Source organism: Nocardioides sp. (genome assembly GCF_036503465.1).
Lineage (GTDB): Bacteria > Actinomycetota > Actinomycetes > Propionibacteriales > Nocardioidaceae > Nocardioides.
Window position 1 is genome coordinate 1 of record NZ_DASXWU010000019.1, and the last position, 57671, is coordinate 57671.

Below are 57671 nucleotides of genomic sequence, written 5' to 3' on the forward strand. Positions count from 1 at the left end.
CACCACCTGCCACGAATCTGGACAGCCGGCGCCGGAGGAAACCCGCGAGCCGGTGGTCCTCCGCTGCCACGAAAGCCTCTCGGAGGACGCCGTCATGGCCACGCCCACGCGTCAGACCCCCGCCCGCCCCGCGCGCGCCAAGCAGAAGCGTGGTGAGGGGCAGTGGGCGCTCGGTTACCGGGAGCCGCTGAACCCCAACGAGCGGTCCAAGAAGGACGACCACCCGCTCAACGTGCGGGCGCGCATCGAGAACATCTACGCCCACCGCGGCTTCGACGCGATCGACCCGGGTGACCTGCGCGGCCGGTTCCGCTGGTTCGGCCTCTACACCCAGCGCAAGCCGGGCATCGACGGCGGCCGCACCGCGACGCTGGAGCCCGAAGAGCTCGACGACCGCTACCTGATGATGCGCGTGCGCACCGACGGCGGCGGCCTCACCACCGGGCAACTGCGTGTGCTCGGCGAGCTGTCGCAGGACTACGCGCGCGACACCGCCGACATCACCGACCGGCAGAACATCCAGTACCACTGGATCCGCATCGAGGACGTCCCGACGATCTGGTCGCGGCTCGAAGAGGTCGGCCTGACCACGATGGAGGCGTGCGGCGACAGCCCACGCGGGATGCTCGGCTCGGCAGTCGCCGGGATCGCCGCGGCCGAGGTGCTCGACGCCTCTTCGGCGCTGGCCGAGATCCGCCGCCGCTACATCGGCGACCCGAAGTACGCGAACCTGCCGCGCAAGTTCAAGACCGCGATCTCCGGGCTGACCGACATCGTCCACGAGCTCAACGACATCTCGTTCGTCGGTGTGGAACACCCCGAGCACGGCCCCGGGCTGGACCTGTGGGTCGGCGGCGGGCTGTCCACCAACCCGATGCTCGCGCAGCGGCTGGGCGCCTGGATCCCGCTGGACGAGGTGCCGGACGTCTGGGAGGGCGTCGTCTCGATCTTCCGCGACTACGGCTACCGGCGGCTGCGGTCGCGGGCCCGGCTGAAGTTCCTGGTCGCCGACTGGGGCGTCGAGAAGTTCCGCGAGGTGCTCGAGAACGAGTACCTGGGCCGGCCGCTCGTCTCGCTCGACTCGCCGGTTTCGCCGGTCGGGCACCGCGACCACGTCGGCGTCCACCCGCAGCACGACGGGAAGGTGTACGTCGGGATCGCGCCGACCGTCGGCCGGGTCTCCGGGTCGTTGCTGCTGCGCCTTGCCGAGGTGATGGAGCGGTACGCCGTCGCCGGCGCCCGCCTCACGCCGTACCAGAAGCTGGTGCTGGTCGGGGTCGAGCCCGCCGTCCTCGACGACCTGCTCGACGACCTCGACGCGATCGGGCTCTCCGCCCGCCCGTCGGCCTGGCGGCAGAACACCATGGCCTGCACGGGCATCGAGTTCTGCAAGCTGGCCATCGTCGACACCAAGAACCGCGCCCGCGACCTGGTCGCCGAGCTCGAGCGGCGCTTCCCCGACCTCGACGTGCCGATCACGGTCAACGTCAACGGCTGCCCCAACGCGTGCGCCCGCACCCAGGTCGCCGACATCGGGCTCAAGGGTCAGCTGGTGATGGACGGCGACCACCAGGTCGAGGGCTTCCAGGTGCACCTCGGCGGAGCCACCGGCCTGCAGGCGGGCTTCGGGCGCAAGCTGCGCGCGCACAAGGTGACCAGCGCCGGGCTCGACGACTACGTGACGACGGTCGTCTCCAACTTCCTGGCCGACCGCGGGGACGGCGAGTCGTTCGCGACCTGGGTCGCGCGTGCCGACGAGGAGCTGCTGCGCGGTGACAAGGTGCTCGTCGCCCCCGGCCTGGAGGTGGCGTCATGACCGAACGCGCCGTTCCCTTCCACTGTCCCTACTGCGGTGACCAGGACCTTCGCCCCTGGGAGCACGGGCACGGTGCCTGGGAGTGCCGCTCCTGTCTGCGGGCGTTCTCGCTGAAGCTGCTCGGACTCGTCCGACCCCAGGAGTCGACGCGATGACGGCCCTGAGCACGACCCGCGCGCGGAACTTCCGCGGCACCCACACCGCCGGCCGCAGCCCCGAGGAGCTGCGCGAGCTGGTGTCGCACGTCGGCGCGGAGCTCGAGCTGGCCCCCGCCGAGGACATCATCGAGTGGGCGGTCGCGACCTTCGGCGACCGCTTCTGCATCACGTCGTCGATGGCGGACGCCGTCCTCGCCGACCTCGCCTCGCGGGTCGCTCCGGGCATCGACGTGGTCTTCCTCGACACCGGCTACCACTTCGCCGAGACCATCGGCACCGCGGACGCCGTCGGTGCCACGATGGACGTGAACCTGATCCCGATCAGCCCGGTCCAGTCCATCGCCGAGCAGGACGCGACGTACGGACCGGAGCTCTTCAAGCGCGACCCCGACCTCTGCTGCGCGCTCCGCAAGGTCAAGCCGCTGAGCGAGGCGCTGCAGGGGTACGACGCGTGGGCCACCGGCCTGCGGCGCGCCGAGACCCGCAACCGGGTCATCGCGCCCGTCGTCGGCTGGGACGCGCGCAAGGGCAAGGTCAAGGTGTCGCCCCTGGCGCGCTGGAGCGACGACGACATCGAGCGGTACGTCGCCGAGAACGGCGTGCTGGTCAACCCCCTCGTGTACGACGGCTACCCGTCGATCGGCTGTGCACCCTGCACGCGTCGAGTCGCCCCGGGTGACGACCCGCGCAGCGGACGCTGGGCCGGCACGAACAAGACCGAGTGCGGGATCCACTCATGACCCGACCGATCCCACAGACCCCGATCGACAGCGTCGTCGGTTGCCCCGCACCGGTCATCGACACGGTGATGAACAACGAGAGGAGGCCGCGCTGATGGCTGCTCCTGCACTGGTGGCCCTGGCTCACGGGAGCCGTGACCCGCGGTCCGCCGCGACCATCAAGGCGCTCGTGGACGAGGTCCGCGAACTGCGACCCGACCTGAGGATCGAGACCGCGTTCCTCGACCTGTCCAAGCCGTCGCTGAACACGGTCGTCGACAAGCTCGCGCGGGCGAGGTTCGAGGAGATCGTCGTCGTACCGCTGCTCCTGACCGACGCCTTCCACGCGCGGGTCGACGTCCCCGCCGCCGTGGCCGAGGCCGACGCCCGCCACGAGCACGTCCAGGTGCGCGCCACATCGATCCTCGGTCTCGAGGCGTGCTTCCTCGAGGTGCTCGACATGCGGATGCGCGAGGCGCTGAAGGCAGCCCGCGTCCGCGAGCTGGATGCGCTGGTGCTTGCGGCGGCCGGCTCCAGCGATCCGCTCGCCAACCAGTCGGTCGCCCGACTCGCCCGGCTCTGGGGCACGCACCACCGGCTGCCGGTGACGGCGGCGTTCGCCTCCGCCGCTCCCCCGGCCACCGGCGAGGCGGTCCGCGCCTTCCGCAAGGAGGGTCGACGCCACATCGCGGTCGCATCCCTGTTCCTCGCCCCCGGCTTCCTGCCCGACCGGGCCAAGGAGCTCGCGCTCGAGGCGGGTGCTGTCGCCGTGGCCGAGCCGCTCGGGGTGCACGAGGCGGTGGCGCGCACGGTCCTCGCCCGGTACGCCGTCGGCGCGGTCGAGCTCGTGCCCGTCTGAGGTTTCCGGGTCGTCCGCCTGAGGGGCACCTCTAGGCTCCTGACGGGCGGACGACCCACTAACCCACGAAGCGCTCCAGCAGGTGCTCCAGCTGGCGCCCGGGGTCGGTGGTCATGCCGCCGTGCACGGGGCCGGGCTGGAGCACCGTGCTGCGAGGAGCCTTGAGGAAGCCGAAGCGCTGCCCTGCGGGCTTGGTGGCGACGGCGCCCACGGACTCGTCACCGGAGCAGACATCACGGACGAAGTCGAGTCCCTCGCAGACCGCGTCGAGATCCAGGTCGGGGGCGAGCGCGGCGAGACGCTCGCGGTCGACGCTCCAGTCGGTCTGGAGGTATGCCGCCTCCTCGCAGTAGAGGACGACGCCGACGTTGACGAACTCCTCCCGGTCGACCCGCGGCACGCAGCGGAGCACGACGTACTGGTAGGGCATCGCCGTCGTCGGGGTGGTCATGCCGCCGACGCTCCCGGAAGCCAGGCGCGGGTGGCCAGGCGGGCGGACAGGAAGGCGACGTACGCCGAGCGCAGCTGATCGGGTGTCTCTGCGCCTGGCACCGGCTCGAGCCAGACGTCGGGCACCTCGGCCACGCACGCCTCGAGGTCGTCGAGGGTCAGGTCGATCGCCGCATCCGTGGCGGGCAGACGGTCGATGTGCGCACCGAACACGTGGTCGCCGGCGTCCCAGGCCTGGGCGGCGAACCTCGCCGGGTCGGTCACGCCTCCGGACCAGGCGTGGTGGAAGTAGAGCGCGGCGCCGTGGTCGATCACCCACGGCTCACCGTGCCAGAGCAGGAGGTTGGGGTTGCGCCAGGTGCGGTCGACGTTCGCCGTGAACGCGTCGAGCCACAAGATCCGGACCGCGACGTCGGGTGGCGTGCTCGCCTCCCCCTCGTAGCCGAAGGCCCCCGGCAGGAAGTCGATGCCGAGGTTGAGCCCGGGGCTCGCGTTGAGGAGGTCCTGCACCTCCTCGTCCGCCTCGTAACGCGCGATCTCGGGATCGAGGTCGAGGGCGACCAGCCGGGGAGTCCTGAGCCCGAGCCTGGTCGCCAGGGCGCTGACGATGACCTCGGCGACGAGGACCCGGACGCCTTGGCCGGCGCCCCGGAACTTGCACACGTAGGTGCCGAGATCGTCCCCCTCGACGATCCCGGGGAGGCTGCCGCCCTCACGCAGAGGCGTCACGTAGCGGGTGACCCGGACGGTGTCGATCACGAGACCGGCGCCTCCTCGACCAGTCGGCCTCGCTGCACGTCGACGTCGAAGTCGGCGGGTGGCCACTCGAGCTCCATGTCGCGCAGGTGCTCGAGCAGCAGCCGGCCGACGACCAGGTTGCGGTACCACTTCTTGTCGGACGGCACGACGTACCACGGCGCGGCCTCGGTGTTGGTGCGCTCCAGGGCGACCTCGTACGCCGTGCGGTAGTCACCCCAGCGTGCGCGCTCGTCGATGTCTCCGGGGTTGAACTTCCAGTACTTGTCCGGGTTGTCCAGCCGAGCCAGCAGCCGCTCCTTCTGCTCGGCGGCCGAGATGTGGAGCATGCACTTGACGATCACGACCCCGTCGTCGGCCAGCTCGGCCTCGAAGTCGTTGATCTCGTCGTACCGGCGCTCGATCGTCTCGGGCTCAGCCAGCCCGTGCACCCGGACGATCAGCACGTCCTCGTAGTGCGACCGGTCGAAGACCCCGACGTACCCGGGCTGCGGGAGGGCTTTGCGGATGCGCCACAGGAAGTAGTGCTGCTTCTCCTCGTCGGTCGGCGCCTTGAAGCTGGTGATCCGCACGCCCTGCGGATCGACCAGCCCGACCGTGTGCCGGAGCACGCCACCCTTGCCGGAGGTGTCCATCCCCTGCAGGACGAGCAGCAGGCGGCGCCGCGAGCCCGTGCTGCGCTCGGCCCACAGCCGCTCCTGGAGGTCCGCCAGCTCGTCCGCCAATGCGGCGAGCGCGGCCGCTCCCTGCTTCTTCCCGCCCTCGAATCCGGGCGTCGCGTCGGTCGCGATGGAGGTCAGGTCGACCGGTCCCGGTGGGAGTCGGTGGAGGTGGGCCGTCACGGACCCATCATGTCGGACGGATCGTCCTCCTCCGACGCACCGAGCTCGTCGCGGACCACGGCGAACGCAAGACCGGCTGGATAGCCCTTGCGCGCCAGCAGTCCGGCCAGCCGGCGCGTCGCGGTGGCGTTGTCGACGCCACGCATGGACCGCAGCTTCTTGCGCACCAGGTCGCGGGCCGCCGCCTCCTCCTGCGCCGGGTCGAGGTCGTCGAGCGCGGTGCGTGCGGTGTCGTCGTCGACACCCTTGCGACGGAGCTCCTGGGCGAGGGCGCGGCGGGCCAACCCGCGACTGCGCTGCCGGCTCTCCACCCATGACCTCGCGAACGCCTCGTCGTCCACGAGACCGACTTCGGTGAACCGGTCGAGCAGCCGCTCGGCCAGCTCGTCGGGCACGTCTCTCTTCGCCAGCTTGTCGCGCAGCTCCTTGCGACTGCGTGCCTGACCTGTCAGTGCGTCGAGCAGGATCGTGCGGGCGACGGACTCCGGGTCGGCATCCGGCCCCTCGGCCTCGACGTCGGGAGGGGGCTCGCCCGTCCAGGCACGGACCCCCTTCCCGACGTCGCCTGACCAGGCCTCAGAAATCGTCGACGCCGATCGGCTCGTCGGACAGGTCGTCCTCGGCCGGGGTGTCGACCGTCGGGCCGACGCCGAGCTTCTCGAGGATCCTCTTCTCCAGCTCGTTGGCGAGGTCGGGGTTGTCGGCGAGGAACTGACGGGCGTTCTCCTTGCCCTGGCCGAGCTGGTCGCCCTCGTAGGTGTACCAAGCCCCGGCCTTGCGGACCAGACCCGACTCGACACCCACGTCGATCAGGCCGCCCTCGCGGCTGATCCCCTTGCCGTACATGATGTCGAACTCCGCCTGCTTGAACGGGGGGGCGACCTTGTTCTTCACGACCTTGACCCGGGTGCGGTTGCCGACCATGTCGGTGCCGTCCTTGAGGGTCTCGATGCGGCGGACGTCCAGGCGCACCGAAGAATAGAATTTCAATGCACGCCCACCCGTGGTCGTCTCCGGCGAGTTGTGCACCATCACACCGTCCACGAAGTAGTTGTGGTTGCCCTCCACCTCGATGTCGAACTTGTGCATTGATCGTGTGGGCGGCTTGACGTGGACGTCAAGAATGCGGGCGGGGACCGGGCGGACAACTGGGTCGACGAACTCGCGAGTCACGTCGAAACGGCCACGCTGTCCCTCGAGCAGCTTGTAGTCCATCGAGGGGTGGATGTACGGCGCTACGAGGTCCAGGAAGCGCTTGGATGAGGCTGTCGAGAAAGTGAGCATGGCCTTGCGGGCAGTACCCGACTCACGCCACGAGACGTCGAGTCCGTAGGTGTCACGGAGGTAGTCGACCAGACGGTCCCGCGTGCCTTTGGTCATCGACTCCAGGCCCATCTGAATCCGACCGCTGCCACCAGCCGTCCGCTCCCGCAGGCCCTTGGATCGAAGGGTGAAGCAGCCGTCGTCCATGTACCAGATCGCCAGCGCCAGCGGCGTGAGTGCCTTGAGGTACTCGTCGGTCAGTACCTTCTTGCCGGGAACCATGTAGACGGCACGCTGGAGTTCACCGAGCTCAGGCAAGGGCGTGAAGTCCGCGAAGACCGCCCCACGGGCATCCGAACGTCGTGAGACCGGAATGTTGCCGAGCAGCGACACCTTCCAGTCCAGGTACGCGCTCTGCTTCGCGCCGTGACCGAGCCGGAACCTCACCCCGTTGCGGTCACGTCGGTCGCGTGAGAGGTTGCCGTCGCCCATCAGGGAGCCGAGCACCACCTGCCACTGCTGGTCACTGAGGCGGTGGGTCTCGGACGCCATCACGCGGTCACCGGCGATCAGCTCACCCGCCTCCCGCCAGCCGCCGGGCGTGCGGATCAGGTGGTTCTCCGTTGCGGCGAACTGCGCGCGGCCGTTCCCTCCCGACTTCTCGACCGTGAACTGGAGGAAGCGCTCCGCGACTCCGTTGTCGAACCAGTTGACCACGCGCCGCGGAACGACTTCGTCCGAGTCGGGGTCGTAGGACATCACCTCGACGTCCAACTTCTGGTTGACGATCTTGCCGATCTTCTCGGTCGTACCATCCGCGAGCACCACGCGACTGCTATATGAGAAGCAACCGAACATGACCCCGATTTTTTCGCGCAACTGGTTGATGAAGATTGCGGTGGTATTCGAGTTGTTGAGCGCGCCCGTCATTTTCCGGAGCGCCTGGCTCATCAGCCGGGCCTGGAGCCCGACGTGGCTGTCACCCATCTCACCCTCGATCTCGGCCCGCGGCACGAGTGCGGCCACCGAGTCGATCACGACCAGATCCAGGGCACCGGAGCGCACCAGCATGTCGGCGATCTCGAGCGCCTGCTCACCGGAGTCGGGCTGGCTGACCAGCAGCGCGTCCGTGTCGACACCGAGGGCCTTGGCGTACTCCGGGTCGAGGGCGTGCTCGGCATCGATGAACGCCACGATGCCGCCGGCACGCTGGGCGTTGGCGACGGCGTGGAGAGCCACCGTGGTTTTTCCGCTGCTCTCCGGACCGTAGATCTCGACCACCCGGCCGCGCGGCAGACCGCCCAGGCCGAGCGCCACGTCGAGGGCGATCGAGCCGGTCGGGATCACCTCCAGCGGGGCGCGGGTCTCGTCACCCAGGCGCATCACAGAGCCCTTGCCGAACTGCTTCTCGATCTGCGCGAGCGCCACGTTGAGCGCCTGGTCGCGGTCTCCAGCCATGTCTTGTCCCATCCTCTTCCGGGGCCCTACCCCGACTCGGGTGCTGCTCTTCGCTGTCGGTCTTCGTCGTCGCGCCAGACGCTAGACCGGGGCACCGACAGAGCGTGCGCGCCAGGGCGCAGCCTGTGGAAGACCCTGCTGATCGAGCTCTGCGTCGACAACATCTAAGCCGAACACGTGTTCGACCGCGCGTCGACACGCCGACACCCGCGAGACGCAGGAAGGGATGGACAGACGGAGGCGCTCAAGCCGGAGTGGCGAAGGCCCCGCCGTCCCAGACGAAGTCGACCATCGGGGCGAAGGCACTCGCCGCGATCTGCCGCTTCGAATAGACCAGCGCCAGCTCGTCGCCGAGCCTGGTCACCCCCGGCAGCAGGCCGGCCACGTCGGCCAGCCGCGCCCACGCCAGGTCGTTGCGGCCGGAGGGCACGCCGGAGGGGCGGACCGCCATCAGGCCGGACCCGCTCAGAGCGGTCTCGATCGGCAGCAGGGTCGCGCCGGAGACCGTCTGCTCGGCGTACGACGCGCTCACGGCGTCCCACATCAGGCAGGTCCAGTCCTCCGTGCTCGCGCCCGTGGTACCCGAACGCACCCGCACCGCCAGCCGGTACGACGTGCCGGTGTCGGAGGCGGCTCGGCCGAGGACGACCGCATCCGTCTGCGGGTCGACCAGGGTGACGACCGGTGCGGCGAGCACGGCCCGCCCCAGATGGAGCAGCGGGTCGAACGCCGCCGAGCCAACGGGAGGCAGCGCCGCCGGCGCCGACAGCGGCAGCAGCCCGCCGGCCGTGTGCACGGTCTGCAGCGCGGTCGCGAGCCCGGACACCAGGTCCGACCGCATCGTCACCGTCGCGGCTACGCCGGTCGAGCCTGGCGGCACGTCGTTCGACACCACGGCCAACGACAGGGGCGGCGGCTGCTGGTCGAGGCCCGGCAAGGGCAGCGACCCCGCGAGGCCGAGCGTGGCCCCGAGCATCTGCGTGCGCATGTCGTCCTGACCGAGCGCGGTCAGCAGGTTGAGGTAGCCGCCGATCTGGGTGATGTTGGCCGGCGCGGGGATCCGCGAGGGGATCACGTCGCCCTCCAGCGCCAGTCGTTGCAGCAGCAGCACCTGCGCCTGCCGGATCTCGGGACTGCTCGCCGAGCCGATCAGCCCGGTGAGGACCCCCATCAGGTCGTCGATGGACTCCGGTGAGGCCACCGTGGCGGTCTCGGCCGCGTCCGGCGCGGTGTCGACGCCGCCGACGTTGAGGTCCACGGAGACTGGTTGCGTGGTCATGTCGGTTCTCCCTCGATCTCGTCAGTTCCCGCCGGATCCGCCGCCAGAGCCGCCGGAGCCATCGCCGCCACCCCCGGCGCCGGCGTCCGCGGTCCCGGTCGCGTCCTTGCCGCCCTTGCCGCCGTCCTTGCCCTGCTTCGGCTCGGTGATGGTGGCGTCGGCCTTGCGCTGGGTCCCGGCCTCGCCCTTGCTGAGCTTGCCGCCCTTGGCCGCGGTGACCCCGGTCAGCCCGGCCTGCTCGAGTGCCGTCTTCAGGGCGGTGGCCCGGCCGTTCTGCAGGTCGTCGGCCTTGCTCGCGGTGTCGTCGGTCGAGGAGTAGCCCTTGACGCTGATCGCGGTTGCCTTCGCTGCCTTCGCCTTCGCGGCCCAGTCCTTGATCGCCTGGGTCTGGCCCTTGGCGCTCGTGCCGGCAGGTGCGTCCTCGATCTTGTCCTTGTCCTTGGCGAAGAGCACGGTCAGCGGGTCGACGCTGTCGCCGACCTTGTCCTCGCCCTTCTTCGTGGTGGCGACCTTGACCGCGGCGTCCATCGCCTTGGTGGCCAGGGTCGTCGCCTGCTGCAGGGCGTCCTTGCGAGCCGCTTCGGCGGTCTCCAGCGTCTTGCCCTGCACGGTCGCCAGGTTGTCGGCGTTGGTCAGCGCCTTGATGTCGAAGCCCTGCTCCTTGGCCGCCGCGTCCGCGAGCGCGCGGGCCAGAGAGGTGTCCGGCGTGACGCCCGTCGTCGAGAAGTTGTTGATCATCGGCGCCATCCCCACCAGGTCGCTCGGTGCGCTGAGACCCGCGGTGAGCGAGCCCTGCGGCACCTGGACAGGCTGGATGTCGGTGGCCTGGTCGGCCGGGCTGTCCTGCCAGTTCCAGAAGCGGGTGAGGTCGATCTTCTCCGCCGACGGGCAGTGACCGAGCACGGCCTCGCCGAGCACGCCCTTGGTGGGCAGGGCGATCGTCGTGTGCGGAGGTGAGAAACCGTCGGTGTGGAACCGGGTGAGCGCGTCCGTGACGTCGGCGGTCGTCAGCCCGGGCACCTTCGTGCCGTCCGCATTGGTGGTCGTCGTCAGCGCGGTCGCCTCCGCGGGGATCTGGAACGGCATCACCATCGAGTTCCCGAAGTAGCCGAGCACCTGGTTGGTGATGCACGAGACCAGCGGCACCGACTGCAGGTTGCCGTCGTCGTCGGGCGGCAGGGTGACCTCGTACCGCTCCAGCATCACGACCCGCTCCTCGTTGGTCAGCGAGCCGAAGACGGCCACCGAGGCGCTCATCGTGTTGCGGACGCACCACTGCAGCGTCTTCTCGATCTCCAGCACCGACGTGTACCCCAGGAGCGGGGGCACGACGCGGCTCGAGACCGGGTACGGCGTGCGCGGCAGGTCGAGCGCGACCGGGAACGTCGCCTGGGCGAAGGTCACGCCGGTGGCCGTCGCCGAGAACGACGTCACCGGCGGCCCGCCGAGCAACGACTCGAGCTGGTCGGGCGTGTAGGTGACCTGTCCCGAGCCCTGCGCCGCGGCCTCGGCGACGGCGTCGGTCAGGTCGCCGGTGATGCCGAGCAGGTCGACGGCGGCCTTGAGGTTGCGCACCGCGCGGCCGATGAAGCTGTAGCTCAGCGAGCGGAAGCGCCGGCTGATCTCGAAGCCGGCCACGTCCTGGCGCGGCATCGAGGACGGCAGCACGACTGAGCCGTGCAGGGTCGTCGTGGTGCCGGTGGGCGCGCGTCGGTCGCGCAGGTCCTTGAGCATGTCGCTCTCGGAGGCGTAGCTGTCCTGGCCGGTCGGCAGCGGCTCGACCGTCCCGGTGCCGGTGAGCGGTGTGGGCGCCGTACGGAATCCGCGCTTCGACACGACCGACACGTAGAGGTCCTCGAACGGCAGGAACCGGCCGGCGAGGGACAGGTCGAGCACGTCCTCGGCGTCGCCTCCCGAGCCCTGGACGGCGGCCTGCGGGTCGCCGGCGAACTCGGTGACCAGGGCCAGGCCCTGCCGGTAGCGCGCGGGTACGACGTTCGTCAGGACGTCGGCGTGGGAGATCAGCTCCTGGTACCGGTGGAGCACCGACGGCCGGTCGGCGGGTGCCGCGACGAGAGTCCCCGGCTCCCCGGGCGGCAGGAAGCGGATCACGTCCAGCGGCACCAGGCAGACCAGCGACGTGCCCTCGACGTTGGTGCTCACGTCGAACATCCGCACGACCTCCCAGTACTGCACGGTGAGCGCACGCGTCTTGTTGTGGTTGGTGATCACCTTGGTGACGACCTTGTCGGTCTCCGACGCGGTCGCCAGCCTCATCGAGGCGCGCGCGGCCTGGCGGCGCGCGGAGGCCTGCCGCTGGGTCGCGGCGTGCGTGGTCTCGACCGCCGACGACGTGCTGCTCTTGTTGCCCGACATCCAGGTGTTGGTGTCGCCGGTGCTCTCGGAGTGACCCGAGCCGCCGCCACCACCACCGCCGAGCACCAGCGGGCCGATCGCGAGGCCGATGCCGCCCGCGGCCGCCCAGCTCGAGGAGTCGGCGGTCGTCTCCATGTGCGTGCCGCCCGAGGCCGACTCGTTGAACGCCGAGGCGAAGGTCGCGTCGGCCGAGGTGTCGGCGAGCTCGCTGAACGCCAGCGCCTCGGTCGTCTCGAGGGTCTCGGAGTCGATCACCTGGGAGGTCGCGGTGCGCTCGACCACCGCGACCCGCTGCTGCTCCCCCGGGGCGAGCGGCAACGAGTACACGAGGTCCCCGAGCGCGAGCCCGAGCGGCGTCCAGCGCTGCGCGAGATGGACGACGTACCCGATCGCCAGCGAGCCGGCCAGCGGCGTCCCTGCGAACATGCTGCCGAACGGCTGCGCCAACCCGTCGCGGAAGCCGTCGATCGAGAGCGGTCGCGAGATCGGCACCCGCTCGACGAGGTCGAGCTCGATCTCGTCCAGAGCGCCGGCCAGGACCAGTGCGGGGTTGATCGGGCCGAACACCGGGATGCGGGCCTGCTTCAGGTGCGCAATCCCCTCGAGCAGCTTGGGAGTGAGCGTGAAGGTCAGCGTGGGCGCGACCACGGACGGGTCGGAGAGCCGGAACATCACGCTGTAGGGGAACTTGTCGTGCGAGGTGTCCTTGCGGAACATCAGCGAGCACTCGTCGTCCCCGAGCGAGATGGTCGGGGTCTCGTGCCCGTCGTCGGCTGCTTCCGCGGGGTCGCCGTCGAGCTCGGCGAGCAGGCCGAGGAAGTCGAGCGGAAGCGGCGTCACCGGCTCGTCCAGCTCGATGGGCGGGAGTACGCCGGTCACCGCGACGTCGTGGAGCACCGTCGCCAAGGTCGCCGTCCGGTTGGCGCCCTGGACGACCAGGCCCGGGAGCTCGACCGAGACGTCGGTCAGACGCACGGGCAGCTGGATCGCGAAGCTGCCGTCCTGCGTCGTGTTCGCGGCCGACCGGGCCGCCTCCTCGGCGGTCAACCCCGCGGGGTCCAGTCCCACGCGGACGCCGGTGGCCGGCGAGCCGCCCGGGTTGGTGATCCGGCCGATGATCTGGGGCGCCCGCTGGGTGACGTCGGAGGCCACCCGTAGGTCGGGGCTCGCGAGGAGCTGCAGCATCGCGTCGCCGACGGCCGTCTGCGCCTTCAGCTGCTGGGCGATCAGCTCCTGGGCGAGCCTGCGGATCCGCGGGTCGTCGCTGGGCCCTCGCCACATCGGCGAGTCGGGTCCGAGCGTGAGTGGTGTCTCGAGGTTCACCGACTTCGACAGCACGTCGCCCGTCGTGATGGCCTCGCGTTCTCCCGGTCCGGTCGTGCCGACCTCGGTCACGATGGGGGCGGCCTCGTCGGCCGCCCGGCCCAGAATGTGATCGGTCCACGTGTCCGCCATGGGGTCTCCCGTTGCACCATCCCCGCTCACCTCCGAGCGGGTCTTGTGACGAGGAGACCGGCCACGGCCGGGTGATACGGCCGATCCGGAAACCGCTTGAAATACCCTCCTTCGACCGCGACCGTGAGATCCGTGTCCGAGCTGGTGATACGTCGCCTCGACCCCGCGAGCGACGCCGACATGGACGGCTTCCAGGACGTGTACGCCGCGGCGGAGCTGGCCGAGGACCCCGAGGTCGGGCTCTACTCCCGGGAGGACGCGGTCGCGATGCTGACCTCCGACACGGCGGAGCTGTTCGAAGGGTTCGGCGCGTTCGTCGACGGACGGATGGTGGCCGAGTCGATCCTGATGGGGAGCACGCGCGACAACCTCGAGGTGGTGACGATGCTGCTCTGGGTCCATCCGGACCACCAGCGGCGGGGTCACGGCACGCGTCTCCTCGCCGCCACCGAGGAGCAGGCGCACTCGCTGGGGCGGACGGTCCTGCGGACCCAGGCACGGGTCGGGGAGGGACTGCAGGGGAACCGGCTGTTCGCCCAGCGCAACGGTTACACCATGGCGATGACCGAGATCGAGCGGCGCCTGACGTTCCCGATCGACCTCGAGCTGCTGGACCGCCTCGCGGCTCACGCGGCGCCGTACCACGCGGGCTACGAGATCAGGGCCTTCGTCGGCCCGGTCCCGGCCGAGCTGCGCGCGTCGTACGTCGACCTTCGCAACCTCATCGTCGTCGAGATGCCCCACGGCGACCTCGACCTGGAAGCCGGGCGCGACACCCTCGAGGACTTCGACGCTCTCGAGCGCGAGCGCGCGGAGGCGGGCCGGACCGCGGTCTCCGCCTTCGCGGTGCGCGACGGCGCCGTGGTCGCGTATGCCGACGCCTCCGTGCCCGGTGGCGACTCCAAGCACGTCGACCAGTACGGCACCCTGGTCCACCCCGACCACCGCGGCCGTCGCCTCGGCATGGGCGTGAAGTGTGCGCAGCTGCGGCTGCTGGGCGAGCGGTTCCCCGATCGGCACTACATCCAGACGAGCAACGCCGAGGTGAACGCGCAGATGGTCGCCATCAACGAGGCCCTCGGCTTCGAGGTGGTCCAGGTGTACGGCGAGTTCCAGAAGCGGCTGGCCTAGTCCCGCTCGCCGGTGCGGCTGCGTCCTCGGCGCCGCCGCAGGCCGCGCACCGCCCGCACGCTGTGGGGCCCGACCAGACGCGGGCCGGCCAGCTTGCTCTCCAGGCGGTGCGCCTCGCGCCGGATCGGCTGGGCGACGTACTCGCCCAGGATCGCACCGGAGCTCAACGCGATCGCGATCGCTGCGGCGGTCACCATCGCGAGCAGTGCCTTGCTCGAGTCGGTGGCGAGCAGGGTCAGTCCGCGGTAGATCGACAGACCGGGCAGGAACGGCGTGATGCCGGCCGCGACCACGACCAGCGTCGGAATCCGCGTCCGAGCCGCGACGGGATAGCTGACCAGGCCGAGCAGCAGCGCCGCCACGGCCGACGACCACGCGATCCCCACGCCGTGCTGCAGCGCCACGGCGTACAGGGCCAGAGCCACCGCGGCCACCAGCCCGATCGGGAGGAGCGCGCGTGTGGGTGCGTACGCCGCGAACGCGTACGCCGCTGCGGCGACGGCACCGCCCAGCACCATCACCGGGATGTCTGCGATCGAGTAGGCACCGGGATTCACTCGCCCGAGGTCGATGCCGAGCCCGTCGGCGACCTGCAGCCCGCCGCTGACGCCGGCGACGACGCCCGCCGTGGCCAGGAACGCCTCCAGGATCCGCGCGCCGGCCGTCACCGGGAACCCGGTCAGGGCGTCCTGGATGGCACCCAGGAAGTTCACTCCGGCGAGCAGCATGATGATGCTGGTCGAGATCACCAGGCTGGGTGAGACATCTGCCGGGGTAGCCGCCACGCCGACCGCGATCAGCGTCGCCAGAAGTCCGCCTGCGACCTGCTGGTAGAACGCCGGGAGACGGCGTCGTCCCATCTGTCTCTGCATCTGGTCGACCAGCATCGCGGCGGCGGCCGCCACGGCCACCACCAGCCCGTCGCCGCCCAGCACCAGTCCGACGCCGCCTCCCATCACGCCCAGCGCGGCCGTGACCGACCAGCGCGGCCGCGAGTGACCCGAGGAGATGATCCGGTTGAGCCGGGTCGTCGCCTCGGCCCGGTCGATGTCGCCGGCCACGAGGGCGCGCATCAGGTGGTCGACCTCGGTCAGGTCGCCGTAGTCGACCTCGCGGTACCGCACGTGCCTGATCTGGATCAGCGCGGGCTGCTCGGGAGAGGACTGCTGGCTCATCGTGAGCTCGTTGAACATCACGTCGGCCGTGTACCCGCGCAGACCGCACGCCCAGGCGACGTTGCGCATGGCGGCGCTCACGTCGGCGGCGCCGGCCCCGGAGGACAGCAACAGCTCGCCGATCCGGAGCGCGAGGTTCATCGTCGCCGTGGTCTCACCGACCTCGCGGGCGGGGTCGGCTTCGGCGCTGGCAGGCATGGCGCGGATCAGTCTGCCGGGCGTGCCGTCACACTCAACGACCACGCTCGCGTGTCGGGCAGGCTCGCTCCGTCACCGCTCGGAGGGCGGCAGGTCCAGGGTGCGCCAGACGGCGGCCCACACGACCTTCGGCGGCTCACCGGCGTCCAACGCCTGCTGCGCGGTCCGCTCTCCCAGGTCGCCGATCACGAACTGGTCGGCCCAGGCGCGTGCGTACGCCGGACCGAGCGCGGACTCCATGCGGGCCCAGAACTCCGTGTGCCTCACGGCACCATCATGCCGCCCGGTCAGGCACGCAGCGCCAAGACCTGCAGCCAGCCCTCCCCGTCCTCGCTCACCTCGTGCTCCACCTGCTCCACCCGCCAGCCGGCACCCGCGAGGGCGGACCTCAGCGGCTCCTCGCGCCAGAAGGTGAAGAAGCGCGGAGCGGTCACGTTGCCGTGGATCGACCAGTCCTCGCCGTCGCCCTCCTTCAACCCGACGAAGAGCACACCCCCGGCCTCGGTCGCGTCGGCGAGCCGGCTGAGCACGAGCGCGAGCTCGTGCCGGTCGACGTGGAGCAGGCTGGCGTCCGCCCAGACACCGGCGTACGGCGTGCCGGGCGCGGCGGGGTCGGACAGGTCGTCGACGGCCGGGTCCACCACGTCGGCCTGGTTCCCCGCCTCCCGGAGCATCGCGACGAACGCCGGGGTGATGTCGGTCCGTCGCACGGACAGCCCCGCGTCCTCGAGCGCCCGCGCGTCGCGGCCCGATCCGCTGCCGATCTCCAGCACCCGTGCCCCGGGTCGCAGACGTGCCGCGAAGCGGTCGACCAGGGCCTGGATGCTCGAGGGCATCTCGGAGGTGTTCGCGCGGTAGTCGGCCGCGGAGTCGTCGTACGCCCTGACCGTCGCCGCGCGCGCGGCGTGCCTCACGTCGTGGAGGTGGTGCACGACGTCGTGGAGCTGGTAGCGCGCGAGCGACTCGATCGTGAACGCGTGCCCGTCGCTGCGACGACCTCGACGGTGCCACGACAGCGGCGGCACGGACGCGTAGAGGTCGCTCATCGCGTACGCCGCGGCCACCAGCGTGGGCCCGACGATCGACGGCAGCTGGTCGGCGTACCGCCCCTCCTCGGCCGATCTGTCCTGGTCCCAGTTCTCGAAGAGCGGGTCGTCGTCGGCCAGCATCTGCGACACGCGGTCGTGGTAGATCTGGTGGACGTCGTGCACGTGGCACGCGTACTCGAGCGTCGACCACCGGTCGGGCCGGGTGCGCTCCGCCACGGACGGGTCGGCCAGGAGCGCGAACCACACCTGGGCGTTCGTGCGGAAGGCCCGCGGGATCGCATGTCGGTCGAAGCTCGCGGCGTCGAAGCCGCACTCGTCGCAGGGCCGGTCCAGCACCCAGGTCCAGTCCTTGGTGTCGGGCTGGAGGGCGGCTGGCTCGAGAGGGCCGGGCCGTGGGGTCACCGGCACATCCTGACCTACCTAGCCCGGCAGCGTCACCAGGAACCGGCAGCCGGGGTCATGGTTGGTGACGGCTACATGGCCGAGGTGCGCCTCGACGATCCCCTTCACGATGGCCAGGCCGAGCCCGGCACCCGCGCCGTCACGGGAGTCGAAGGGACCCGGTGTCCGCGCGGCGCTCCCCTGCCAGCCCACGTCGAAGACGCGCGAGATGTCCTCCTCCCGCATCCCGCCGCAGGCGTCGGTGACGGAGAGCTCCACCCCGGCGGGGACGGCACGGCCGCGGATCTCGACCACCCCGTCGGCAGGCGTGTGCCGGATCGCGTTCATCAGCAGGTTGGACACGACCCGCGACAGCCCGGCGGGGTCCGCGGTGACGAGCACGTCCTCCTCCACCTCCCCGCCCAGCCGTACGCCGCGCGCCCGGGCCACCGAGTCGGCCCCGGCCAACGCCTCGCTCACCACGTCGCCGAGGGCGCACGGCTGCGGGCTCAGCCGCATCACGCCGGCGTGGATCCGTGAGAGCTCGAAGAGGTCGTCGACCATGCGCACCATCCGGTCGACCTCGGTCCGCATCATCGCGTGGTAGCGGGTGGGGTCGTCGGCGAGGCCGTCCTCGAGCGCCTCGGTCATGGCCCGCAGCCCGGCCAAGGGCGTCCGGAGGTCGTGGGAGACCCAGGAGACCAGCTCGCGTCGCGACTGCTCCAGGGCCAGCTCGCGGCTCCGCGACTGCGCGAGGCGCTCGCTGGTGTTGCGCAGCTCCTCGGAGAGGGCGGCGAACTCGGCCGGCCCCGAGGCGTCGTTCGCGAACTCGCCGCTCTCGCCGAAGCGGCGAGCCTCGTCGCGGAGCCGGCGCGACCACCGCGCGAGAGCTCCGCCGACGGCGAGGGCGAAGGCCAGGGCGACCACGCCGGCGACCGCCGCCACGAGCCCGATCACTCCCACGTCGTGGCTCGAGATGAACATGGCGTGCGCGGTCGCCAACGTGCCGGCGACCACCGCCAGGATCGCGACCGTGGCGACGCCCACGGTGAGCCAGCGGACCGACGCGCGCCGCGCCATCCAGACGACGAGACCGCCGACGAGCCCGACGCCGCCGGACCAGGCGGCGGTGGTGAGGACGATGACGACCTGGTCGTGGGTCATGTCGCGGGCTCCCATCGGTAGCCCACGCCCCACACCGTCGCCAGGCGCACCGGGTGGGTGGGGTCCGACTCGATCTTCTCGCGCAGCCTTCGGACGTGGACGGTGACCGTGGACTGGTCACCGAACGACCAGCCCCAGACGCGCTGCAGCAGCTCGTCGCGCGAGAACGCCTGGCCGGGATGGCTGAGGAAGAAGCGCAACAGGTCGAACTCGCGGACCGTGAGCGGCAGGCGACGCCCGGCCAGCGTCGCGGTGTGCTCGGTCGAGTCGACGACCAGGTCTCCGTCGGTGACGGAACCCTTCAGGCCGGTGCGCTCACCGACCCGGCGGAGCACGGACTCGACCCGCAGCACGAGCTCCCGCGGGCTGAACGGCTTGGTGACGTAGTCGTCGGCGCCGAGCTCGAGCCCGACGACGCGGTCGGTCTCCGACCCGAGCGCGGTCAGCATGATCACTGGCACGTCGTCTCCCTTGGCCCGCAGCCGGCGACAGACCTCGATCCCGTCGATCCCGGGGAGCATCAGGTCGAGCACCACCAGGTCGACCCGCTCGACGCGCAGTCCGGTGAGCGCGGACTCGCCGTCAGCCGCCTCGGCCACGTCGTACCCGGCGGCCCGGAGGTAGGTCACCACCACCTCGCGCACGGTGACGTCGTCATCGACGACCATGACCGTGGCCATCGTCACCTCCCTGGGCCGCACCGGCCCGGTGCGTGACGCCGCGGACGAGCGTCGTCACCAGTATCGCGGTCCCCACCACCGCCACCAGCCCGAACCAGCCGGTCCAGTAGGGGCGGTCGAGCAGCGACGGCTCGGTGGCCCGCGCACTGAGGCGGCCCAGGACGGGCACCGACAGGATCGTGACCGGTGCGAGCACGATCAGCGCCACGGTCCACGGCGCCAGCCGGTGGCGCGGAACGAGCCGCACCGCGACCAGGACCAGCGCGATCGTGACCGGCGCGAGGACGGCGTCGTGCAGGACGACGCCGCCGACGAGCCAGGTGAGTGTCGCCACCAGGTTGGCCGGCCCCAGTGCGAGGAGCCGCCACCCGCCGTACGCCGCGAGGCCGAGGCCCGCCGCCAACGTCATCCCGCGGATCACGACAGCACCTCGAGCCGGCTGACCCACTTGGTCTGGAGCTCCCCCGGACGGTCCGGCGCGATCACTCGGCACGGGTAGCCGTGGTCGATCGACAGGGTCTCCCCGTTCAGCTCGAGGGCGAGCAGGGTCGCCGGGTCGTCGACGTACCGGTCGGGAAGGGTGGTGTCGCGGAACGCGCCCCGCTCCTGCAGCGAGAGCACCGCGACGTCGCGGCCCGACGGTGCGCCGACGCGATCCAGGAGGTCGCGCATGCGGACGCCGCGCCAGGTCGCACCGGCGCTCCACCCTTCGACACACGCGATCGGCAGCGAGGACCTGGTCTGGGGCATGGCCGCGAGCTCCGCCCGGGTGAAGACGTGGTGACGACCGTCGTGCACCACCGTCAGCCGGTACGCCGCGCTGGTGGCGGCCGCGGTCACCCGCGCGGTCGCGGCGGACGTCCGGACGGGAAGGTCCTGGGGTCCGTCGCCGGACCTGACTGCCAGCACCGACACGCGTCGGAGCCACGGCACCGTCGCTCCCGCCGTGGCGAGCACGGCGACACCGGTGGCCGCCCAGGTGGCGCCCAGGAGACCGCGTCGGCTCAGCACGCCGGCCGTCGCGGCTGCGGTCGGCCGGTCCAGGGCGCTGCTCTCCAGGTCGGCGCCGAGCGCGGCCCGGATCACCGGGAGCTTGACCGCGACGTGGACCACCAGTGCGCCGATGGCGATCCACCCGACGGCGTAGTGGGTGCGCACGAACGTGAAGTGCCAGGGGTACCACTCCGAGGTGTTGGCGATGCCGGTGGCCAGCTGGAAGATCGCGGCCGCGACCAGCACCGCGATCGACGCGCGTTCGGCGCCGTGGACCACGAGCTCACGCGCCCGGCCCGGAGGTCGGGAGAGCAGCTTGGGATAGACGGTCCAGAGCTTGACCAGCAGCAGCGGGACCGCCGCGGTGCCGCTGATCACGTGCAGGCCCTGGACGACCCGGTAGCCCCAGACGGGTCTGGTCGGGTACGGCACCCACGGGTGCGGCACCTTCGACCAGTGGCTGACCAGCCCGGTCACGAAGGCCAGGCCGAAGCAGATGCCGAGCCAGAGACCGACCCGTGCCGTGACCGCGGGGCTCCGGAGCCTGGAGGTGAAGTCCGACTCCCTGGGCAGGCGCGGGCTCATCGCGCGTTCTCCAGGACGGCGCAGTACCGGTCGCCGTACCGGTGCTCCGAGAGAACTCGCAGCGCCGCCGCGGCGGCGATCGCCACGATCGCGTCCGTCCCGACGAGAGTCCACGGGAAGGGGCCGGTGCGGCCGACGTGCGTCTCGAGGCACACGTGCCGCGTGCGCACACCGGTGCCCGGCGGCGCGAGCTCGACCACCACGCGACCGGTCGGCGCGATGATCTCGCGGCTCCGGGCGAGCAGGGCGACGGGGTCGCCCCCGATGCCGATGTTGCCGTCGGCGAGCAGCGCCGTCTGCCATCGCCCCTCTCCGGGCACCTGGTCGAAGACGTCTCGCAGCAGGACGGCGACACCGCGGCCGAGTCCGAGGCGCACCGCTTCCGGCACGACATCGATGCCCAGCACCGGACGCCCCCGAAGAGCCAGCGCCTGGGCCATCCGCCCCGGTCCGCAGCCGATGTCGACGGTCGGCCCGTGGCAGAGGCCGAGGATTGCCTCGTCGGTGGCGGTCGCGTCGCGGAGCCATGCCGCGGTCGGCAGGAGACCGACGATCCCGTCCTCGTCGACCAGGAGGCACGCGTGTCCGCGCAGGGCCGAGCCGAAGACCCTGGCCACCGGGACGGTGGCGTCGGCGACCGTCATCGCGCCACCTGCCGCCACGTACGCCTGAAGTGGCCCCCGTCGAGGCGACTCGCGACGGCGCGCGCGTCGCTCACCGTGTCCACGTCGCGCAGCACCCGCGCGGAGGACACCGTCTGCCCGGCCGCGGCCAGCGCGTCCCGGGTCCGCCGACAGGTGTCGGGGCGCGACATGGGGACGCCGACCAGGCCGGCGGCGGCAGTCGGGTCCTGGAGCGCCAGCACCCACCAGCCCCCGTCGCGCGCCGGGCCCAGCACGGCGTTCCCCTCTCCCGACGCCGCGGCCACCGCACGCAGGTCGGTCGCGGTGACCTGGGGCGTGTCCATCCCGACCTGCACGGTGGGGCCGGGACCGGAGGCGTCCGCGTGGGCGTTGGCCAGCCGCTCACCGAGGCTCGCGCCCCGTTGCGGGTGCACCACCCATCCTCGGAGGTGGTCGCGCAACCTGCCCTCGTCGCAGGCGCCGCGCAGGTCGCCGTCGAGGGCCAGGTGGCACTCCCCGAAGGCCTCCCCGCACGCCGCCAGGGTGTCCAGGAGCGCCGCCGCGGCCACGCGAGCGGCCGCCTCCATCCCGATCACCGCGCCCAGCCTCGTCTTCACCCTTCCCGCGACCGGCGCCTTCGCCACGACCAGTGCCCTCACCTCGCCAGCACCTTCACGAAGTCGTGGGCGGTGAGGACGGTCCCCCGCACCGACCCACTGACCTTCGACCGCGTCCCGGCGGCGCGCGGCCGGTAGGCGACGTCGTACTCGGCGATCCGCCATCCCGCCGCGGTCGCCCTGCGCAGCAGCTCGAGCGGGTAGCCGAAGCGTCGGTCGCGCACGTCGAGGGCCACCAGGTCGGCTCGGCGACAGACCCGCATCGGTGCCAGGTCGTGCACGGCGAAGCCGGAGGAACGCCGCAGCCAGTGCACCACCGCGGCGGTGCCGACCCGGGCGTGCCAGGGCCACGCCCTGCGGGTGGTCGGACGCCGCCGGCCGACGGCGAGGTCGGCGTCCCCCTCCATGACCACCCGCAGCAACCGACCGAGATCGGTGGGGTCGAAGGACCCGTCGCCGTCCAGGACCGCGACGTACTCGGCCGTCGCGGCCTCGACACCTGCGTGCACCGCGGCGCCGTATCCCCGCCGCGGCTCCGTGACCACCCGCGCTCCCAGGGCTCGCGCGACGCTCGCGGTGTCGTCGTGCGACCCGTTGTCCACCACGATCACCGAGAAGCCGGTCGGAACGGCGGCGAGCAACGCAGGCAGAGCCGGGCCCTCGTCACGGCACGGGAGGACGAGGTCGCAGGCCGTGGAGTCCATGCCTTTCACGCTAGGAGCCCGCCGCGCCCTCCCGGCGCGGATGGGATTACGGAACCCTGACGACCCGGCCTCCTCACCGGATCGCGAACGGTGCGCCGCCTAGCCTGACGAGGTGCCGGCCACCGTCACGAGACAGCCGTCGAGCCAGCCGTCGAGCGCGCCCACGGGCCGGGTGGTGCGGGGCTGCCGATGGGGGCTGGGCGGCGCCGTCTTCGTGGTCGCGGCGGCGATGGTCGTGCCGCCAGTCACGGGCTGGGACGTCCGTGCCACCGGCAGCCTGCCTCACACCGTGGCGCCGTTGTACGCCGCCTTCCGTCCGGTCGTGGGGATCGGCACCCCGTTCGCGATGGTCCTGGGCTTCGCCGGGGTCAGGTACGGACCGGCACTCGCGGCTCGGCTCACCTGGCGCCGGCTGCTGGTCGGGGCGTACGCCGGTGGCCTGGCCTGGACGCTCGCCCTCGCGTTCGTCTCCGGGCCCGGCGGTCTGTCGCGGGCCACGTCGAGCCACGGCGAGTACCTGTACAGCGCCCGCCGCGTGCACGACCTGCACGCGCTGCTCCAGGGGTACGTCGCCCGGATCCCGCTGAGCAGTCCGGACAACTGGCCGACGCACCCCGCCGGACACCCACCCGGCGCTCTGCTGTTCTTCGTCCTCCTGGTCCACCTCGGCCTGGGCGCGGCGTTCGCCACCGGCCTGGTGATCACGTTGATCGGAACCAGCACTCCCGTCGCCGTGCTGGTCACCCTCCGGCGACTCGGTGAGGAGGAGACGGCCCGTCGGGCGGCACCGTTCCTCGTGCTCACGCCGGCGGTCCTGTGGATGGCCGTGACCGCGGACGCGATGTTCAGTGCCGTCGGCGCGTGGGGGGTGGCGGCCCTGAGCGTTGCGGCGACGACGGACCGGGCCGGCCTGCGCTGGGGTGGCGCCGCGACCGCCGGACTGCTGCTCGGCCTGCTGCCGACGCTCTCCTACGGCCTGGTGCTGTACGCCACCCTCGCCTTCGCCGTGCCGGCGCTCACCCGGGCCTGGCGGCTCCTGCCGACGGTGGCGCTCGTGGCCGTCCTGCCTGTGCTCGCGCTCGCCGCAGGGGGGTTCGTCTGGTGGGAGGCCTATCCGGTCCTCCGCGACCGCTACTGGGACGGCATCGCGAGCTCGCGCCCCACGGCGTACTGGCTGTGGGCCGACCTGGCCTCGCTCGCCCTGTGCGCCGGGCCGATGCTCGGCGCCGGCCTCGGCGCGCTGGTCGCCCGCGGACGTGAGGCGTCGCGCGCGGCCCGGTACCTGGTGGCCGCTGCCGGGTCGTCGATCGTGGTGGCCGACGCCTCGCTGATGAGCAAGGGCGAGGTCGAGCGGATCTGGCTGCCGTTCGTGCCTTGGCTGCTGGTCTCGATGGCTCTGCTGCCGGCGCGCTGGCGGCGACCCGCTCTCGTCGTCCAGGTCGTGGTCGCCCTCCTGCTGGAGCATCTCCTCGACACGGTCTGGTGAGAGTCAGACTCGGAGCGGCTCGTGCCGGAACGCCGCGAGGCCGCCCGTCGGCGCGACCCGCGCCCGGAACCCGAGCTCCCGGGCCGCCCGCTCCGGCGACGCGACGACGTGCCTGACGTCGCCGAGCCGGTAGCGTCCGGTGACCTCCGGCGCTGGTCCGTCGCCTGCCACCGTCCGCGCGACGTCCAGGATCGAGACCGGCGTACCGGAGCAGACGTTGTACGCCGCGAACCCCGCCGCCTCGCGTGCGGCCCGGCCGGCGAGCAGGTTGGCGCGCGCGACGTCGTCCACGTGCACGAAGTCGCGCATCTGCAGCCCGTCCTCGAACACCTGCGGCGCCTCTCCCCGCTCGACCGACGAGCGGAACATCGCGGCGACGCCCGAGTACGGCGTGTCCCGCGGCATGCCACGGCCGTACACGTTGTGGTACCTCAGGGCCACGACCGCCCCGCCCGTCTGCCGCGCCCAGGCCGCCGCGTACTGCTCCTGGGCGAGCTTGCCGGCGGCGTAGGCGCTGCGCGGGGCGACCGGTGCGTCCTCGTCGACCGGCGCCCAGGCGAGCGGTGTGCCGCAGCGAGGGCACGGGTTCTCGAACCGGCCGGCCTCCAGGCCCTCGACCCGTCGCTCCCCCGGTCGCTGCGGGCCGTGTGTCGCGCACACGTAGCGCCCCTCGCCGTACACCACCATCGACGACGCCAGCACCAGCCGGCGGACACCGCCCTCGTGCATCGCGGCGAGCAGGGCCGCCGTGCCGAGGTCGTTGTGCGAGGCGTACGCGGGGAGGTCGGCCACCCGGGCGCCGAGCCCGACCAGCGCGGCCTGGTGCACGACCACGTCGACCCCGCGCAGGAGGTGGACCCAGGACGGTGCGTCGCGGACGTCGAGCCGGTGGGTGCCGGCCGGCGGGTCGGCGCTGCCGTGCGCCTCCGGCAGCATCAGGTCGACGCCGACCACCTCGTCCCCGGCGGCCGCGAGCGCGTCGGCGACCGCGGTGCCGATGAACCCGGCCGAGCCGGTGAGCAGGATCCTCACGGGATCTCGTAGGTCAGGTCGACGCCCTCGGCCCACGTGTCGCAGGTGCAGCCCGTCGGCTCCGGCAGGTCCGCGATGACGCCGGCAAGCAGCGCCCTCAGGCGCTGGGTGTTCTCGGCGAACATCGCGAACACGTCCTCCTGGCGTACTCCCTGCTCGGGCTCGACTCCCGCGTCCATGTCCGTGACCAGTGCGATCGAGGCCAGGCACATCCGCAGCTCCCGGGCGAGGGCCGCCTCGGGGGCGCCGGTCATGTTGACCAGGGTCCAGCCGCGCGCGGCGAAGTCCTGCGACTCGGCCCGGGTCGAGAACCTCGGGCCGTCGATGACCACCATCGTCCCGCCACGGCGTACGCCATCGGCCGTCGCCAGGGCGGCCGACAGCCGGGGGCAGTAGGGATCGGCGAACGGCAGGTGGACGGCGCCCCGTTCGACATAGGTGCGCGCGCGACCGGAGGTGCGGTCCACCAGCTGGTCGGGTACCACCAGGTCGCCGGGGGCGACCTCCGGCCGCAGGCCCCCGACCGCGCAGGGCGCCAGCACCTGACGGACGCCGAGCGAGCGCAGGGCCCAGAGGTTCGCCCGGTAGTTGATCAGGTGCGGCGGGTACTCGTGGCCGGGTCCGTGGCGCGGCAGGAACGCGACCCGTCGCCCCGCCACCTCCCCCACCGAGACCAGCCCCGACGGCTCGCCGTACGGCGTCCCGACGTCGACCTCCTCCGGCTCGTCGAGGAAGGAGTAGAAGCCGCTGCCCCCGATCACGGCGACGTCCGCACGTGTGCTCACCCGGCCACCCTTCCAGCGCGGCACGCGGTCATCCACACCAGACGGTGCCCGTCACGGATCCGTAAGCGATCAGGTCAGCAGCAGCGCGTCGAGGCGACGGCGTACGACGATCAGACCCGCCACCCCCATCGCCACCAGGTAGACCACCGAAACGCCGGACTCCCAGCTGAGGACGCCGGTGGTCAGCTCGCGGCACAGCACGACCCCACGGTAGAGCGGGGTGGCCTCGACGATCCACCGCAGCACGCCGTGGAAGGCCGTCACCGGGAAGAACGTGCCCGAGAACAGGAACAGCGGCAGCTGGACGAGGGTGATCTTGTCGAAGTCCTGCCACGAGGTCATCCACGTGGTCAGCCCCATGCAGACGGCGCTGAACGCGAACCCGATCAGCAACGTGGCCGGGAACGCCAGCAGCGCCCACCACGAGTGCACGAGTCCCATCGCCCACATCACGACCAGGAAGGCGACGGAGTACGACGCGCCTCGCAGCTGGCCCCAGATGATCTCGCCGCGGGCGATGTCCCCGGTGGTCAGCGGCGTGGCCAGCATCTGGTCGTAGAGGTGCTCGTAGCGAAGCTTGAAGAACACGTTGAAGGTCGAGTCCATCAGCGCGCCGTTGAACGCCGACGCGGCGAGCATCCCGGGCGCGACGAACTCGGCGTACGGGATGGAGTGGCCGTTGAGCTCGAACGCGTGGATCAGCTTGCCGACGCCGATGCCGATCGAGAACAGGTAGAACACCGGCTCGAGGAAGCCGGTCAGGAACAGCTTCCAGGCGCTCTTGTAGGTCACGTAGTTGCGCAGCACCAGCAGCCTGGTGCCCTCGAGTGGACGCAGCGGGGAGGAGGTGGAGAGCCCCGGCGCGGACGCACGGGGCGTGGAGCTCACGTGGCCAGCCTCCGCTCCAACGACCGGAGCGCCGTCCACCAGCCGGAGACCAGCACGACCGCGAGGACGGCCACGTTGATCGCCGCCGTCGACCAGTCGACGTGGTCGAGGCTGAACATCCGGGTCAGGTTCACCCCGTGCCACAGCGGCGTCAGGCGGGCCACCCACTCCAGCACGGGTCCGAGGTTGCTGATCGGGAAGAAGGAGCCGGAGAACAGGAACAGCGGGATCAGCCCGAGCCGGAAGATCAGCCCGAACGACGCCTCGCTCTCGATGTGGGCGCTGAACGCGAACGTCCACACCGCGAACGCCATCCCGACGAGCAGGGTCGCCACGAAGGCGACCACCGGCCCCCACCACGACGCGAAGACCCCGAACGGCGCCATCACCAGGAAGTAGACCCCGCACGTCGAGGCGATCCGCAGCAGGGTGAACGCGAGCATCGCGTTGGCCAGGTCGCGAGCCTCGAGCGGGCTCGCCAGCTGGGCGTAGAAGCTCTTGTGCCACTTGAGCGCGCCCATCACCGGGTACGTCGTCTCGAACACGGCCGTCTGCATGGCCTGGGCAGCGATCAGGCCGGGCACGATGAACGCGAGGTACGACGTGGCCCCGTCGAGCCGGCTCGGGCTCACGTGGACGAAGCCGCCGAGCAGCACCCCCATCGCCAGCACGTAGAACAGCGGGGAGGCGAACGAGGTGATGACCGAGCCCCGCCAGGTGCGTTTGTAGACGGTCCACCAGTAGTCGACCTGGCGCACGATGCCTTGCCAGGCCGTCAGCCGACGGTCGTCGCGGAACGTGCCGGCGTCGGACGCCGAGTCGGTGGCCGCCATCAGTCCACCAGCGTCCGTCCGGTCAGCCGGAGGAACACGTCCTCGAGCGTCGAGCGGCGTACCAGCGTGGCGATCGGGCGCAGCCCCCGCTCGTGCACCTGCTCGAGCACGTGCTCGCCGTCCGCGCTGTAGACCAGGATGCGGTCGGGCAGCACCTCGACCCGGTCGCCGAGGTCGGCGATCTTCTCCGCGGTGGCGTCGTGGTCGCCGACCGGGAAGCGCAGCTCGGCGACCTCGCGCGTGGAGTGCTGCCGGATCAGCTCGAGCGGCGAGCCCTCCGCTGCGATCACCCCGCGGTCCATCACGACGAGCCGGTCGCACAGCTGCTCGGCCTCGTCCATGTAGTGAGTCGTGATCACCAGGGTCACGCCCTGCTGCTTCAACCGGAACAGCCGGTCCCACAGGACGTGGCGGGCCTGGGGGTCGAGACCGGTCGTCGGCTCGTCGAGCAGCAGGATGTCGGGCCGGTTGATCAGGGACCGGGCGATGGTGAGCCGACGCTTCATGCCGCCGGAGAGCCCCTCGACCTTGGCCTCGCGCTTCTCGGCGAGCTGCACGAACTCCAGCAGCTCCTCCGCCCGCTCGCGCACCTCGCGCTTGGGGATGCCGAAGTAGCGACCGTAGATGTAGAGGTTGTCGAAGACGTTCAGCTCGTTGTCGAGGGTGTCCTCCTGAGGGCAGACGCCCAGCCGCGACCGGATCGCCGGGCCGTGCTCGGCGGGGTCCATCCCGAGGATCCGCAGCTCTCCCCCGGTGACCGGCGAGACGGCCGCGATCATCCGCATCGTCGACGACTTGCCGGCGCCGTTGGGACCCAGGAACCCGAACGCCTCGCCCCGGCGTACGTCGATGTCGATGCCCTTGACCGCCTCGACCACCGCGCCCGACCTGTCGGGAAATGACTTCCGCAGGTCACGCGCGTGGATCATCGAGTCGGCCACGTTGACCGACCCTACAAACCAGCGCCGACAGGGACGGACTGACCCGGACCGCGCGGAGGCTTACCGCGCCCCCGCCAGGGCGTCGTGCACGGCGGCCGTGATGCCGTCGGCGTCGAGCTCGTAGGCGGCGAGCAGCTCGGTGCGGCTGCCCGCCGGGAGGAACTGCCGCTCCGGCAGCGCCAGGCAGCGCAGCATCGGCCCGTTCGCACCGCCGGCGTCGCGCAGGGCGCGGCCGACGTGGTCGCCGAACCCGCCGGACGGCGCTGCGTCCTCGACGGTGACCACGAGACGGTACGACGTCGCGGCGGCGACGACCTCGGGATCGACGGGGAGGAGCCAGCGGGGGTCGACGACCGTGACCCCGAGCCCGCGTTGCTCCAGCCCGGCCGCGGCCTCGAGCGCGCACGACGACAGCGGACCGGCAGCGAGGAGCAGCACGTCACGGGCCGCGCCGTCGGCGAGCACGTCCGCGCTCCCCCACCGTCCGACGGCGTCGACCGGCGCAGGGCAGGAGCCACGCGGGAAACGGAGAGCGGTCGGTCCGTCGTGCGCCACGCACTCGCGCAGCAGTGCCCGCAGCCGGACGCCGTCGCGCGGGGCGGCGACCCGGATGCCCGGCACCAGGCCGAACAGCCCCACGTCCCACATGCCGTGGTGTGACTGCCCGTCGGGCCCGGTGATCCCGGCCCGGTCCAGGACGAAGGTGATCGGGGCCCGGTGCAGGGCGGCGTCCATCAGCACCTGGTCGAAGGCCCGGTTGAGGAACGTCGCGTAGATCGCCACCACCGGGTGCAGGCCCGCCGTGGCGAGGCCCACCGCAGAGGTGACCGCATGCTGCTCGGCGATGCCGACGTCGAAGACCCGGTCCGGGAAGCGCTGCGCGAAGGGGAAGAGCCCCGTGGGACGCATCATCGCGGCGGTGATCCCCACCAGGTCCGGTCGCTCCGCGGCGAGCTCCTCCAGCTCGGCGGCGAACTCGCCGGTCCAGCCCGGTCCGGCCGGGACCGCACCGGGAGGCGCCGCCGGAGACACGGTGTGCAGCCGGTCGGCCACGTCCTGCTCCGCGGGCGGGTAGCCCTCGCCCTTGCGGGTCACAACGTGGACGACGACCGGCCGGTGGAGCACCCGGGCCTCGCGCAAGGCCCGCTCGACCGAGCCGACGTCGTGGCCGTCGACCGCGCCGAAGTAGGCGAAGCCGAGGTCCTCGAAGAGGTTGCCCCTCGCCGTGCCCTCCCGGAGCTCGGCCAGGTGCCCCGGCAGACGACCGGCGGTCGGGTCGTAGGAGCGGCCGTTGTCGTTGACGACGACCACGACCGGACGCTGCGGAGCCGCGCCCAGGTTGTTCAGCGCCTCCCAGGCCATCCCTCCGGTGAGCGCGCCGTCGCCGACGACGGCGACCACCCGGCGTTCGGGCGTCTGGGACAACGCGAAGCCCTTCGCCAGCCCATCGGCGTACGACAGGGCCGTCGAGGCATGGGAGTTCTCGACCACGTCGTGGACGCTCTCGGCCCGACTCGGGTATCCCGAGAGGCCGCCGCGCTGCCGCAGCCCGGCGAAGTCGGCGAGCCGGCCGGTGAGCATCTTGTGCACGTAGGCCTGGTGTCCGGTGTCCCAGACCAGGGCGTCGTACGGCGACGCGAAGACCCGGTGCAGGGCGATCGTCAGCTCGACGACCCCGAGGTTGGGACCGAGGTGGCCGCCGCACTCGGTGACCCGGTCGACCAGCTCGGCCCGGATCTCGGCCGCCAGCAGCGGCAGCTGGCTCGGCGTCAGCCGGCGGACGTCGTCGGGACCCGCGATCGACTCGAGCAGCCGTGGATGTCGCTCGACCTCGGTGGCCAGATCTGCGAGACGGGTGCCGGTCATCATGCCCCCACGGCCGCGCGGACGGTCTCTCGGAGCGACCCCATCGTGGCGACGACGGCGGTCGGCTCGTAGCCGCAGTGGGCCATGCAGTTGGCGCACCGCGGGTCCTTGCCCCGGCCGTAGCTGTCCCAGTCGGTGTCGTCGATCAGCTCCCGGTAGGTCGCGACGTACCCGTCGTCCATCAGGTAGCACGGCCGCTGCCAGCCCTTGAGGGAGTACAGCGGGATCGCCCACGCCGTGCACGCGAAGTCGACCTTTCCCTCCAGGAAGTCGAGGTAGAGCGGCGAGTGGTTGAGCCGCCACCGCTTGCGCCGTCCGTCGGCGAACGCCTTCTTGAACAGCTCGCGCGTCTCCTCCGGACCGAGCCAGTGCTCCTGGTCGGGCGCCTTCTCGTAGGCGAACCCGGGCGAGATCTGCATCAGGTCGACCTTGAGCTCGTCGTTGAGGTAGTCGAGGACGTCGATCACGTCCTGGGGGCTGTCGGTGTCGAAGAACGTCGTGTTGGTCATCACTCGGAACCCGGCGTCCTGCGCCATCCGGATCGCCTCGACAGCCTGGTCGAAGACGCCGTCCTTGCAGACCGACTGGTCGTGCCGCTCGCGGAGCCCGTCGATGTGGACCATCCAGGAGAAGTTCCGGTGCGGCTTGAACCGGTGCAGGTGCTTGGGCATCAGCACGGCGTTGGTGCACAGGAAGACGATCTTGTTGCGCGCCAGCAGCCGGCGGACGATCTCGTCGATCTCCTTGTGCATCAACGGCTCGCCACCGGCGATCGAGACCATCGGCGCGCCGGCCTCCTCGATCGCGGCCACCGCCTGGTCGACCGGCATCCGTTGCTTCAGCCAGTCGTGGGTCTGCTGGATCTTGCCGCAGCCGGCGCACTTGAGATTGCAGGCGTACAACGGCTCGAGCTCCACCAGGATCGGGAACTTCTCCCGTCGCAGCGCCTTCTGCTTCATCAGGTACGCGCCCAGACGCACGGACTGACGCAGGGGCATGCTCATGCGGTCGTCACCTCTTTCGGTAGCGAGAACGACACGTCCTCGAATGCGTCGCCGACCGGGCGGACCACAGTGGGTCCGAGGCCGCCGAGCGCGGCGAGCAGCTCGTCGACGAGGAGCGGCGGTGCGGAGGCACCGGCGGTGACCCCGATCCGTCGTACGCCGGCGAGCCAGGACAGCTGGACGTCGGAGGCGTCGTCGATCAGACGCGCCGGGGTGCCGGCCGCCTCGCTGACCTCGGCCAGGCGGCGGGAGTTGGAGGAGTTCTCCGAGCCCAGGACCAGCACCAGGTCGGACTCGGCGGCCACCCGGCGTACGGCGCCCTGTCGGTTGGTGGTGGCGTAACAGATGTCGTCGTTGTGCGGGCCCTGGATGGACGGGAAGCGCTCGCGCAGCACGGCGACCGTCTCGGCCGCCTCGTCGACGGCGAGGGTGGTCTGCATGGCGTAGGCGAGCTGGTCGGGATCGCCGACCTCCACCCGCGCCGCCTCCTCCGGGTCGGCCACGACGATCACGTGCTCGGGTGCCTCGCCGCGGGTGCCGACGACCTCCTCGTGGTCGTGGTGGCCGATCAGCAGCACCGTGCTGCCACGGGCCGTGAACCGGCGCACCTCCTGATGCACCTTGGAGACCAGCGGGCAGGTGGCGTCGATGACCTTCAGCTCCCGCTCGGCGGCGGTCGACCGGACCTCCGGCGCGACGCCGTGCGCGGCGAGCACCAGCGTGCTGCCCGGAGGCACGTCGTCCGCCTCCTCGACGAACACCGCGCCCCGGCGCTCGAGGTCGTCGACCACGTGCCGGTTGTGCACGATCTGGCGGCGTACGTAGACCGGCGCGCCGAACCGCTCGAGGGCGCGTTCGACGATCTCGATCGCCCGCTCGACGCCCGCGCAGAACGAGCGGGGTCCGGCGAGCAGCAGCTCGCGCTCCCCCGTCGCGGCGGCCCAGGCCTCGATCACCGGTGCCGCACGTCGCAGCGACGCCAGGGCGGCGACGCCACGGGCAGGCGTGCCCGGCCGCAGCAACGGCCGGTCCGGGGTGTCGACGACGGCCCGGACGACGACCGTGGTGCCGTCGGTGGACACCAGGCCCGCAGACTCGGTGTCGACGGCGAGGGCTCCGGTGTCGGCGAGGCGGCGACGACGGTCGGGGTCGTGCACGACACCGTCCACGGTGACGATCGGTCCGGTGTGGACGAGCAGCCCGATGCGGCGCAGGTCGCCGGCGACGATCGGGGCCGCCGGGCAGATGATCCTGGCGCCGGGATCGGTGCTCGGGTCCTCGCCCCGCCACACCTCGGTGGCGACCACGAGGTCGCCCGGGAGGAGGTCGTCACGGAGGGCGCCCGCGACGCCGGCCACCAGGACGGATCCCGGGCGCGACTCGCCTGTCGCGCGGCCGGACCGGACCAGGTCCGGCGTCCGCACGCGGTCACGGAGGGCCAGCCACTCCGAGCGAAGGGGCGTGAAGACTGTTGCGGTCATCGTGCTCCTTTCCCCACTGCTGGGTTCGGTACCCCGGAGCCGCTGATGTATCGGTCTCCGACATACCGGCGCACGTAGCGGCCCAGCGCCCAGACGGGGAACACGAGCCGGTAGAGGTGGTAGGCGATGTAGAAGTCCCCCGGGAACCCCGTGCCGGTGAACCGGTGCTCGTCCCAGCCGCCGTCGTCGCGCTGGGTCTCCACGAGGTAGCGGACACCGCGCTCGACGGCCTCGGTGTTCTGGTCGGCGGCGAGCAGGGCCAGCAGCGCCCAGGCGGTCTGGGACGGCGTGGAGTCGCCGCGGCCGATCCAGGCCGGGTCGCGGTAGGAGCGCAGGTCCTCGCCCCAGCCGCCGTCGTCGTTCTGGTGCTCCTCCAGCCACCGCACCGCTCGGCGGATGCGCGAATCCCGGGAAGGCACGCCGGCCGCCACCAACGCGGGTACGACGGCGCCGGTGCCGTAGACGTGGTTCGCGCCCCAGCGGCCGAACCACGACCCGTCCGCCTCCTGCGCGTTCGTCAGCCAGTCGACTCCGCGGCGGCACGGTTCCTCGCCCGTGCGACCCTCGGCGGCGAGCATCTCGACGACGTGGGCCGTCACGTCGGCGGACGGTGGGTCGATCACCGCGCCGAAGTCGCAGAACGGCAGCCGCTCCACGAGCGTGCGCGTGTTGTCGGCGTCGAAGGCGCCCCAGCCGCCGTCGCGCGACTGCATGCCGGTGGTCCAGGTGACAGCTCGGTCGAGGGCGGCCGCCAACCGCTCCGGGGCAGCCGGGTGACGGACGCGGCGGAGAGCCAGGACGATCTCGGCGGTGTCGTCGATGTCGGGGTAGCTGTCGTTGGCGAACTCGAAGGCCCAGCCGCCGCTGACCAGGTCGGGCCGCCGGACCTGCCAGTCGCCCGGCCCGGTGATCTGCTCGTCGAGCAGCCAGTCGGTCGCTCGCACGACGTCCGGGTCGTCCGGCTCGACGCCGGCGTCGAGCATCGCGGCGACGGCGAGAGCGGTGTCCCAGACCGGGGACTGGCAGGCCTCCAGCCAGCGCGCCGGCCCCTCGTCGGTCTCCGTGTGCAGGGTGAACCCGTCGAGCCCGGCCAGACCCGCCCTCATCGCCGGGCTGTCGACGTCGTGGCCCCTCAGGTGCAGCGCGATCAGGCTGTAGACCCAGGGCGGCTGGATGCCGCCCCACCCGCCGTCGGCCTCCTGACGGTCGAGGATCCACCGGACCGCCCTGCGCAGGGCGCGCTCCCGTAGGAAGCGGACCGGCCGCCGGTTGTAGGCGTGCAGGAGCACGTCGAGCCGCTGGAAGACCCCGGCCAGGCTGGTCAGTCGCGCGGGCGGTGGCGGGCCTACCCCCGTGCGCAGGTCACCGACGTCGATGGCGATCGGCCGCACCGGTTCGAGGGCACTCACGACGGTCAGGGCGACGATCGTCTGCCGTGCCCAGCAGCCCCAGTCGTAGATGTTGAGCGGCACCCACCGCGGCAGGAACATGATCTCCGGAGGCAGGTGGGGGCAGTCGTCCCACGACCAGAGGCCGAACAGCGACAGCCACATGTGGGTGAAGACCCGGGCCCGCTCGAGGCCGCCGCCGCGGCGTACGAACCCGGCCGCCGCCACGAGATGCGGCGAGTCGGCGGGATCGCCCGCCATCCGCAGCGCGACCCAGGACTCCACGGTCGTCGAGAGGTCGCCGGGGCCTCCGGCGAAGTTCGACCAGGACCCGTCGTCGTTCTGCCGCGACCGGATGTAGCGCGCGGTCTGCGTGTCGCCGTCCGGGGTCGCGATGCCGAGGAAGTGGCGCAGCATCAGGTCCTCGGCGTCCATGGTCATGTTGGTCTCGAGGTCGCCCTTCCACCAGCCCTCGTCGTGCTGGAGCTCGCGCAGGCGGGCGACAGCACGGTCGAGAGCTCCGCGCGCGGGGTCGTCCGGCTCGGCGGCGACACCGGTGACCGGGGCGGGACGTGTGGCGGTCACAGGTCACGCTCCACGACGAAGCGGGCCAGGTTGCCGAGCTCCTCGGCATGCGCGGGGTCGAGCCCCAGCCCGTCCAAGGCGGCGAGGGCCCGGTCCACGCGCTCGCGGGCCTCGCGCTGCGCCCAGTCACGGCCACCGGCTCGGTCGACGAGCTCGGCCGCCCGGCACAGTGCGAGCTCGCCCGGTTCCTCGGAGCCGGCGAGCCACCGTGCCAGCTCCCGTCCGGGGGCACCGCCGTGGTGCATCGCCCAGACGACGGGCATGGTCTTCTTCCGTGCCCTGAGGTCGGAGAACACCGGCTTCCCCGTGCGCTCGGGCCAGCCCCAGATGCCCAGCATGTCGTCGACGAGCTGGAACGCGAGGCCGACCTCCTCGCCGTACCGCCGCAGGGCGCGTACCGCCGGCTCCGGCGCGCCGGCGAGGACGCCGCCGAGCTCGGCGCTGACCCCGAGGAGGGCACCGGTCTTGCCCGCGGCCATGTCGACGCACTCGGCGAGCGTCACGTCGCCCCGGCTCTCGAAGGCGACGTCGAGCACCTGTCCGCGGATCAGCTCCCGGGTCGCCCGGCCGAGGGCGCGCGCGGCGTCCGTGGCGTACGCCGACCCCGACTCGTCCAGTGCCTCGTGGGCCAGCGAGAGCAGCGCATCGCCCACGAGCACCGCCATCGCGTCGCCCCAGACCGACCACACGGTCGGCCGGTGGTGGCGCTCGGCGTCACGGTCCATCAGGTCGTCGTGGATGAGGGAGAAGTTGTGCACCAGCTCGACCGCCACGGCACCGGCCACGAGGTCCTCCGGGGCCGCCCCCAGGGCCTCGCCGGCCATCAGCACCAGCGAGGGCCGCACGCCCTTGCCGGACGGACCGGTGATCTCGCGGCCGTCGCGCTCGCACCAGCCGAAGTGGTACGACGCGACCAGCCGGGTGTCCTCGTCGAGCCGGGACACGGCCTCGCGCAGCGACGGCTCGACCAGCTGCCGGCCGCGGCCGAGTGCGGGTGCGGCGACGCTCACGACGCCACCTCCTCGGCCCGGGGGCGGGCACCGTCGTCGGAGGCGCGGCCGATCACGGAGGCGGCGGCCGCCTCGCCGCTGCGGACTGCGCCCTCCATCGTGGCCGGCCAGCCGGTGTCGGTCCACGCGCCGGCGACGTGCAGGCCGGTCATCGCGGTCGTGGCGGCAGGGCGCCAGCGCGACGAGCCAGGAGCGGAACGGAAGGTGGCGGAAGGCTCTCGGGTCACGAAGAACTCCTCGATCGTGGCTCGTGCGAGGTCCGGCAGCAGCCGGCGCAGATGCGGAAGCAGCTGCTCCCGGAGGTCGGCGACCGGTACGCCGACCAGGTCGTCGGCCGCGGACAGGGACAACGCGAGGTACTGGCCGGTGCGCAGACCCGACTGCTCGGTCCGGTCGAACACCCACTGCAGCGGCCCGTCGGCGGCCGCGACGAACGGCGTGCGGAGGACCCGGCGGTCGAGCACCAGGTGGGCGTTGACGATCGGGGAGCTGCCGAGACGCTCTGCCCAGCCGGGCTCCATGGCGAGGGCGCCGGCCGGGAGCAGACCCTCGGCGGCGGCGGGACCCGTGGCGACCACCACGTCGTCGTACGACGCCGTGCCGGACTCCGTGCCCACCTGCCACCCGGCCCCGAGGTCGACCAGCCCGGACACCTTGGCCGAGGTGCGGACCTCGACCCCGACGTGGGCGAGGGCGCCGGCGGCCGCATCACCGTGCAGCCTTTGCAGCGGCACCCGCGACCAGCCGATGTCGGCCGCGTCGGCGTGCTCGAGCAGCCCGACCTGGAACACCGTGGCCGCCAGGGCCAGCGACGCGTCGGCCGCTCGGGCGTTGAGCGTGGCGATCCCGATCAGGTCCCAGAGGGCGGCCACCGCTCGTGGTGTCTGGCCGCGTTGCTCGAGCCAGCCGCCGAACGACTGCTCGTCGACGGCGGGACCGGCGCGGTCGAGCCGCCCGAGCGCCAGCGCGGTCGCGGCCGCGCGGAGACGCTCGGCAGGGCTCAGCCAGCGGTAGCGCAGCAGGGACGAGCCGAGGTGCAGCGGCGCGGGCAGCGCCGACCGGCGCAGATGACCCATGCCGGGGCGCTCCTCGCTGCGCACCGGTACGTCGAGCCGGGGCTGGATCTCGACCAGGTCGCGGACGCCGAGCCGCTCGAGCAGACGCAGGTACGACGTGCAGCAGCGCAGGAAGACGTGCTGGCCGTTGTCGACCCAGAGCTCCCCCTGCGGGGACTCGCGCCGGAACGAGTGGGTGAGCCCTCCGAGCCGCGGCCGTGCCTCCAGCAGGGTCACCCGGTGTCCGGCGTCGGCGCAGTCGAGTGCCGTCGTGATCCCGGCGAGTCCGCCGCCGATCACCACGACGTCGCGGATCGCATTCATCGGCCACCACCTCGCGAGCCGGCCGCGAGCGAGCTCACCGCCACCGACACCTTCTCGATGCCGCTGAGGGAGAGTCGCCGGTCGTAGACCGAGACCGGCTGGGCCCCGATCCGGCGCAGGAGATGGTGGTAGATCCCGGCCATGGCCCGGCACGACGCGGCGCTCCGCCGGTCGAGGTGCGGCACGAGCCGCATGCCGAGGCCGTACCAGTCCTCCGCGCGGGTGGCGGCGTACCGGATGTAGCCGGCGAGCCGGGCGTGCGGGTCGGCGAGCGAGCCGGTCGCGTCGAGCCGCAGGTCCACGCCGAAACGGTCGAGCTCGTCGGCGGGCAGGTAGACCCGGTCGTTGAGGAGGTCCTCGCGGATGTCGCGCAGGATGTTGGTCTGCTGCAGGGCGATCCCGAGCTGGTCGGCGTACGTCGCGGCGACGCCGTGGTCGACCCCGTCACTGCCGAAGATCGACAGGCAGAGCCGACCCACCGAGCCGGCCACGAGCCGGCAGTAGCGAATCAGCTCGTCGACGTCCGCCACGCGCACCCGCTCGAGGTCGAGCTCGACGCCGTGCACGATCTCCTCGAACGCATCCACCGGCACCGGGTAACGGCGGGCGGTCTCGGCCACGGCGGCGTACACCGGGTCGTCGACGTCGTCGATCGAGCCGAGCCGCTTGCGCACCAGATCCAGCTCGACGTGCTTCTGCTCGACCGGGAGGTCGCCGTCGCCGATGTCGTCGATCCGGCGCGCCAACGCGTAGAGCGCACACAGTGCGTCGCGCTTGGCGGGTGGCAGGAGCCGGATGCCGTAGTAGAAGTTGCGCGCCTCGGTGCGGGTGATCTCCTGGCAGGCGGCATAGGCCTCGATCGCGGTGTCGGTCACGGGCGGGTCCTCCCGGATCGCGACGCGAACAGGCGCATGGTGAGAGCCGCCGTGCGCGCCCGCGACGGGGAGGCGGTCCGGCCGAGGACGTCGCCCCGGGTGCGCCGTAGTGCGGTCACGGTCGCCTGTCCCCCGGCTACGTACCCGGCGACGCAGCAGCGGGCCCAGCCGTGGAGGCGGCGTACCAGCGGCGCGCCCTCGGCCAGGATGCCGGCGGCGCGCTCGACCTCGAACCGCATCAGGCGGGCGAGCGCGGGCGAGGCGGCGAGTGCGTCGAGGTCGGTCTCCGGTACGCCGTAGCCGAGCAGGTCCTCGGTGGGCACGTAGACCCGGCCCGCCTTGCGGTCCTCCCCGACGTCCTGCCAGTGCTCGAGCAGCTGGAGGGAGGTGCAGACGCGGTCGGACAGCCGCACGTTGAGGTCGGTGTGCTGGTCGAACACCGCCAGCACGATCCGCCCCACCGAGTCGGCGCTCAGGCGGCAGTAGTCGAGTAGCGCCTCGAACGTCGGGTACCGGCTGACGAGTTGGTCCTGGAGGTTGGCTTGGACGAGGTCGTGGAAGTAGCGCTCCGGCACGCGCTCGGCCACGGTGCGCAGCAGCTCGTCGAAGACTGGGTCCCCGACGACCTGGCCGGCCCAGGTGCGCGTGACCCGTTCGTCGATGGCGTGCAGCAGCGCGACCCGGTCGCCCGTGGCCTCGTCCCCCGTGTCGTCCACGGTGCGGGCGAAGGCATAGACCGCGTGCAGCGCGCGACGGTGACGGCGCGGCAGCACCGCGAGCGCGACCGGGAAGTTCTCCCCCTTCTCGCGCTCGGACAGCGCCGCGAGGGGCGGCACCGCCCGATGTTCCTCAGCCGTCACACCTCGATGGTGCGTCAGCACAGGACGCCAGGTCTGCTCAGGAATTTCACGTTCCGTGATAGAAAATTTGTCACGGACGCACAACGCAGCGAGGTTCAGCGGTGACAGTCACGGAGGCAGCCCTCGGCACCGTGGCGGTGCAGCTCGTCGACCGCCTGCCGCAGCTGATCGACGAGGTCAGCGAGGGTTTGCGGGAGTACTGGCCGGACTACGCCGACTTCCTCGACCGCGATCGCGACGGCGTGCTGGACGCCGCGCGGTTGTTCACCCCGCGCCTGCTCGAGAACACCCGAGGCCCCGACCACCGGACGCCGTCCCCCCACAGCGACGAGCCCCTGCGACTCCTCTTCGAGCAGATCGGCCGCCGGCAGCTGCAGCTGGGCAGTGACCTGACCCGGCTGCTCACGGCATTCCAGTTCGGCTCGCGGGTGGCTTGGAAGCACGTCTCCGCGGTCGCCCTCCGCAGCGACCTGGCGCCCGACGACCTCGCCGCCCTCGCCGACGCCGTGTTCGGCACCGTCAACAGCCTGTCCTTCGCCGCCGCCCGCGGCTACCTCCTCGAGCAGCTGGACGACGCCCGGGCGCGTGAGCGTGCCCGGGAGGAGCTGGCGGCCCTGCTGCTGAGCGATCGGGCCAGCGGGCCGGCGGTGCGCGCCGCCGCTCAGCGGGCCGGATGGCGGGTCCCGCAGACCGCCGCGGTCGCGCTGGTCGACCCCGACGACGACGCGGGACGGCAGGTCGTCGACGGACTCGGCCCGGACGCGCTGCGCATGCCCGGCCCCTCGCGCTACGGCGCGATCATTCCGGAGCCTCCCGACAGCGCGGGTCGCCTGCACCTGCGCCGGATGCTGCGCGGGGCGCACGCGGTGATCGGGTCGGTGGTCACGCTCGACCAGCTGCCGCGCAGCGTCGTCGTCGCCGAGATCGCGGCGCGCCTGTGCCGTGAGGGTGTGATCGTCGCCGACGATCCCGTCTTCGCCGACGAGCATCTCGACGCGATCCTGGTCCAGCGCGACCCGCTCCTCCTGGAGACCCTGCGCCGGCAGGTGCTCGCCCCGCTGGACGAGCTGTCGGAGTCGGCGCGCACCCGGCTCGTGGAGACGCTGGTGAGCTGGCTGCGGCACCAGGGCGACCGGATGGCGATCGCGGCCGAGCTCGGCATCCACCCCCAGACCGTGCGCTACCGGCTGGGACAGCTGCGGGAGGCCTTCGGCGACGGGCTGGACGACCCGCGGTCACGCGCTCGGCTGTTCCTGGCCCTGCAGTGGGGAGGCTGACGGCGCCTCGTCCGCCAGGTCGGCGAGCCGGTCGCGGAGCGCGTCGACGACGGCCTGGGCGTCGAGCATGACGGGGTCGGTCGCCAGGCCGATCCCGAAGGCGCCGCCCCAGGTCAGGGCGCCCATCGCCAACGGTGTCCCGGGCGCGAGCGGCAGGATCGGGTAGGTGCCGACGGTCGGGCGCCCGAGCATGGTCAGCTCCTCGGCAGGACCGGGGAGGTTCGACACCACGAGGTGCAGGAACCTCGCGCCGTACACGGTCCGGGCGAACCACTCCGCGGCGGGCTCGGGGAGCAGGCGCAGCCCGGTCGCCATCACGAACCGGGAGGCGAGCGCCCGCGTGGGTCGCCGAAGTCGACGGCTCCGCCGGAGGACGTCGGCGAGGACGTCGTCGAAGCTCCCTCGGGTGGGCGCGTCGAGGATGATCGCGGCGGTGGCGTTGCCCTGGGGAGCCGCGCTGGGGGCGCGCACCAGGAGCGGCACCGAGACCTTGAGGTGACCTCCCGCCCGCTCGGCCAGGTCCGGGGCGACGGTGCGAACGGCGTCGACGGTGGCGGCGATCACCAGATCGGTGACCCGTACGCCGCGGTTGCGCGCGGCGCGCCGTACGACATCGAAGGGCACCACGGCGATGCCGAAGTCGCGGCTCGGCGTCCCCGGCCCCAGGCTCCGGGCGCCGCCGTCGGTGGCGAGCTGGGCCAGACCGAGCGCCACCGCGGCGCCTCGCCGGATCGGCCCCGGACCCTTGCCCGAGGCGACCGGCAGCGGGACCAGCGGGTCGAACAGCCGCATCGCGCTGATGATCGTGCCGACCCCGTCGGCGACCGCGTGGTGGACGATCACGACCACCGCGCTGGTCGGCACCCCGTCGACCGCGCCGTGGACGAGCACGAGCCGCCACAGCGGTCGATCGCGGGGCAGGGCCTCCTCGGCCAGCCGGGCGACCGCGACGCGCAGGCCGTGCGGGCCGCCCGCGTACCGCTCGGACACGTGCTGGTCGACGTCCACCCGTGTCTCGACCCAGCGCGGGCGGCGCCAGCGCGAGGTGGTCACGAGGCGGTGCCCGAAGCGTGGCAGGGGGACCAGACGCTCGGTCGCGAGCCGGCGAACGTCCTCCGGCGTCGGCTGCCGCCCGGTCGGTGACACGCCCAGGGCGACGAGCCCGCCGACGTGCTGGGCGGCCCCGGTCGCCTCGACATGCAGGAAGAACGCGTCACAGGAGGCGACGACCTCGCCCGGTGGCCCGTCGTACCGCCAGTGGGCGTACCAGATGCCCGCCAGGATCGGCACCACGACGGCGACTGCGTCGAGCAGGTAGTGGTTTGCCGTCGCCATCACCACGAACAGGGTCAGCAGCACGTGCACGGCGCTGATCAGCTGCACCCGGAGGCCGACGGTGAAACGGGCGAGCACGACGCTCACCCAGAGCGCCCACCCGATGTGCAGCGACGGCATCGCCGCCACCTGGTTGGCGGTGTCGACGAGACCTGAGCCCCATGACCCCACGGTGTGGCCGCGGCTGACGGTGTCGACGAACCCGAGACCGGTCAGCATGCGGGGCGGCGCGGTCGGGTAGAGCAGGAACGTCGCGAACGAGAGCAGGTTGAGCACCAGGAAGGAGTCGCGGGCGAACCGCCACTGCTCCGGCCGGTGGATCCACACCCAGACGAGCAGGGCGACGGCGCTCAGGATGTACGTCGTGGCGTACTCGTAGTTCGCCAGCGTCGAGAGCACGCTGTGCGGCGCCAGCCAGTCGTTGAGCGTGCGCTCGACGTCGAGGTGCAGCCTGCGCTCGAGGTCGAAGATCGCACGCCCGTGCTCCACGGCCGCAGCGCGGCGCCCGGCGCCGCCCGTTGCGTCGACCAGCAGGTACAGCCCGAACAGCCCCAGCCCGAGCGCGACCTGTCCGATCAGTGCGGGCCGGTCGACGGCCGCGGGGCGCCGGTTCAGCTTCTCGCCGACGTCAACGCCCACCCGAGGGACGTTATCAAGCGTTGGTCAGCAGGCCCTTCGGACCGAACCGGAGGGTGACGCCCTCGATGCGGTGAAGACGGGTCCATCCGAAGTACGCGCAGACGCCGATCGAGAGCGCGGTGAGGACGCCGCTGAAGACGCCGCGGGAGAAGACACCGGCCGTGATCCCGAAGTGCAGGACGCCGAGGCTCATCGCCGCGTCGAGCAGCCGGGAGAGCCCCCACAGCAGCGAGACCTGGACGAACATCCGGCGTACCCGCTCGTCACCGATCAGCCGCTCGGGCAGGTGCACGAAGTCCTGGGCGAGCCGCATCGTGATCGGCCTGCCGACCACGGCGCTGCCGATGAACAGGATCGCCATCAGCATGGAGCCGGCGATCGGCTGCAGCAGGAAGACGTAGACGCTGGACAGGGCCAGGGCGATGCCCGTGCGTGCCATCAGCAGGGTGATCACCAGCAGGAGGGTGCCCGGAACGCGGCGCACGGTCGCCATCCGGACCGCGACGGTCACCACGCACCAGGCCAGCACGGCCACCAGACCCGGGAACGCGCCCACGGTGACCATGCACCCGTAGAGCAGCAGGGTGGGGACGATCGCCGTCTCGAGCAGCAGCCTCAGTCCACGCAGCAGCGTGGGGCGAAGGTCGCCGAGCTCGATGACGTGCTCGACCAGGGCGTCAGCTGGGGGAGGCTGGGAAGACATCCCCACCACTATGACACGGCATGGGCTCCTTGGTCCTCGGTTCGGCGAAGCCAGAGGTCGGCCGAGGGTGAGTGCGCCAGCGCCACGGCCCCGAGAATCACCAGCGCGCCGGCGACTCCGAGGCCGATCAGCGTGCCGGCGCCGGTGGGGAACTGCACGGGGAAGGCCAGCACGCCGATCGCGTAGCTGGCGATCGGGTTCGACGTCTCCTTCGCGGCCACCGCCCAGGGCAGCGGTCCGTTGGCGAACGCGCCCTGCCCGAGCACCAGCCCGAAGAGCGTCGAGGCGGCGAGCGCGTAGCCCACCCAGTCGCGCGCCGTGTAGCCGACGCCGTGGTTCACCAGGTCGTCGGTGGTCAGCTTGATGAAGACCGCGGTCATCGCGAAGCACAGCCCGGCGCAGGCACCCGAGACCAGCACCAGGGCGTCGGGGCCGAGCCGCGAGGCGATCGGGATCAGGACGATGATGGCCGCGGCGACGGCGATCACCGAGAGCAGGATGCGGCTGCGGTCGGGCTCGCCCTCCAACGGCTTGACGTGCACGACAAGGATCAGGACCACCAGCCCGGCGCACAGGCATCCGGCTCCCAGCCAGTCGCGGGCCCGTGGCCAGATCCGCTGCTCCAGCGACGACATCGGCAGCGCGAACAGCAGCTGGGTCGCGAGCATCGGCTGCACCGTCGCCACCGAGCCGAGGTGGAGGGCCAGCGCCTGGACGCCGAAGCCGGCCAGGTTGAAGGCCCAGCCCTGGAGCCAGACGCGGTCACGCACCAGCGTGGACATCAGCGCGACCGCGGCCGCGGCGACCGACCGCCCGTGCCGGTGGGTCTTCCGCGCCGCGCGCTGCTGGAAGTACGCCGACAGCGCGAACAGGAAGGCCACCACCAGCCCGAGCAGGGGTGCCAGGACGGTCGAGCTCATGGCCGTTCCCGGCGTCGGCCGCGGATGCGGACCGGCTCACCGAAATGAGTCGACAGCCTCCGGAACAGGCCCGGAGCGATCCCGCGCAGCATCGGCGCCATCCGGAGCCACCGAGGGACCCAGACCTCGGGCCGGTCATGCGCGACGGCGTCGACGATCCCGTCCGCCACCTGCTCCGCGCTCACCGGCCGAGGCACCCGGCGGAGGGGGGCCCGGCCCCGGGCCTCGTAGAACCGTGTGTCCACCACACCCGGCATCAACACCGTCACGCCCACACCAGTTCCCGTGAGTTCGAGCCGCACACTCTCGGCGAACGCGTCCAGGCCGGCCTTGGCCGCGGCGTACACGGCCTCCCCGGCGACGCCGGTGCGAGCGGCGACCGACGACACGAGGACGACGCAGCCGCATCCGCGCTCGACCATCGCGGGCAGCACCGCGCGCACGAGCCTGATCGGCGCGAGCAGGTCGACGGCGAGCAGGTGGTCGATCTCCGCCGGGTCGACCGCGGTGAACGGCGCCGACAGTCCCGCACCGGCGTTGGCCACCAGGAGGTCGAGCCGCCCATGGACGGCGAGCGCCCGGGCCGCCAGGTCGTCGGGGGCGTGAGGCTCCGCCAGGTCGGCGAGGAGCGGCGTACCTCCCACCAGGTGGGCGACCTCGGCGGTGCGCTCGGTGTCCCGTCCGTGCACGAGGACGTGCGCGTGTGCGCGCGCCAGCGCGACGGCCGTGGCTCGGCCGATCCCGGAGGACGCCCCCGTGACCAGGGCGACGCGACCTGCGAGGTCCACCCGTGGCTCCTTCCCTGCCCGACCCACCCAATCATCGACAGCGGACACCGCCGAACTCCCGCCCAACCTTTCATGCCGGCGTAGCGTCCCCGGGCGCGCGGCGCGGACGTGCGGTCACGATGACCGCCCTCGAGATCTCTGACCCCTACCGTGTTCCCATGGAACGCCGGCAGGCGCGCTCGGGCTCGCCGTACGAGAAGACAATGGGGTTCAGCCGCGCGGTGCGCGTGGGGTCGACGATCGCGGTGAGCGGAACCGCGCCGATCTGGCCGGACGGCCGGGTCGACCCCGACCCCGCCGCCCAGGCGCGGCGGTGCTGGGAGATCGTCGTCGCCGCCCTCGAGGAGCTCGGCGCGACGGTCGCGGACGTCGTACGCACGCGTCAGTACGTCGTCAGCGCGGACGTCGCAGACGACGTCGGCGCCGTGCACGGCGAGGTGTTCGGTGCCGTCCGGCCGGCCAGCACGATGGTGGTCGTCGCCGGCCTGCTGGACCCGCGGTGGGTGGTCGAGGTCGAGGCCGACGCCGTGGTCCGGCTCTAGACGCCCGCGGTCTCCCGCTCCGGTTCGCGCGTCTCGTCGCCGTGGCCCGGCCACCAGGCGGCGTGACCGATCAGGGCGGTGAGCGCGGGAGTGAAGAACATCGCCATCACGAAAGCCGCGACGAAGATCCCGAACGAGATCGAGAAGCCCATCGCGACCAGCAGGGAGTTGCCACCGAGCATCAGCGATGCGAACGTTCCGGAGAGGATCAGACCGGCCGCCGCCACCGTGGGCCCGGCGTGCTTGACCGCCTCGGCGGCAGCGCCGCGCGCGTCCTTGCCCTCGCGGGCCTCCTCACGTAGGCGCGCGATCATCAGGATGTTGTAGTCGGTGCCGAGCGCGACCACGAACAGATAGATGTAGATCGGCAGCAGGAAGATCAGGCCCTCCTTGCCCTGCAGGTGCTGGAAGACGATCACCGCGGCGCCGAGCGTGGCGCCGAAGCCGAGCCCGACCGAGGCCATCAGGTACCACGGCGCGACCAGGCTGCGCAGCAGCAGCGCGAGGATGACCGCGATCACGATGGCCGCGACCGGGAACACGATCGAGTAGTCGCGGTTCATCGCCTGCTGGAAGTCGGCGAAGACCGAGGTGGTGCCACCGACGAGGCCCTCGGTGCCGGTCGGGGCAGCCGCATGGGCGGTGTCACGCACCGGTCCCTTGATCGCGGTCAGGGCCGTATCGGAGGTCGGATCGCTGGCGAGGACGACGCTGTACGACGCGGTCTGCCGATCTGGGCTCAGCTGAGGCTGACCGACCTGGCCGACGCCCTGCGCCTTGCCGAGCGCCGCGCCGTACGCCGTGGTCTCGCTCTGGCCGAGCGGCCGGCCGTCGGTCGAGTGCAGAAGGATCACGGTCGGGTCGGTGGCGCCGGGCGGGAAGCCCTTCTCCAGGGTCCGCAGGGCGACCGCGGACTCGACGTTCTTGGGTGCGCCGGAGTCGCCGAGGTCGAAGTTCGGGTTGAAGCCGAAGGCGAAGACCGCCAGCACCGCGAGCACCGCGCCGGACGCCGCGACGTACGCGACGGGACGGCGGCCGAGAGAGCGCCCGATCCTGCCGAAGCGGGCGTACTCCGGCTCCGTCTTCCACGACTTCGACGGCCAGAACACCTTGGTGCCGACGAGCGACACCACGGCCGGCACCAGGGTGAGCGCGGCCAGCACCGTCACCGCGACCGCGATCGCGAGTGCCGGGCCGATGGACTTGAAGATGCCCAGCGAGCTCAGCACCAGCGCCATGAACGAGACGATCACGGCCCCGCCTGCCGAGATGATCGCCTCGCCGGCACGTTGGATCGCCTGGGCGACGGCCGACTTGTGGTCCTCGCCGAGGCGGAGGCGTTCTCGGTAGCGGAACAGGAAGAACAGGATGTAGTCGGTGCCGATGCCGAACAGCACCACGATCAGGATCACCGTGATCGAGCTGTCGGTCTTGAGGTCGAAGATGTCGTTCGCGAACCCGATCAGGCCGAGCGCGACCTGCGACACCAGGCCGATCACGAAGAGCGGGAAGACGGCCAGGATCACGCTCCGGAAGATCACCACCATCAGCAGCAGGATCAGGCCGAACGTGACACCCCCGACGATCGCCTCGGCCTTGGCCGACGCGTCCTGGGAGTCCAGTGCCTGGGCTGCCGACCCGGTGACGCCCACCGTGAGATCGGTGCCGTCGACAGCCGCGTGCGCGTCCTCGCGGAGATGCTTGGCACCGTCGATCGCCGCCGGGTCGTAGGGGTTCTTGTCCTTGGCGATCCCGACCGTGGCCAGCTGGACCAGCTTGTTCTGCGACGGGGGCTGGGCGACCACGCCGGAGAAGATCGGGTCGACCTTCCCGTCGAGGTCGGTGACCACCTGGGTGATCTTCGCCTGGTCGGCGGCCGTGAGCTTCCCGCCGTCCGTGCGGTCGAAGACCACCAGCGCGGCGACGCTGGACTGCTGACCGAATGCCTCTGTCTGCAGGTTGGCGGCGCGGATCGACTCGTACTTCGACGGCAGGAACTCCGACTGGTCGCTGGTCGCGCTGAGCTTGGGTGCGGTGAAGATGATCAGCACGGACACGAGGATCCAGCCGATCACGACGAACCACGGATGACGTGTGGCCAGCCGGCCGAGTGCCCCGAACACGCGCCGAGCCTAGCGACACACCCAACTCACCCGTCACATGGGTTTCTGCTTCGACCCGGGCTCAGGCGACCAGGGTGCGGGATATCGGAAGTCCACGCGGTAGCGCGGCGCCGGCGGCGCGGTCGATCGGCAGACGTGTCCGTCCGGTGTCGTGATCTCGACCGTGTGGCGCTCTCCTGGTGAGGGTCTCACTCGCCACCCGAACGACTCCTTGGCGTAGTTGCACGCTTCGCAGAGGCCCTGCCCGTTCTCCTCGCTGGTCTCGCCGTCCTCGGCGACCGGAACCGGGTCGTCACGGTGACGGATCGGCGCATCGCACCAGGGCGTCCGGCAGATCTGGTCGCGCAGCTCGATGAACGTGCCGAGGCCGTCAGGAAAGCATCGGGCCCGGGAGTCGGCCGGCACGAGCCGGCCCGTCTCCGGCTCGGCGTAGAGGCGGCGAAGCTGAGCCAACCCCTCTGCCTGTGCCTGCTTGGTCAGCTCGCGCGCGAGCTCGGCCGGGATCCTCCTCGTTGCTTCCGAAGAGCACGTCGTCCGCCACGACCAGGTGGGTCAGGACGGACAGGTGCGACGGCTTCTCGGTGCCGAGCACGCGAGCGACCAGCGTGTCGGCTATGAGCCGGCCGCGGGTGCGTGGGTCCCCGATCGCGCGCAGGGAGTCTGCGTGCTCGCCGAGCGTGCGCACACGGCGACCCCTTGCGCGACGGGCAGCTCCGCAGACAGCCGGGACATCACGTCCGGAGCGGGTCGCAGGGTCACCCGACGCTCGGACTCCGCGTTCCGTCGCCGGGTCACCCACGCCTCGGGCAACCACGGCAGCTCGGAGGGCGGCGGAGCACCGCCGGCGCCGACCGGGACGACGCGATCGGGGTGGGTGCGCAGGAAGTCGAGACAGGCGTTGGTGGCGATCCGGTAGAGCCAGGCGCGAGCCGACGCCCGACCGGCGTACGTCGCCCTCCCGCGCCAGGCCCGCAGCAGCGTCTCCTGCACCAGGTCCTCGGCGTCGGTGAGCGAGCCGAGCATCCGATAGCAGTGCACGCGCAGCTCGGCCCGGTGCCGCTCGGTGAACGACCCGAAGGCGACGTCGTCGCCGTGCAGCACGAGCTCGCGGTCCTCGTCGTGCGGCCGGTCCTCGGAAGGGTGTCGGTCCATGGGCGTCATGACGGGAGAACCACCTCGACTCATCGGTCCCGGCTGTCACTCCTGCACTCTCGGCTCTGTCGGCGGGGTGAGCAAGGATGGTGCAGTGGCGAACGCAGTGGAGGGTTTCAGCGCACCCACGCGCGAGTGGTTCCGCGCGGCGTTCGCCGAGCCCACCCCGGCCCAGGCCGGGGCCTGGGAGGCGATCGCGCACGGCCGGCACGCGCTGGTGGTCGCGCCGACCGGTTCTGGCAAGACGCTGGCGGCGTTCCTCTGGGCGATCGACCGACTGCTCAGCGAGCGTGGTCCCGACTCGCTCGACCGACACACACGCGGCACCCGGGTCCTCTACGTCTCCCCGCTGAAGGCCCTGGCCGTGGACGTCGAGCGCAACCTCCGAGCCCCGCTGACCGGCATCCGCCACACCGCCGAGCGGCTCGACGCGCGGCTGCCCGACGTCACCGTCGGCATCCGGTCCGGAGACACCCCGGCGGCCGAACGCCGCACCCTGGCCCGCACCCCGCCCGACATCCTGATCACGACGCCGGAGTCGCTGTTCCTGATGCTGACCAGCCAGGCCCGCGAGAGCCTGCGCGAGGTCGAGACGGTGATCGTCGACGAGGTGCACGCGGTGGCCGGCACCAAGCGCGGCAGCCACCTCGGGCTCACCCTCGAACGGCTCGACGCGTTGCTCCCGAAGCCCGCCCAGCGGATCGGGCTGTCGGCGACGGTCCGCCCGCTGGAGGAGGTGGCCCGGTTCCTCGGCGGAACGGCACCGGTCGAGGTCGTCGCCCCTGCATCGGCCAAGGAGTGGGACCTCAAGGTCGTCGTCCCGGTCGAGGACATGACCCAGCCCGCGCCGTACGACGAGGACGCCGAAGACTCCCGCGACAGCGCCTCCATCTGGCCGCACGTCGAGCAGCACGTGGCCGACCTGGTCGGGCAGCACCGGTCCACGATCGTCTTCGCGAACTCCCGGCGGTTGGCCGAGCGGCTGACGGCGCGGCTCAACGAGATCGCCGCCGAGCAGGCGGGTGGTCTCGACTCCGCTCGACCACCGGCCGGGCCGCCGGCGCAGGTCATGGCGCAGTCCGGTACGTCGTACGCCGCAGCGCCGGTGATCGCCAAGGCCCACCACGGCTCGGTCTCCAAGGAGCAGCGCGCCCTGATCGAGGACGACCTCAAGCGCGGTCGGCTCCCCTGCGTCGTCGCGACCAGCAGCCTCGAGCTCGGCATCGACATGGGTGCGGTCGACCTCGTGATCCAGATCGAGTCGCCGCCGAGCGTGGCCAGCGCGCTTCAACGGGTCGGGCGCGCCGGTCACCAGGTCGGCGAGGTCAGCCGCGGGGTGCTCTTCCCCAAGCACCGAGGCGACCTCGCGCAGACCGCGGTTGCCGTCCAGCGGATGCGGACCGGGCAGATCGAGGCCCTCCGCATCCCCACGAACCCGCTCGACGTGCTCGCCCAGCATGTCGTGGCCGTCGTCGCGATGGATGCCTGGGCGGCCGACGACCTGTTCGACCTGGTTCGCCGCTCCGCGTCGTACACCGGTCTCCCGCGGTCGGCCTTCGAGGCCACCCTCGACCTGCTGTCCGGCCGCTACCCCAGCGACGAGTTCGCCGAGCTGCGCCCGCGCATCGTGTGGGACCGGGTGACCGGCCAGCTCACCGGCCGCCCCGGCGCCCAGCGACTGGCCGTGACCAGCGGCGGCACGATCCCGGACCGCGGGCTTTTCGGCGTCTTCCTCGTGGGTGCAGAGGGATCGGGGCGTCGTGTGGGCGAGCTCGACGAGGAGATGGTCTACGAGTCCCGCGTCGGCGACGTCTTCGCGCTGGGCGCCACCAGCTGGCGGATCGAGGACATCACCCACGACCGGGTGCTGGTGACGCCCGCCCCCGGCGTACCCGGGAGGCTGCCCTTCTGGAAGGGCGACTCCCTCGGTCGGCCCGCCGAGCTCGGCGAGGCGATCGGGGCGTTCACCCGCGAGCTCGCCTCGGCGAAGCGCGACGCGGCGGTGGAGGCGGCCGAGGAGCGCGGCCTCGACGCCTGGGCGGCGGGCAACCTGGTGGGCTACGTCCATGAGCAGGTCGAGGCCACCGGAGTCCTCCCCAGCGACCGCACCTTGGTGGTCGAGCGGTTCCGTGACGAGCTCGGCGACTGGCGGCTGGTCGTCCACTCCCCCTACGGCACCCCTGTCCACGCTCCATGGGCGCTGGCGATCAACGCCCGGCTGCGCGAGCGGTACGGCGTGGACGGCCAGGCGATCGCCTCCGACGACGGCATCGTGATCCGCATCCCCGACACCGACGCCGATCCGCCGACCGGCGAGGTCATCGCGTTCGAGCCGGACGAGATCGACGACCTGGTCACCCAGGAGGTCGGCGGTTCGGCGCTGTTCGCGTCGCGGTTCCGAGAGTGCGCAGCGCGCGCGCTCCTGCTCCCCCGCCGCGATCCGGGCAAGCGGTCGCCGCTGTGGCAGCAGCGCCAGCGCAGCGCCGCCCTGCTCGAGGTGGCGGCGAAGTACCCGTCGTTCCCGATCGTGCTCGAGGCGGTCCGCGAGTGCCTGCAGGACGTCTACGACCTGCCCGCCCTCGTCGGCCTGATGCGTCGTGTGCAGCGGCGCGAGGTCGGCATCCACGACGTCGACACCCACCAGCCCTCGCCGTACGCCCGCACCCTGCTCTTCGGGTACGTCGCACAGTTCGTCTACGAGGGCGACTCACCGATCGCCGAGCGCCGGGCCGCCGCGCTCGCCCTCGACCAGGGTCTGCTCGCCGAGCTGCTCGGCCGGGCCGAGCTCCGCGAGCTGCTCGATCCCGAGGTCCTCGCCGAGGTCGAGGCGATGCTCCAGCGGATCCACCCCGACCGCCGGGTCCGCGACGCCGAGGGTGTCGCCGACCTGCTCCGGTGGCTCGGACCCGTGACCGCCGACGAGGTGAACGACCGCAGTGTCGAGGGAGCCGACGCCGTCGAGTGGCTGACCTCGCTCGCCGGTGCCCGCCGCGCGGTCGCCGTGCGGATGGCCGGGGAGGAGCGGTGGGCCGCGATCGAGGACATCGGCCGGCTCCGTGACGGGCTGGGGGTGCCGGTGCCACCCGGCGTACCCGACGCCTTCACCGAGTCCGTCGACGACCCCCTCGCCGACCTGGTGAGCCGCTACGCGCGCACCCACGGCCCGTTCACGGTCGCCGACGTCTCGACCCGACTCGGGCTCGGGGCCGCCGTCGTCCGGCAGACCCTGCAACGTCTCGGTGCCCAGGGCCGGGTGCTCGAGGGCGAGTTCCGTCCGGCCGGCTCGGGCGCCGAGTGGTGCGACGCCGAGGTTCTCCGGCTCCTGCGCCGACGGTCCCTGGCCCGGCTCCGGCGCGAGGTGGAGCCGGTGGAGCCGGCCGCGCTCGGGCGGTTCCTGCTCGCCTGGCAGCACGTCGACCGGCCTCGCCGCGGCCCGCGCGGCATCGACGGGCTGCTGCAGGTCGTCGACCAGCTCGCCGGGTACGCCGCACCGGCCTCCGCCTGGGAGTCGCTGATCCTGCCGAGCCGCGTCGCCGACTACGAGCCCGCCCTGCTCGACGAGCTCACGGCGTCAGGTGAGGTGACCTGGGTCGGACACGCCAGCCTGCCCGGGACCGACGGCTGGGTGTCGCTGCACCTGGGCGACCAGGCTGCGCTCACGCTGCCGGTGCCCGAGAAGGCCGAGCTGCCCGAGCTGCACCGGTCGGTGCTCGACGCCCTCGCTCCCGGGGGCGCGTGGTTCTTCCGGCAGCTGCGGGCCGCGACCGGTGTCCGCGACCGCGAGCTCGCCGAGGCACTCTGGCACCTGGTCTGGGCCGGCCGGATCACCAACGACACCTTCGCTCCGCTGCGGGCGCTGACCGGCTCGGGCTCCGGCACCCACCGCACGCGCCGGGCGACGCCCCGCGCGCGCCCGAGCCGGCCGGGCCTCCGCCCGGCGCCGCCCACCACCACCGGCCGGTGGGCGGCCCTCCCCGAGCTCGACACCGACCCGACCCGGCGGGCCCACGCCGGGGCGGAGCGGATGCTCGAGCGGTACGGCGTGGTCACCCGTGGGTCGGTGATGTCCGAGCGCACGACCGGGGGCTTCGCGGCGGTCTACAAGGTGCTGTCCGCCTTCGAGGAGTCGGGTCGCTGTCGCCGGGGTTACTTCGTCGAGGGCCTCGGCGCCGCCCAGTTCGGCACCGCCGGGAGCGTCGACCGTCTGCGCACGTTCACCGAGACCCGGGGCGACCGCGACAAGCCCGAGGCGGTGACCCTCGCGGCGACCGACCCGGCCAACCCGTTCGGTGCCGCACTCCCCTGGCCCGAGCGCGAGACCTCCGGCGGCCACCGGCCCGGACGCAAGGCCGGAGCGCTCGTCGTCCTGGTCGACGGCGCTCTCACCCTGTACGTCGAGCGCGGCGGCCGGACCCTGCTGACGTGGTCCGACGACCCGGCTCTGCTCCGACCCGCGGCCCAGTCGCTCTCGGAGGCCGGACGTCGAGGTGCGCTGGGCCGGATGACGGTGGAGAAGGCCGACGGCGAGCAGATCCTCGGCGGGGGTTCCACGCCGCTGCGCGAGGCCCTTGACGCCGCGGGCTTCCTCTCGACGCCGCGGGGGCTGAGGTTGCGTGCCTGAGGGCGACACAGTCTGGCGGGCAGCCCGGATGCTCGACCGTGCCCTCTCCGGAAAGGTGCTGACCCGCACCGACTTCCGGGTGCCGGCCTTCGCCACGTGGGACCTGAGCGGTGCGAGCGTCGCCGAGACGGTCTCCCGCGGCAAGCACCTCCTCACCCGCATCGAGGCGGACCGCCCGTGGACACTGCACACCCACCTCAAGATGGAGGGCGCCTGGCGGGTCCTCGAGCCGGGCCAGAGGTGGCCCCGCCCCGGTCACACCGCACGGGTCGTGCTGGAGACCGCCGACACCGTCGCTGTCGGGTTTCAGCTCGGCATCGTCGAGATCGTCCCCCGCGACGGGGAGGGCGACATCGTGGGACACCTCGGCCCCGACCTGCTCGGACAGGACTGGGACGCCGACGAGGCGGTGCGCCGGCTCCGGGAGCAGCCCGACCGCACCATCAAGGCGGCGCTGCTCGACCAGAGCAACCTGGCAGGCGTCGGCAACATGTACGCCAACGAGCTGTGCTTCCTCGCCGGGGTGGCGCCGGACACTCCGGTCGGCCAGGTGCCCGACCTCCCCCGCACGGTCGGCCGGGCCCGTCAGGTGCTCGACCTCAACCGCCACCGAGCGGTCCAGTCCACCACCGGCGACCTGGGCCGCGGGCGCACCTTCTGGGTCCACGGTCGGGGCGGCCGGCCCTGCCGGCGGTGCGGCACCCGGGTCGTGGAGTCGATGCTGGGCGAGGCCGGGCGCGAGCGGGTCACCTTCCACTGCCCCAGCTGCCAGCCGCCGCGCTGAGCTCGGCGCGGACTCAGCGGCTCAGGCGGGCCAGGGTCGACGGACGCTGCACGTCGAGCCAGGCCACCAGGTCGCGGAACGGGACGCACTCGGTGTGCGGTCGCCCGCAGGTGTGCAGCACGAACGTCGTCAGCGCGTCCCGGTAGGCGTCGTGGTTCCAGTCGTTGAAGTGGTTGCCGAGGATCACCGGAGCCCGGTTGCCGTGCAGGGACCGCTGGTAGAGGTCGTCGTACGTCGCCTCGACCTGCTCCTCGTCGGCTCGCGCCTGCTCCACGGTGCCGTCGACCCCGCCGCGCTGGGTGAAGAAGTAGTTGTAGTCCATCGTGGTCACCGGGTGGTCGGTGCCGTGCAGCGGGAACGTCGTCATCCCGATCTGCCAGAGCCCGCTCCGCCGGTCGCGCGTGGGCCAGGTCAGCGCCGGGCGGGTGAACGACGCGTCGTAGGCGAAGCCGTGCGCGACGAGTGCGGGGTACAACGCCGACGGCCGACCCTCGAGGCAGGGCGTCCGATCGCCGGTGACGTCGCCGGGGGTGACGTCGAGCCGGACCGAGCGCGGCAGTCCGTTGTCGGCGCGGTAGTCGCGGAGCAGGTGGAAGAACTGGTCGAGCTCGACGTCCCAGTCGCGCGTCGACCAGGTGTCGCCGCCGCTGGGTAGCCCGGCCGAGGCGCAGAAGTGCCCGTTGAAGTGGGTCCCGATCTCCATCCCCGCGGCCACGGCGCGGTTCAGGTCGGAGATCTCCACCGGCACCTCAGCCGGCGTGCCGAACCCGATCTCCGACGTGCCGGGCGGGTAGTACGGCGGGTGGTAGTCGTCGCGGGTGGCGTCACTGAGGAGATAGGTCCCCGACAGGAAGCCGGTGAAGCGGAACGGCACCTGCTCCGCCACGGACATCCAGTGCTGCCACATCTCGTGCCAGCCGACGCCGTCGAAGCTCACCACCACGAACTGAGGCGGCCGCTCGCCGGGACGCAACCGGTGCGGGACGAACCCGTCGGGGAGCGGGGAGCCGGCACGCGGGTCGGCGTACGTCGCAGGTGCTGTCGTCGGTGCTGTCGTCGGTGACGTCGGCGAGGGCTCCGGCGTCGGGGCCGTGGTGGACGAGGAGACGACGGCGACCGGCGACGTCGGCTCGTGCGCCGTCGGCTCCTGGCGTGCATGCACGCCGCACGCCGCGAGGACGGCCGACAGCCCGAGCACGGCTGGGATCGCGGTCAGGCGGCGTCTCACGCTCGTGGGACGAGCCGCACGTGCGGGTTGTTGCCAGCGAAGGCGTGATCAGGCGGCCGACGCGGACGCCACGACCGGACGACGCACGGTGATCGGCGTCGGTGCGGTGGCGGCCTCCTCGACCGCGACCGCCTCGGAGACGTTGCGCAGCACCTCGGACAACGGGGTGTCGAGGGCCGAGCACAACGAGGCCAGGAGCTCGGAGGACGCTTCCTTCTGTCCGCGCTCGATCTCGGAGATGTAGCCGAGGCTGACCCGGGCCTCGGCGGAGACCTGCCGCAGGGTCATCCCGCGCTCGAGGCGACGCTCGCGGAGGACGTCGCCCAACAGCCGGCGGAACATCGCCATGGGGCCCTCCTCACGCTTGGTCGTCTGGTCGCCACGGAAAACGCTACCCGAGCGGGGGTTGTTCCCGACGCAGGATCCCACAGAGGGCCGACAGCGCCTCCCGGCAGGCCCGGTCCTGGATCTGGTGCCGGTCGCCCACCAGCTCCATGCTCAGCGCGGAGACACCGTCGGGCCCGGCGATCCCCACGAAGACGGTGCCGACCGGCCTGCCCTCCTGCGAGTCCGGCCCGGCGACGCCGGTGGTGGCCAGGGCGTACGTCGCACCGGTGGCCTCACGGCAGCCGGCAGCCATGGCCCGTGCGCACTCGCCCGAGACCACGCCGTACTGCTCGACGAGGTCGTGGGGCACGCCCAGCACCGACTCCTTGAGCGCGGTCGCGTAGGTGACGAAGCCGCCGAGATAGCTGGTGGATGCACCCGGCACGGCGGTGACGGACGCCGCCAGGCGCCCACCGGTCAGCGACTCGGCCGTGGCCAGCGTGGCACCCGCCTGTGCCAGCAGGCCGAGGGCCGTCGCAGCATCGTCGGCGCGGGCTCCACGTCGCATGACCCCGACCCTAGCCAGCGGCACGGCTACCCTGCCGGGGTGAGCCGACCCATCGAGGACTACGCACTGATCGGCGACCGGCACACCGCGGCCCTCGTCGGCACCGACGGCTCGATCGACTGGCTGTGCGTGCCGCGGTTCGACTCCCCGGCCTGCTTCGCGGCGCTGCTCGGTGACGAGGGGAACGGCCGCTGGCAGCTGTGCCCGGTGGGCGACTACGAGGTGTCGCGCGCGTACGTCGAGAACTCCGCAGCCCTGCAGACCACCTTCACCACCGACTCCGGTGTGGTGACTCTGCTCGACGTGATGCCCACCGGCGACGACCGGATCGACCTGGTCCGGCGCGTCACCGGCGTCCGGGGGACCGTCCGGATGCGCCATGAGTGGATCGTCCGTTTCGACTACGGGACCGCGCGGCCCTGGGTGCGGCGACGGCACGAGGACAGCGACGAGCCGGCCATCACCGCCGTCGTCGGACCCGACAAGCTCGTCCTCCGTGGCCCCCGCCTGCCCGAGGCCCAGGGAGACCGGCACGTCGACGAGTTCGACGTCCGCGACGGCGAGATCCTGACCTTCTCGACGACCTGGATCCCGTCCCACTTCCGCACGCCGGGCCCGCACCGGGCGCTGGTCGACGAGACGATCCACGAGGACGTCACCTGGGTCGCCCGGCTGGATCTCTCCGGTGTTCCCCACGCGGACGTGGTACGCCGGTCGCTGCTGACGCTGCACCTGATGACGCACGACGACACCGGCGGCATCGTGGCGGCCCCGACCACGTCCCTGCCCGAGGACTTCGGCGGCGAGCGGAACTGGGACTACCGCTACTGCTGGCTGCGCGACGCGGCGCTCACCATCGCCTCCCTGATCGAGGCCGGGGCGACCGAAGAGGCCCGGTTCTGGCGTGACTGGCTGCTCCGGGCGGTGGCCGGCGACCCGGCGGACCTCCAGATCATGTACGCCGTCGACGGCTCGCGACGGCTCCCCGAGCTCACCCTCGACCAGCTCCCCGGGTACGCCGGGTCCCGTCCGGTCCGGATCGGGAACGGCGCGGTCGACCAGCGGCAGACCGACGTCGTCGGTGAGGTGATGCTGGCGCTCGAAGCGGCTCGCGAGTCCGAGCTCGGTCAGACCGAGGACGCCTGGAACCTCCAGCGCGTGCTGATCGACCACCTGGCCGAGACCTGGGAGGACCGCGACAACGGGCTGTGGGAGATCCGCGGTCCGCGGCGTCACTTCACGCACTCGCGAGTCATGGTCTGGGCCGCGTTCGACCGCGCCGTGAAGGCGGTCGAGGGGCACAACCTGGAGGGCGACGTCGGCCGGTGGCGCGAGGTGCGCGACCAGGTCCGCGACGAGGTGATGAGCAAGGGGTTCGACGCCGATCGCAACACGTTCACCCAGCACTACGAGACCCACGAGGTCGACTCGTCGCTGCTGATGCTGCCGCTGGTCGGGTTCGTCGAGGGCGACGACCCTCGGATGCTGGGCACGATCGCGGCGATCGAGCAAGACCTCCT

The 57671-nt window shown here is 72.1% G+C and carries 51 protein-coding genes and 2 pseudogenes (1 of these 53 running past the window's edge); 11 read left to right on the top strand and 42 right to left on the bottom strand.

The features are described from left to right. Positions 1-94: 94 nt before the first annotated feature. From VGK78_RS02545 to VGK78_RS02560, 4 genes are all read left to right on the top strand, one after another. Positions 95-1816, top strand: a complete 1722-nt coding sequence (locus VGK78_RS02545) for a nitrite/sulfite reductase (RefSeq protein WP_331525727.1) — start codon at positions 95-97, stop codon at positions 1814-1816. Continuing rightward, on the top strand, positions 1813-1971 hold the full coding sequence (locus VGK78_RS02550; protein ID WP_331525728.1) for a hypothetical protein: 159 nt from the start codon (positions 1813-1815) through the stop codon (positions 1969-1971). Before VGK78_RS02545 ends, VGK78_RS02550 begins: the two co-directional genes overlap by 4 nt. After that, positions 1968-2714: a phosphoadenylyl-sulfate reductase gene (locus VGK78_RS02555; protein WP_331525729.1), complete on the top strand. Its 747-nt coding sequence runs from the start codon at positions 1968-1970 to the stop codon at positions 2712-2714. The genes VGK78_RS02550 and VGK78_RS02555 overlap by 4 nt, the downstream gene beginning before the upstream one ends. Positions 2715-2808: 94 nt before the next feature. Next, entirely contained in the window at positions 2809-3552 is a 744-nt protein-coding gene (locus VGK78_RS02560) for a sirohydrochlorin chelatase (protein WP_331525730.1), read from the top strand. A 58-nt stretch (positions 3553-3610) separates the two neighbouring features. Here the strand turns inward: VGK78_RS02560 and VGK78_RS02565 are convergent, their stop codons facing one another. From VGK78_RS02565 to VGK78_RS02605, 9 genes and pseudogenes are all read right to left on the bottom strand, one after another. Beyond that, positions 3611-4003, bottom strand: a complete 393-nt coding sequence (locus tag VGK78_RS02565; RefSeq protein ID WP_331525731.1) for a DUF3037 domain-containing protein — start codon at positions 4001-4003, stop codon at positions 3611-3613. Beyond that, positions 4000-4761 carry a HipA family kinase gene (locus VGK78_RS02570; protein WP_331525732.1) on the bottom strand — a complete coding sequence of 254 codons (762 nt, stop codon included), beginning with the start codon at positions 4759-4761 and terminating at the stop codon, positions 4000-4002. Before VGK78_RS02570 ends, VGK78_RS02565 begins: the two co-directional genes overlap by 4 nt. Further along, complete coding sequence (locus VGK78_RS02575) at positions 4758-5600, bottom strand: PPK2 family polyphosphate kinase (protein WP_331525733.1); 843 nt, start codon at positions 5598-5600, stop codon at positions 4758-4760. The genes VGK78_RS02570 and VGK78_RS02575 overlap by 4 nt, the downstream gene beginning before the upstream one ends. Next, positions 5597-6184: a regulatory protein RecX gene (locus VGK78_RS02580; protein ID WP_414690620.1), complete on the bottom strand. Its 588-nt coding sequence runs from the start codon at positions 6182-6184 to the stop codon at positions 5597-5599. The genes VGK78_RS02575 and VGK78_RS02580 overlap by 4 nt, the downstream gene beginning before the upstream one ends. Next, positions 6177-6689, bottom strand: coding sequence for a hypothetical protein (locus VGK78_RS20300; RefSeq protein WP_414690621.1), 513 nt, complete (start codon positions 6687-6689; stop codon positions 6177-6179). The genes VGK78_RS02580 and VGK78_RS20300 overlap by 8 nt, the downstream gene beginning before the upstream one ends. Positions 6690-6860: 171 nt before the next feature. After that, positions 6861-7721: pseudogene (locus VGK78_RS02590) on the bottom strand (recombinase RecA); the annotation flags it as partial. Then, positions 7713-8321 (bottom strand): annotated as a pseudogene (gene recA, locus VGK78_RS02595) (recombinase RecA); the annotation flags it as partial. The pseudogenes recA and VGK78_RS02590, both read right to left, overlap by 9 nt. Positions 8322-8565: 244 nt before the next feature. Further along, the gene (locus VGK78_RS02600) at positions 8566-9600 is read right to left on the bottom strand and encodes a hypothetical protein (RefSeq protein WP_331525734.1); all 1035 of its coding nucleotides are present in this window, start codon (positions 9598-9600) and stop codon (positions 8566-8568) included. A 21-nt stretch (positions 9601-9621) separates the two neighbouring features. Then, on the bottom strand, positions 9622-13431 hold the full coding sequence (locus VGK78_RS02605) for a hypothetical protein (RefSeq protein WP_331525735.1): 3810 nt from the start codon (positions 13429-13431) through the stop codon (positions 9622-9624). 132 nt (positions 13432-13563) lie between these two features. On the opposite strand from VGK78_RS02605, the gene VGK78_RS02610 reads away from it, so the two are divergent. Next, positions 13564-14562, top strand: coding sequence for a GNAT family N-acetyltransferase (locus tag VGK78_RS02610; protein WP_331525736.1), 999 nt, complete (start codon positions 13564-13566; stop codon positions 14560-14562). Here the strand turns inward: VGK78_RS02610 and VGK78_RS02615 are convergent. From VGK78_RS02615 to VGK78_RS02660, 10 genes are all read right to left on the bottom strand, one after another. Then, positions 14559-15935 carry a threonine/serine ThrE exporter family protein gene (locus VGK78_RS02615; protein ID WP_331525737.1) on the bottom strand — a complete coding sequence of 459 codons (1377 nt, stop codon included), beginning with the start codon at positions 15933-15935 and terminating at the stop codon, positions 14559-14561. The two genes, VGK78_RS02610 and VGK78_RS02615, sit on opposite strands and share 4 nt — an antisense overlap. A 72-nt stretch (positions 15936-16007) precedes the next feature. Further along, on the bottom strand, positions 16008-16202 hold the full coding sequence (locus tag VGK78_RS02620) for a DUF3046 domain-containing protein (protein WP_331525738.1): 195 nt from the start codon (positions 16200-16202) through the stop codon (positions 16008-16010). A 20-nt stretch (positions 16203-16222) separates the two neighbouring features. Continuing rightward, positions 16223-17386, bottom strand: coding sequence for a class I SAM-dependent methyltransferase (locus VGK78_RS02625; protein ID WP_331525739.1), 1164 nt, complete (start codon positions 17384-17386; stop codon positions 16223-16225). 18 nt (positions 17387-17404) lie between these two features. Further along, a complete protein-coding gene (locus tag VGK78_RS02630; protein ID WP_331525740.1) occupies positions 17405-18529 on the bottom strand; it encodes a HAMP domain-containing sensor histidine kinase in 1125 nt (374 codons plus the stop codon). Then, on the bottom strand, positions 18526-19209 hold the full coding sequence (locus VGK78_RS02635; RefSeq protein WP_331525741.1) for a response regulator transcription factor: 684 nt from the start codon (positions 19207-19209) through the stop codon (positions 18526-18528). The genes VGK78_RS02630 and VGK78_RS02635 overlap by 4 nt, the downstream gene beginning before the upstream one ends. Beyond that, positions 19184-19630, bottom strand: coding sequence for a hypothetical protein (locus VGK78_RS02640; protein ID WP_331525742.1), 447 nt, complete (start codon positions 19628-19630; stop codon positions 19184-19186). The genes VGK78_RS02635 and VGK78_RS02640 overlap by 26 nt, the downstream gene beginning before the upstream one ends. Next, complete coding sequence (locus tag VGK78_RS02645; RefSeq protein WP_331525743.1) at positions 19627-20787, bottom strand: molybdopterin-dependent oxidoreductase; 1161 nt, start codon at positions 20785-20787, stop codon at positions 19627-19629. The genes VGK78_RS02640 and VGK78_RS02645 overlap by 4 nt, the downstream gene beginning before the upstream one ends. Further along, positions 20784-21431 carry a class I SAM-dependent methyltransferase gene (locus tag VGK78_RS02650; protein WP_331525744.1) on the bottom strand — a complete coding sequence of 216 codons (648 nt, stop codon included), beginning with the start codon at positions 21429-21431 and terminating at the stop codon, positions 20784-20786. The genes VGK78_RS02645 and VGK78_RS02650 overlap by 4 nt, the downstream gene beginning before the upstream one ends. Next, on the bottom strand, positions 21428-22069 hold the full coding sequence (locus VGK78_RS02655; RefSeq protein ID WP_331525745.1) for a TIGR04282 family arsenosugar biosynthesis glycosyltransferase: 642 nt from the start codon (positions 22067-22069) through the stop codon (positions 21428-21430). Before VGK78_RS02655 ends, VGK78_RS02650 begins: the two co-directional genes overlap by 4 nt. Beyond that, the gene (locus VGK78_RS02660) at positions 22066-22731 is read right to left on the bottom strand and encodes a glycosyltransferase family 2 protein (RefSeq protein ID WP_331525746.1); all 666 of its coding nucleotides are present in this window, start codon (positions 22729-22731) and stop codon (positions 22066-22068) included. The genes VGK78_RS02655 and VGK78_RS02660 overlap by 4 nt, the downstream gene beginning before the upstream one ends. Positions 22732-22843: 112 nt before the next feature. Here VGK78_RS02660 and VGK78_RS02665 point away from each other — a divergent pair, with 112 nt between their 5' ends. Further along, positions 22844-24217 (top strand): hypothetical protein, encoded by a 1374-nt coding sequence (locus tag VGK78_RS02665; protein WP_331525747.1) that lies wholly within the window; start codon positions 22844-22846, stop codon positions 24215-24217. A gap of 3 nt (positions 24218-24220) precedes the next feature. Here VGK78_RS02665 and VGK78_RS02670 read toward each other — a convergent pair whose 3' ends face one another. The 13 genes from VGK78_RS02670 to hpnC form a co-directional block, all read right to left on the bottom strand. Further along, the gene (locus VGK78_RS02670) at positions 24221-25249 is read right to left on the bottom strand and encodes an NAD-dependent epimerase/dehydratase family protein (RefSeq protein WP_331525748.1); all 1029 of its coding nucleotides are present in this window, start codon (positions 25247-25249) and stop codon (positions 24221-24223) included. Continuing rightward, entirely contained in the window at positions 25246-26034 is a 789-nt protein-coding gene (locus VGK78_RS02675; RefSeq protein WP_331525749.1) for an S-methyl-5'-thioadenosine phosphorylase, read from the bottom strand. The genes VGK78_RS02670 and VGK78_RS02675 overlap by 4 nt, the downstream gene beginning before the upstream one ends. Positions 26035-26103: 69 nt before the next feature. Beyond that, the gene (locus VGK78_RS02680) at positions 26104-26922 is read right to left on the bottom strand and encodes an ABC transporter permease (protein WP_331525750.1); all 819 of its coding nucleotides are present in this window, start codon (positions 26920-26922) and stop codon (positions 26104-26106) included. Then, positions 26919-27755, bottom strand: a complete 837-nt coding sequence (locus VGK78_RS02685) for an ABC transporter permease (protein WP_331525751.1) — start codon at positions 27753-27755, stop codon at positions 26919-26921. Before VGK78_RS02685 ends, VGK78_RS02680 begins: the two co-directional genes overlap by 4 nt. Beyond that, on the bottom strand, positions 27755-28684 hold the full coding sequence (locus tag VGK78_RS02690; RefSeq protein ID WP_331525785.1) for an ABC transporter ATP-binding protein: 930 nt from the start codon (positions 28682-28684) through the stop codon (positions 27755-27757). Before VGK78_RS02690 ends, VGK78_RS02685 begins: the two co-directional genes overlap by 1 nt. Positions 28685-28756: 72 nt before the next feature. After that, complete coding sequence (locus tag VGK78_RS02695) at positions 28757-30562, bottom strand: 1-deoxy-D-xylulose-5-phosphate synthase (RefSeq protein ID WP_331525753.1); 1806 nt, start codon at positions 30560-30562, stop codon at positions 28757-28759. Beyond that, positions 30562-31566 carry an adenosyl-hopene transferase HpnH gene (gene hpnH / locus VGK78_RS02700; protein ID WP_331525754.1) on the bottom strand — a complete coding sequence of 335 codons (1005 nt, stop codon included), beginning with the start codon at positions 31564-31566 and terminating at the stop codon, positions 30562-30564. The genes VGK78_RS02695 and hpnH overlap by 1 nt, the downstream gene beginning before the upstream one ends. After that, a complete protein-coding gene (ispH, locus tag VGK78_RS02705; RefSeq protein ID WP_331525758.1) occupies positions 31563-33047 on the bottom strand; it encodes a 4-hydroxy-3-methylbut-2-enyl diphosphate reductase in 1485 nt (494 codons plus the stop codon). The genes hpnH and ispH overlap by 4 nt, the downstream gene beginning before the upstream one ends. Then, complete coding sequence (gene shc / locus VGK78_RS02710) at positions 33044-35020, bottom strand: squalene--hopene cyclase (protein WP_331525759.1); 1977 nt, start codon at positions 35018-35020, stop codon at positions 33044-33046. The genes ispH and shc overlap by 4 nt, the downstream gene beginning before the upstream one ends. Then, entirely contained in the window at positions 35017-36030 is a 1014-nt protein-coding gene (locus tag VGK78_RS02715) for a polyprenyl synthetase family protein (protein WP_331525762.1), read from the bottom strand. The genes shc and VGK78_RS02715 overlap by 4 nt, the downstream gene beginning before the upstream one ends. After that, the gene (hpnE, locus tag VGK78_RS02720; RefSeq protein WP_331525763.1) at positions 36027-37409 is read right to left on the bottom strand and encodes a hydroxysqualene dehydroxylase HpnE; all 1383 of its coding nucleotides are present in this window, start codon (positions 37407-37409) and stop codon (positions 36027-36029) included. The genes VGK78_RS02715 and hpnE overlap by 4 nt, the downstream gene beginning before the upstream one ends. Then, positions 37406-38284 carry a presqualene diphosphate synthase HpnD gene (gene hpnD / locus VGK78_RS02725; RefSeq protein ID WP_331525764.1) on the bottom strand — a complete coding sequence of 293 codons (879 nt, stop codon included), beginning with the start codon at positions 38282-38284 and terminating at the stop codon, positions 37406-37408. Before hpnD ends, hpnE begins: the two co-directional genes overlap by 4 nt. Then, positions 38281-39144 (bottom strand): squalene synthase HpnC, encoded by an 864-nt coding sequence (hpnC, locus tag VGK78_RS02730; RefSeq protein ID WP_331525765.1) that lies wholly within the window; start codon positions 39142-39144, stop codon positions 38281-38283. Before hpnC ends, hpnD begins: the two co-directional genes overlap by 4 nt. 101 nt (positions 39145-39245) lie before the next feature. Here hpnC and VGK78_RS02735 point away from each other — a divergent pair, with 101 nt between their 5' ends. Then, positions 39246-40421 (top strand): helix-turn-helix domain-containing protein, encoded by a 1176-nt coding sequence (locus tag VGK78_RS02735; protein WP_331525766.1) that lies wholly within the window; start codon positions 39246-39248, stop codon positions 40419-40421. On the opposite strand, the gene VGK78_RS02740 is transcribed toward VGK78_RS02735, so the two are convergent. The 4 genes from VGK78_RS02740 to VGK78_RS02755 are packed head-to-tail and all read right to left on the bottom strand — an operon-like array spanning position 40380 to position 44806. Beyond that, the gene (locus tag VGK78_RS02740) at positions 40380-42395 is read right to left on the bottom strand and encodes a bifunctional phosphatase PAP2/O-acyltransferase family protein (protein WP_331525767.1); all 2016 of its coding nucleotides are present in this window, start codon (positions 42393-42395) and stop codon (positions 40380-40382) included. The two genes, VGK78_RS02735 and VGK78_RS02740, sit on opposite strands and share 42 nt — an antisense overlap. 13 nt (positions 42396-42408) lie before the next feature. After that, positions 42409-43098 (bottom strand): VC0807 family protein, encoded by a 690-nt coding sequence (locus VGK78_RS02745; RefSeq protein ID WP_331525768.1) that lies wholly within the window; start codon positions 43096-43098, stop codon positions 42409-42411. A gap of 8 nt (positions 43099-43106) precedes the next feature. Beyond that, a complete protein-coding gene (locus VGK78_RS02750) occupies positions 43107-44018 on the bottom strand; it encodes a DMT family transporter (protein ID WP_331525769.1) in 912 nt (303 codons plus the stop codon). After that, the gene (locus VGK78_RS02755) at positions 44015-44806 is read right to left on the bottom strand and encodes an SDR family NAD(P)-dependent oxidoreductase (RefSeq protein WP_331525770.1); all 792 of its coding nucleotides are present in this window, start codon (positions 44804-44806) and stop codon (positions 44015-44017) included. The genes VGK78_RS02750 and VGK78_RS02755 overlap by 4 nt, the downstream gene beginning before the upstream one ends. 158 nt (positions 44807-44964) lie before the next feature. Here VGK78_RS02755 and VGK78_RS02760 point away from each other — a divergent pair, with 158 nt between their 5' ends. Then, complete coding sequence (locus VGK78_RS02760; RefSeq protein WP_331525771.1) at positions 44965-45348, top strand: RidA family protein; 384 nt, start codon at positions 44965-44967, stop codon at positions 45346-45348. Here the strand turns inward: VGK78_RS02760 and VGK78_RS02765 are convergent. From VGK78_RS02765 to VGK78_RS20305, 3 genes are all read right to left on the bottom strand, one after another. Beyond that, positions 45345-47471, bottom strand: a complete 2127-nt coding sequence (locus VGK78_RS02765) for an MMPL family transporter (RefSeq protein WP_331525773.1) — start codon at positions 47469-47471, stop codon at positions 45345-45347. The two genes, VGK78_RS02760 and VGK78_RS02765, sit on opposite strands and share 4 nt — an antisense overlap. 33 nt (positions 47472-47504) lie before the next feature. Further along, the gene (locus VGK78_RS02770) at positions 47505-47924 is read right to left on the bottom strand and encodes a hypothetical protein (protein WP_331525774.1); all 420 of its coding nucleotides are present in this window, start codon (positions 47922-47924) and stop codon (positions 47505-47507) included. Positions 47925-48083: 159 nt separating this feature from the next. Next, positions 48084-48632, bottom strand: coding sequence for a sigma factor (locus VGK78_RS20305; protein WP_414690619.1), 549 nt, complete (start codon positions 48630-48632; stop codon positions 48084-48086). Positions 48633-48717: 85 nt separating this feature from the next. Between VGK78_RS20305 and VGK78_RS02780 the strand changes: the two genes are divergently transcribed. Next, entirely contained in the window at positions 48718-53244 is a 4527-nt protein-coding gene (locus VGK78_RS02780; protein ID WP_331525775.1) for an ATP-dependent helicase, read from the top strand. A 28-nt stretch (positions 53245-53272) separates the two neighbouring features. Further along, positions 53273-54028, top strand: a complete 756-nt coding sequence (locus VGK78_RS02785) for a DNA-formamidopyrimidine glycosylase family protein (RefSeq protein WP_331525776.1) — start codon at positions 53273-53275, stop codon at positions 54026-54028. Between the two features lie 13 nt (positions 54029-54041). Here VGK78_RS02785 and VGK78_RS02790 read toward each other — a convergent pair whose 3' ends face one another. Genes VGK78_RS02790 through VGK78_RS02800 form a run of 3 tightly spaced genes read right to left on the bottom strand, consistent with a single transcriptional unit; the run spans position 54042 to position 56151 of the window. Further along, on the bottom strand, positions 54042-55256 hold the full coding sequence (locus VGK78_RS02790) for a hypothetical protein (protein ID WP_331525777.1): 1215 nt from the start codon (positions 55254-55256) through the stop codon (positions 54042-54044). 48 nt (positions 55257-55304) lie between these two features. Continuing rightward, positions 55305-55604 carry a helix-turn-helix transcriptional regulator gene (locus VGK78_RS02795; protein ID WP_331525779.1) on the bottom strand — a complete coding sequence of 100 codons (300 nt, stop codon included), beginning with the start codon at positions 55602-55604 and terminating at the stop codon, positions 55305-55307. A gap of 43 nt (positions 55605-55647) precedes the next feature. Next, positions 55648-56151: a CinA family protein gene (locus VGK78_RS02800; protein ID WP_331525780.1), complete on the bottom strand. Its 504-nt coding sequence runs from the start codon at positions 56149-56151 to the stop codon at positions 55648-55650. 39 nt (positions 56152-56190) lie between these two features. On the opposite strand from VGK78_RS02800, the gene VGK78_RS02805 reads away from it, so the two are divergent. Beyond that, on the top strand, positions 56191-57671 hold the 5' portion of the coding sequence (locus VGK78_RS02805) for a glycoside hydrolase family 15 protein (protein ID WP_331525781.1). Its footprint extends 295 nt past the window's final position; 1481 of the gene's 1776 nt are visible here — the first part of the coding sequence; its start codon is at positions 56191-56193; its stop codon lies beyond the right edge, outside the window.

What these genes read in the sequence shown, in the direction of transcription:
- VGK78_RS02545 (WP_331525727.1), top strand. Translation starts at nt 95, where the DNA reads ATGGCCACGCCCACGCGTCAGACCCCCGCCCGCCCCGCGCGCGCCAAG.
- VGK78_RS02550 (WP_331525728.1), top strand. Translation starts at nt 1,813, where the DNA reads ATGACCGAACGCGCCGTTCCCTTCCACTGTCCCTACTGCGGTGACCAG.
- VGK78_RS02555 (WP_331525729.1), top strand. Translation starts at nt 1,968, where the DNA reads ATGACGGCCCTGAGCACGACCCGCGCGCGGAACTTCCGCGGCACCCAC.
- VGK78_RS02560 (WP_331525730.1), top strand. Translation starts at nt 2,809, where the DNA reads ATGGCTGCTCCTGCACTGGTGGCCCTGGCTCACGGGAGCCGTGACCCG.
- VGK78_RS02565 (WP_331525731.1), bottom strand. Translation starts at nt 4,003, where the DNA reads ATGACCACCCCGACGACGGCGATGCCCTACCAGTACGTCGTGCTCCGC.
- VGK78_RS20300 (WP_414690621.1), bottom strand. Translation starts at nt 6,689, where the DNA reads ATGCACAAGTTCGACATCGAGGTGGAGGGCAACCACAACTACTTCGTG.
- VGK78_RS02600 (WP_331525734.1), bottom strand. Translation starts at nt 9,600, where the DNA reads ATGACCACGCAACCAGTCTCCGTGGACCTCAACGTCGGCGGCGTCGAC.
- VGK78_RS02605 (WP_331525735.1), bottom strand. Translation starts at nt 13,431, where the DNA reads ATGGCGGACACGTGGACCGATCACATTCTGGGCCGGGCGGCCGACGAG.
- VGK78_RS02615 (WP_331525737.1), bottom strand. Translation starts at nt 15,935, where the DNA reads ATGCCTGCCAGCGCCGAAGCCGACCCCGCCCGCGAGGTCGGTGAGACC.
- VGK78_RS02630 (WP_331525740.1), bottom strand. Translation starts at nt 18,529, where the DNA reads ATGACCCACGACCAGGTCGTCATCGTCCTCACCACCGCCGCCTGGTCC.
- VGK78_RS02635 (WP_331525741.1), bottom strand. Translation starts at nt 19,209, where the DNA reads ATGGCCACGGTCATGGTCGTCGATGACGACGTCACCGTGCGCGAGGTG.
- VGK78_RS02645 (WP_331525743.1), bottom strand. Translation starts at nt 20,787, where the DNA reads ATGAGCCCGCGCCTGCCCAGGGAGTCGGACTTCACCTCCAGGCTCCGG.
- VGK78_RS02650 (WP_331525744.1), bottom strand. Translation starts at nt 21,431, where the DNA reads ATGACGGTCGCCGACGCCACCGTCCCGGTGGCCAGGGTCTTCGGCTCG.
- VGK78_RS02660 (WP_331525746.1), bottom strand. Translation starts at nt 22,731, where the DNA reads ATGGACTCCACGGCCTGCGACCTCGTCCTCCCGTGCCGTGACGAGGGC.
- VGK78_RS02685 (WP_331525751.1), bottom strand. Translation starts at nt 27,755, where the DNA reads ATGGCGGCCACCGACTCGGCGTCCGACGCCGGCACGTTCCGCGACGAC.
- VGK78_RS02690 (WP_331525785.1), bottom strand. Translation starts at nt 28,684, where the DNA reads ATGATCCACGCGCGTGACCTGCGGAAGTCATTTCCCGACAGGTCGGGC.
- VGK78_RS02695 (WP_331525753.1), bottom strand. Translation starts at nt 30,562, where the DNA reads ATGACCGGCACCCGTCTCGCAGATCTGGCCACCGAGGTCGAGCGACAT.
- hpnH (WP_331525754.1), bottom strand. Translation starts at nt 31,566, where the DNA reads ATGAGCATGCCCCTGCGTCAGTCCGTGCGTCTGGGCGCGTACCTGATG.
- ispH (WP_331525758.1), bottom strand. Translation starts at nt 33,047, where the DNA reads ATGACCGCAACAGTCTTCACGCCCCTTCGCTCGGAGTGGCTGGCCCTC.
- hpnE (WP_331525763.1), bottom strand. Translation starts at nt 37,409, where the DNA reads ATGAATGCGATCCGCGACGTCGTGGTGATCGGCGGCGGACTCGCCGGG.
- VGK78_RS02745 (WP_331525768.1), bottom strand. Translation starts at nt 43,098, where the DNA reads ATGTCTTCCCAGCCTCCCCCAGCTGACGCCCTGGTCGAGCACGTCATC.
- VGK78_RS02750 (WP_331525769.1), bottom strand. Translation starts at nt 44,018, where the DNA reads ATGAGCTCGACCGTCCTGGCACCCCTGCTCGGGCTGGTGGTGGCCTTC.
- VGK78_RS02760 (WP_331525771.1), top strand. Translation starts at nt 44,965, where the DNA reads ATGGAACGCCGGCAGGCGCGCTCGGGCTCGCCGTACGAGAAGACAATG.
- VGK78_RS20305 (WP_414690619.1), bottom strand. Translation starts at nt 48,632, where the DNA reads ATGACGCCCATGGACCGACACCCTTCCGAGGACCGGCCGCACGACGAG.
- VGK78_RS02785 (WP_331525776.1), top strand. Translation starts at nt 53,273, where the DNA reads ATGCTCGACCGTGCCCTCTCCGGAAAGGTGCTGACCCGCACCGACTTC.
- VGK78_RS02795 (WP_331525779.1), bottom strand. Translation starts at nt 55,604, where the DNA reads ATGGCGATGTTCCGCCGGCTGTTGGGCGACGTCCTCCGCGAGCGTCGC.
- VGK78_RS02800 (WP_331525780.1), bottom strand. Translation starts at nt 56,151, where the DNA reads ATGCGACGTGGAGCCCGCGCCGACGATGCTGCGACGGCCCTCGGCCTG.